This is a genomic window from Veillonella intestinalis (assembly GCF_943193155.1).
GTDB lineage: Bacteria > Bacillota > Negativicutes > Veillonellales > Veillonellaceae > Veillonella_A > Veillonella_A intestinalis.
Genome location: NZ_CALPDB010000006.1, coordinates 173,014 through 230,684, shown reverse-complemented (window position 1 = coordinate 230,684; position 57,671 = coordinate 173,014). Strand labels below are relative to the sequence as shown.

46 protein-coding genes, 12 tRNA genes and 1 other annotated feature (2 of these 59 only partly in view) are annotated in these 57,671 nt (G+C 39.0%); of the genes, 54 read left to right on the top strand and 4 right to left on the bottom strand.

The genetic code is table 11. The annotated features are described in order from the left end of the window. The 3 genes from NFR44_RS08770 to NFR44_RS08760 form a co-directional block, all read left to right on the top strand. Positions 1–636, top strand: partial view of an SDR family NAD(P)-dependent oxidoreductase gene (locus tag NFR44_RS08770; RefSeq protein ID WP_251443940.1) — the 3' portion only. The gene continues 132 nt to the left of window position 1, outside the view; 636 of the gene's 768 nt are visible here — the last part of the coding sequence; the start codon falls outside the window, past its left edge; its stop codon occupies positions 634–636. A gap of 150 nt (positions 637–786) precedes the next feature. Beyond that, positions 787–2,178, top strand: coding sequence for a hypothetical protein (locus NFR44_RS08765; protein WP_251443938.1), 1,392 nt, complete (start codon positions 787–789; stop codon positions 2,176–2,178). Between the two features lie 46 nt (positions 2,179–2,224). Then, a complete protein-coding gene (locus tag NFR44_RS08760; RefSeq protein ID WP_251443935.1) occupies positions 2,225–2,569 on the top strand; it encodes a YkvA family protein in 345 nt (114 codons plus the stop codon). 131 nt (positions 2,570–2,700) lie between these two features. Here NFR44_RS08760 and NFR44_RS08755 read toward each other — a convergent pair whose 3' ends face one another. The 3 genes from NFR44_RS08755 to NFR44_RS08745 all read right to left on the bottom strand — a co-directional run bounded on the left by NFR44_RS08755 (position 2,701) and on the right by NFR44_RS08745 (position 4,645). Continuing rightward, entirely contained in the window at positions 2,701–2,931 is a 231-nt protein-coding gene (locus NFR44_RS08755; protein WP_251443933.1) for a hypothetical protein, read from the bottom strand. Between the two features lie 173 nt (positions 2,932–3,104). Further along, complete coding sequence (locus tag NFR44_RS08750) at positions 3,105–3,839, bottom strand: metallophosphoesterase (RefSeq protein ID WP_251443931.1); 735 nt, start codon at positions 3,837–3,839, stop codon at positions 3,105–3,107. 38 nt (positions 3,840–3,877) lie between these two features. Next, positions 3,878–4,645: a DUF4931 domain-containing protein gene (locus NFR44_RS08745; RefSeq protein WP_251443929.1), complete on the bottom strand. Its 768-nt coding sequence runs from the start codon at positions 4,643–4,645 to the stop codon at positions 3,878–3,880. Positions 4,646–4,811: 166 nt separating this feature from the next. Here NFR44_RS08745 and NFR44_RS08740 point away from each other — a divergent pair, with 166 nt between their 5' ends. The 51 genes from NFR44_RS08740 (at position 4,812) to NFR44_RS08490 (ending at position 56,800) form a co-directional block, all read left to right on the top strand. Further along, complete coding sequence (locus NFR44_RS08740) at positions 4,812–5,342, top strand: 8-oxo-dGTP diphosphatase (RefSeq protein WP_251443927.1); 531 nt, start codon at positions 4,812–4,814, stop codon at positions 5,340–5,342. A gap of 14 nt (positions 5,343–5,356) precedes the next feature. Continuing rightward, positions 5,357–6,484: an A/G-specific adenine glycosylase gene (gene mutY / locus NFR44_RS08735; protein ID WP_251443926.1), complete on the top strand. Its 1,128-nt coding sequence runs from the start codon at positions 5,357–5,359 to the stop codon at positions 6,482–6,484. A gap of 57 nt (positions 6,485–6,541) precedes the next feature. Then, positions 6,542–7,729, top strand: coding sequence for a metallophosphoesterase (locus NFR44_RS08730; RefSeq protein WP_251443924.1), 1,188 nt, complete (start codon positions 6,542–6,544; stop codon positions 7,727–7,729). 273 nt (positions 7,730–8,002) lie between these two features. Further along, complete coding sequence (locus NFR44_RS08725) at positions 8,003–8,800, top strand: undecaprenyl-diphosphate phosphatase (protein ID WP_251443922.1); 798 nt, start codon at positions 8,003–8,005, stop codon at positions 8,798–8,800. Positions 8,801–9,104: 304 nt separating this feature from the next. Beyond that, positions 9,105–9,180 (top strand) — tRNA-Thr (locus NFR44_RS08720). Between the two features lie 11 nt (positions 9,181–9,191). Beyond that, positions 9,192–9,276 (top strand) — tRNA-Tyr (locus tag NFR44_RS08715). A 5-nt stretch (positions 9,277–9,281) separates the two neighbouring features. Then, positions 9,282–9,357 (top strand) — tRNA-Met (locus tag NFR44_RS08710). Between the two features lie 14 nt (positions 9,358–9,371). After that, positions 9,372–9,447 (top strand) — tRNA-Thr (locus NFR44_RS08705). 9 nt (positions 9,448–9,456) lie between these two features. Next, positions 9,457–9,533 (top strand) — tRNA-Met (locus tag NFR44_RS08700). A 79-nt stretch (positions 9,534–9,612) separates the two neighbouring features. Continuing rightward, a complete protein-coding gene (locus NFR44_RS08695; protein ID WP_251443919.1) occupies positions 9,613–10,974 on the top strand; it encodes an amino acid permease in 1,362 nt (453 codons plus the stop codon). Positions 10,975–11,107: 133 nt separating this feature from the next. Then, positions 11,108–12,298 (top strand): elongation factor Tu, encoded by a 1,191-nt coding sequence (gene tuf, locus NFR44_RS08690; RefSeq protein WP_251442998.1) that lies wholly within the window; start codon positions 11,108–11,110, stop codon positions 12,296–12,298. A gap of 203 nt (positions 12,299–12,501) precedes the next feature. Further along, positions 12,502–12,712 (top strand) — a binding site (T-box leader). A gap of 180 nt (positions 12,713–12,892) precedes the next feature. Then, positions 12,893–14,335 carry a sodium:solute symporter family protein gene (locus NFR44_RS08685; protein WP_251443915.1) on the top strand — a complete coding sequence of 481 codons (1,443 nt, stop codon included), beginning with the start codon at positions 12,893–12,895 and terminating at the stop codon, positions 14,333–14,335. Between the two features lie 630 nt (positions 14,336–14,965). Further along, positions 14,966–15,511, top strand: a complete 546-nt coding sequence (locus tag NFR44_RS08680; RefSeq protein WP_251443912.1) for a glutathione peroxidase — start codon at positions 14,966–14,968, stop codon at positions 15,509–15,511. 315 nt (positions 15,512–15,826) lie between these two features. Beyond that, on the top strand, positions 15,827–17,638 hold the full coding sequence (locus tag NFR44_RS08675; RefSeq protein WP_251443909.1) for a radical SAM protein: 1,812 nt from the start codon (positions 15,827–15,829) through the stop codon (positions 17,636–17,638). 10 nt (positions 17,639–17,648) lie between these two features. Continuing rightward, on the top strand, positions 17,649–18,509 hold the full coding sequence (pgeF, locus tag NFR44_RS08670) for a peptidoglycan editing factor PgeF (protein WP_251443906.1): 861 nt from the start codon (positions 17,649–17,651) through the stop codon (positions 18,507–18,509). A 217-nt stretch (positions 18,510–18,726) separates the two neighbouring features. After that, positions 18,727–19,296: a PBECR4 domain-containing protein gene (locus NFR44_RS08665; RefSeq protein WP_251443903.1), complete on the top strand. Its 570-nt coding sequence runs from the start codon at positions 18,727–18,729 to the stop codon at positions 19,294–19,296. Positions 19,297–19,481: 185 nt separating this feature from the next. Continuing rightward, positions 19,482–20,168, top strand: a complete 687-nt coding sequence (locus NFR44_RS08660; protein WP_251443900.1) for a YggS family pyridoxal phosphate-dependent enzyme — start codon at positions 19,482–19,484, stop codon at positions 20,166–20,168. A gap of 30 nt (positions 20,169–20,198) precedes the next feature. After that, positions 20,199–20,687, top strand: a complete 489-nt coding sequence (locus NFR44_RS08655; RefSeq protein WP_251443896.1) for a cell division protein SepF — start codon at positions 20,199–20,201, stop codon at positions 20,685–20,687. Positions 20,688–20,698: 11 nt separating this feature from the next. Continuing rightward, positions 20,699–21,499, top strand: coding sequence for a pyrroline-5-carboxylate reductase (proC, locus tag NFR44_RS08650; RefSeq protein ID WP_251443892.1), 801 nt, complete (start codon positions 20,699–20,701; stop codon positions 21,497–21,499). Between the two features lie 10 nt (positions 21,500–21,509). Beyond that, complete coding sequence (locus tag NFR44_RS08645; RefSeq protein WP_251443889.1) at positions 21,510–22,295, top strand: YlmH family RNA-binding protein; 786 nt, start codon at positions 21,510–21,512, stop codon at positions 22,293–22,295. A 13-nt stretch (positions 22,296–22,308) separates the two neighbouring features. Then, positions 22,309–22,953 (top strand): DivIVA domain-containing protein, encoded by a 645-nt coding sequence (locus NFR44_RS08640; RefSeq protein WP_251443885.1) that lies wholly within the window; start codon positions 22,309–22,311, stop codon positions 22,951–22,953. A gap of 107 nt (positions 22,954–23,060) precedes the next feature. Further along, positions 23,061–23,696 (top strand): precorrin-2 dehydrogenase/sirohydrochlorin ferrochelatase family protein, encoded by a 636-nt coding sequence (locus tag NFR44_RS08635; protein WP_251443882.1) that lies wholly within the window; start codon positions 23,061–23,063, stop codon positions 23,694–23,696. Next, the gene (hemA, locus tag NFR44_RS08630; protein WP_251443879.1) at positions 23,665–24,951 is read left to right on the top strand and encodes a glutamyl-tRNA reductase; all 1,287 of its coding nucleotides are present in this window, start codon (positions 23,665–23,667) and stop codon (positions 24,949–24,951) included. The genes NFR44_RS08635 and hemA overlap by 32 nt, the downstream gene beginning before the upstream one ends. After that, positions 24,948–25,886: a hydroxymethylbilane synthase gene (hemC, locus tag NFR44_RS08625; RefSeq protein WP_251443876.1), complete on the top strand. Its 939-nt coding sequence runs from the start codon at positions 24,948–24,950 to the stop codon at positions 25,884–25,886. Before hemA ends, hemC begins: the two co-directional genes overlap by 4 nt. Next, positions 25,883–27,403, top strand: a complete 1,521-nt coding sequence (gene cobA / locus NFR44_RS08620) for a uroporphyrinogen-III C-methyltransferase (RefSeq protein WP_251443873.1) — start codon at positions 25,883–25,885, stop codon at positions 27,401–27,403. Before hemC ends, cobA begins: the two co-directional genes overlap by 4 nt. Before the next feature lie 96 nt (positions 27,404–27,499). Further along, complete coding sequence (gene hemB, locus NFR44_RS08615) at positions 27,500–28,471, top strand: porphobilinogen synthase (RefSeq protein WP_251443870.1); 972 nt, start codon at positions 27,500–27,502, stop codon at positions 28,469–28,471. A gap of 47 nt (positions 28,472–28,518) precedes the next feature. Then, on the top strand, positions 28,519–29,808 hold the full coding sequence (hemL, locus tag NFR44_RS08610) for a glutamate-1-semialdehyde 2,1-aminomutase (RefSeq protein WP_251443867.1): 1,290 nt from the start codon (positions 28,519–28,521) through the stop codon (positions 29,806–29,808). An 18-nt stretch (positions 29,809–29,826) separates the two neighbouring features. Then, positions 29,827–30,174, top strand: coding sequence for a hypothetical protein (locus tag NFR44_RS08605; RefSeq protein ID WP_251443864.1), 348 nt, complete (start codon positions 29,827–29,829; stop codon positions 30,172–30,174). 103 nt (positions 30,175–30,277) lie between these two features. Beyond that, entirely contained in the window at positions 30,278–31,630 is a 1,353-nt protein-coding gene (locus tag NFR44_RS08600; protein WP_251443861.1) for an MATE family efflux transporter, read from the top strand. Between the two features lie 53 nt (positions 31,631–31,683). Continuing rightward, positions 31,684–32,547 (top strand): prephenate dehydrogenase, encoded by an 864-nt coding sequence (locus tag NFR44_RS08595; protein WP_251443845.1) that lies wholly within the window; start codon positions 31,684–31,686, stop codon positions 32,545–32,547. Positions 32,548–32,556: 9 nt separating this feature from the next. Further along, the gene (gene cobT / locus NFR44_RS08590; RefSeq protein WP_251443840.1) at positions 32,557–33,597 is read left to right on the top strand and encodes a nicotinate-nucleotide--dimethylbenzimidazole phosphoribosyltransferase; all 1,041 of its coding nucleotides are present in this window, start codon (positions 32,557–32,559) and stop codon (positions 33,595–33,597) included. Beyond that, entirely contained in the window at positions 33,594–34,658 is a 1,065-nt protein-coding gene (locus NFR44_RS08585; RefSeq protein WP_251443837.1) for a nicotinate-nucleotide--dimethylbenzimidazole phosphoribosyltransferase, read from the top strand. Before cobT ends, NFR44_RS08585 begins: the two co-directional genes overlap by 4 nt. Before the next feature lie 216 nt (positions 34,659–34,874). Further along, positions 34,875–35,768, top strand: coding sequence for a nickel pincer cofactor biosynthesis protein LarC (larC, locus tag NFR44_RS08580; RefSeq protein ID WP_251443834.1), 894 nt, complete (start codon positions 34,875–34,877; stop codon positions 35,766–35,768). Positions 35,769–35,961: 193 nt separating this feature from the next. Continuing rightward, positions 35,962–36,036: transfer RNA gene (locus NFR44_RS08575), tRNA-Gly, on the top strand. 7 nt (positions 36,037–36,043) lie between these two features. After that, positions 36,044–36,119 (top strand) — tRNA-Asn (locus NFR44_RS08570). Positions 36,120–36,153: 34 nt separating this feature from the next. Continuing rightward, positions 36,154–36,228 (top strand) — tRNA-Gln (locus NFR44_RS08565). Positions 36,229–36,238: 10 nt separating this feature from the next. Then, positions 36,239–36,314: transfer RNA gene (locus NFR44_RS08560), tRNA-Lys, on the top strand. Between the two features lie 4 nt (positions 36,315–36,318). Then, positions 36,319–36,393, top strand: a tRNA-Glu gene (locus NFR44_RS08555). 6 nt (positions 36,394–36,399) lie between these two features. Continuing rightward, positions 36,400–36,475: transfer RNA gene (locus NFR44_RS08550), tRNA-Val, on the top strand. A 667-nt stretch (positions 36,476–37,142) separates the two neighbouring features. Further along, positions 37,143–46,802: a YadA-like family protein gene (locus tag NFR44_RS08545; protein ID WP_251443831.1), complete on the top strand. Its 9,660-nt coding sequence runs from the start codon at positions 37,143–37,145 to the stop codon at positions 46,800–46,802. Between the two features lie 440 nt (positions 46,803–47,242). Continuing rightward, a complete protein-coding gene (gene trmB, locus NFR44_RS08540) occupies positions 47,243–47,893 on the top strand; it encodes a tRNA (guanosine(46)-N7)-methyltransferase TrmB (protein ID WP_251443812.1) in 651 nt (216 codons plus the stop codon). A gap of 2 nt (positions 47,894–47,895) precedes the next feature. After that, positions 47,896–49,167 (top strand): FtsW/RodA/SpoVE family cell cycle protein, encoded by a 1,272-nt coding sequence (locus NFR44_RS08535; protein ID WP_251443809.1) that lies wholly within the window; start codon positions 47,896–47,898, stop codon positions 49,165–49,167. A gap of 45 nt (positions 49,168–49,212) precedes the next feature. Further along, positions 49,213–50,493, top strand: coding sequence for a uracil permease (gene uraA / locus NFR44_RS08530; protein WP_251443806.1), 1,281 nt, complete (start codon positions 49,213–49,215; stop codon positions 50,491–50,493). A gap of 139 nt (positions 50,494–50,632) precedes the next feature. Continuing rightward, positions 50,633–50,707, top strand: a tRNA-Arg gene (locus NFR44_RS08525). 262 nt (positions 50,708–50,969) lie between these two features. Beyond that, a complete protein-coding gene (locus NFR44_RS08520; protein WP_251443803.1) occupies positions 50,970–51,308 on the top strand; it encodes a hypothetical protein in 339 nt (112 codons plus the stop codon). A 137-nt stretch (positions 51,309–51,445) separates the two neighbouring features. Further along, positions 51,446–52,036, top strand: a complete 591-nt coding sequence (locus tag NFR44_RS08515) for a LemA family protein (protein WP_251443800.1) — start codon at positions 51,446–51,448, stop codon at positions 52,034–52,036. Positions 52,037–52,194: 158 nt separating this feature from the next. Continuing rightward, the gene (locus NFR44_RS08510) at positions 52,195–53,115 is read left to right on the top strand and encodes a M48 family metalloprotease (RefSeq protein ID WP_251443795.1); all 921 of its coding nucleotides are present in this window, start codon (positions 52,195–52,197) and stop codon (positions 53,113–53,115) included. 243 nt (positions 53,116–53,358) lie between these two features. Further along, positions 53,359–53,571 carry a helix-turn-helix domain-containing protein gene (locus NFR44_RS08505; RefSeq protein WP_308795476.1) on the top strand — a complete coding sequence of 71 codons (213 nt, stop codon included), beginning with the start codon at positions 53,359–53,361 and terminating at the stop codon, positions 53,569–53,571. A gap of 197 nt (positions 53,572–53,768) precedes the next feature. Continuing rightward, positions 53,769–55,064, top strand: coding sequence for an SLC13 family permease (locus tag NFR44_RS08500; RefSeq protein ID WP_251443775.1), 1,296 nt, complete (start codon positions 53,769–53,771; stop codon positions 55,062–55,064). A gap of 12 nt (positions 55,065–55,076) precedes the next feature. Further along, positions 55,077–55,886 carry an amidohydrolase family protein gene (locus NFR44_RS08495; protein WP_251443773.1) on the top strand — a complete coding sequence of 270 codons (810 nt, stop codon included), beginning with the start codon at positions 55,077–55,079 and terminating at the stop codon, positions 55,884–55,886. Positions 55,887–56,128: 242 nt separating this feature from the next. Continuing rightward, a complete protein-coding gene (locus NFR44_RS08490) occupies positions 56,129–56,800 on the top strand; it encodes an NAD(P)H-dependent oxidoreductase (RefSeq protein WP_251443770.1) in 672 nt (223 codons plus the stop codon). 118 nt (positions 56,801–56,918) lie between these two features. Here NFR44_RS08490 and NFR44_RS08485 read toward each other — a convergent pair whose 3' ends face one another. Beyond that, positions 56,919–57,671: the 3' portion of a LysE family translocator gene (locus tag NFR44_RS08485; RefSeq protein ID WP_251443767.1), read on the bottom strand. 3 nt of this gene lie beyond the right edge of the window; the window shows 753 of its 756 coding nt (coding positions 4–756); its start codon lies beyond the right edge, outside the window; its stop codon occupies positions 56,919–56,921.

The following is a 57,671-nucleotide window of genomic DNA, read 5'->3' as shown; positions in this document are numbered from 1 at the left end:
CAAGAAGCAGTAGTTAAATTACGACGCATTTCCTCTAAAGTTCGTTTTGTACAAGGCGATGTAAGTAAGGTTATGAATTGTCGTCGCATTGTAGAAGAAACTTGTCGTTTATTTGGTGATATTAGTGCTTTGGTTACGGCAGCAGGTTTTTATAAAGAAGAATTATTGGATGAAGTAACGGAGCAAGATTTCGATGAAATGATTGGCACCAATGTGAAAGGAACTGTCTTTTTATGTCAAGCAGCAGCACCTTGTTTACGGCGTACTAAAGGCAGTATTGTGACGGTATCTAGTGATGCCGGCTTGCAGGGGAATGTAGCGTGCTCTGTATATGGAGCTTCTAAAGGTGCTATTGTAAGCTTTACCAAATCTTTAGCTCTTGAAATGGCAGTACATAATGTGCGGGTAAATTGTGTTTGTCCTGGCGATGTGGATACATCCTTAGTAGCACGTCAGCTGGCAGAAAGCAATCAAACCTTTGAAGAAGCTATGGAAGAAATGGCTACCCACTATCCATTGGGTCGAATTGCAAAACCAGAAGAAATTGGTGAAGTAATTGCCTTTTTATTAAGCTCCAAAGCATCCTTTGTAACAGGCGCAGCTTGGACTATAGACGGAGGCTTAACAAGCTGGTAATACTTGTAAGATTGAGCTAATTTCTACTATTTTGCATAATTTATATAGGAAAAAAGAGGATTTTTTCTTCTTTATATAGAAATTATTATAGTAAAGGTCTATAATTGAATTATATTGTTAAACTTTACAGGTGATAAAGGAGAGGTATAGATGGAAGACGTAAAAGATTTGATGACTCATCCTGAGGGAACGTTAGCGGCTGTAGAAGCAGAATTAGCAAATCGTGATGCTGAGATTGAAACTATTTGCCGTTGGGCTGCAGCACGTGCTGGCGTGCTTGTGATGGCACCAAAACTTAGTACGACAGCTTTAATTGCTAATGATGCGTATATGGTAAGTCGCATTGCCGCTGTATATGGTCATACCGCAACAGCTGGTGCCATTATTGGCTTCCTCGGTGGTTTAGGTGGTAGTTTAGTAAGTGCTTTACTAACATCGGTATTGCCTAATCCAAAAATTAAAATTCCCCTTGCTGTCTGTTTGACGTACGCAGTAGGTAAATGTGCTAAAACTTGGGTTGAAGGTGGCATGCCTATGCCTGGTGATTTCTCTGAATATAGAGAACGTTTAGCTGATATTATTGATCATAACAAAACGACGATTAAAGCACTTATGGATTCGCCAATGAGAAACAAACCATTAGGTGATGAAGGTAAAGATTTCTTAGCAGAAGCTGGCGTTAATAAAGATGATTTCTTAGGTCTTAGTCGTCTTAATTTAAGTGAATTATTTAGTGGCGATACATTAGCTAATCTTGGCTCTTTAAAAAATGTAGTGCTTGGTGTTGCTGCCGCTGCCGTAGCAGGTGTAGCGGGTAAAGCGATTGCTAATTCTGATAAAGAATATATTGCTAATGCTAAACATGCTTTATCCGGTATTGGAGCTTTATTGGTGACTGTTAGTGGCGCAGCTTTAGATTTAGCCGCTGGTGGTGCAAGCTCTGCTGTAAAATCTACTGATGATGTGAAGTCCACTGTATTAGGGAAATTAAGTGATTTATTGTCCGTAGCTGGCAATCGTAAAGAAGATGTAGTTGAACGAGTAAGTGATTTTATTGTTTCTGCAGGTGATAAACGAGAAGAGGTTGTGAAAAAAGTGAGCAATTTAGTAGATTCTGCAAAAGATAAAAAAGAAGAATTAGTCGATTTAGCGAAAGATAAAAAAGAAGAATTAGCTGATAAAGCAAGTGATTTAGCCGATAAAGCTAAAGATAAGGCTAGCGATTTAGCTGATTTAGCAAAAGACAAAAAAGAGGAATTAGCCGATAAAGCGAGTGATTTAGCTGATAAAGCTAAAGATAAGGCTAGTGACTTAGCTGATTTAGCAAAAGATAAAAAAGAAGAATTAGCTGATAAAGCGAGTGATTTAGCTGATAAAGCTAAAGATAAGGCTAGTGACTTAGCTGATTTAGCAAAAGATAAAAAAGAAGAATTAGCTGATAAAGCGAGTGATTTAGCTGATAAAGCTAAAGATAAAGCGGAAGAAGTAAAAGGCAAAGTAGAAGAAACTGTTGATGAAGCCAAATCTAAATTACAAAAATAATTTAGTAAGTCAGGCTAAGTACCGTAGTATATAGGAGTGAGTTTTAATGAGTCCTTTAAAGTTATTAAAGTACGCGAAGTTTTTTTCGTCATCTAAGTTTTTACGCTTTGCTAGCGGGATTGGTAAAAATGTAGCATTTTTACGTCGCGCATGTATTCTATTCTATTGTTTTCGTGATCCAGATACCCCAAAATATGTAAAAGCTATTATTGCAGGGGCTTTAGGGTATTTGATTTTACCAATTGATGTGATTTCGGATCGTATCCCAGGTCTTGGTTGGGTAGATGATGCGGCTGTTATCGCGTTAGCCTTTAAAGTGGCTAATCGTTCAATTAAACCAATGCATCGTGAACAGGCTCAAAAATTAGTGCCGTTTGGTTCGGAAGATTAAAATTGTGGTAAGTATAACTTACTAATATAAAAGCTGTAACAAAACGTGGCTTTGGCCATCAGTTTGTTACAGCTTTTTTGTGCTATTATAGTATATTTTATTCTAAAACTTTGTGAACCTAATCCCAGCTTTTAAAAGGAACGTTTGCCTAGTTTAGGATGACTACAAGGTTTTAGCGTTAAACGGTCGATGAGGTGAGCCGCTTCTTCTAACTCTACATCTTCATAACTGCCTTGACGCTCTAGGACACACATAGGGTGGTCTACACCGACTTCACCAGCAGGTAGATACACATATTCTTCGTTAGCCGTATCGCCAAAAATATAGCCGGCTTGTAAATGTTCTTTATGGATTCGACTCATATTCGCTCCTTATATTCTTAGTTTTATATTATATACTCTGTGTTAGTTATATGAATTGTGATAGTTATATGAATTGTGTTAGTTATATGAATTGTGTTAGTTATATGAATTGTATTAGTTATATGAATTGTATTAGTTATGATGAATTGTATTAGTTATATACCTTGCTTTCGCTATATAATTTGTTTTAGTTTAAAATTCATAAAATCAGCAGATACTAAATGTAATTGTGTGTTGCCAAAATGGTCAGGTATACGTTCAAAGGATGTTTTATCATGTAAATGACCAAAAATACAGTGGTCGACTTTATAGTTAGCCAATAAATCGGTAAAACCACTCGCTTCATTTTTATCATTAAATGGGGGATAGTGTAATAATAAAATGCGCAGAGTAGGTAATACTTTTTGATTTGCGCTAGTCTTTTCATAGTTTGATAGGGCTTTTTCCATTTCTTGTAAAGCTGCTTCAGTGCGAAGTAACTCGCGAGCGTAAATGGAAGTATCCGAATCTTCATTGAAGGATGTATCACGGGGGCATAAGTAACCGCGTGTGCCTCCAAAAGCAATATTGTTTACAGCCGTGCCATGACCTTGTAAAAAGGTAAGGCTATGATTTAGAGCAGCATTCATTTTATTAGCACTACTCCACCAATAGTCATGATTGCCACGAATTAAATAAATTTGTCCAGGTAAATTGGCGATTGTTTGTAAATCAGGGACGGCTTCCTCCAATTTTAAAGCCCAGGAAATATCCCCTACAACAAAGACGATATCTTCTGGACTTACTTGTTCCTGCCAAGCTGTAATAATTCGGTCACGATGATTTTGCCAATGGGGGCCAAACACATCCATTGGCTTAGTAGGTGGTTCTCCTGAAAAATGAAGATCGCCAATGGCAAAAATTTTCATAGGTTCTCCTTAAAATAATGGAAGTTTACTTAATTGTACTATTTGAAAAAGTCTCGATTTAGTTCCTCTTTGACTTGCTCAATGCGCTCTGTATTACTAATTTGGCTAATTGAATAGCCTACATATAGAGGCGAAGTAATATAACGAGGTACTATTTTAACATACTGTGAATCGGTATGCAAATCGTAGAAGAATAAGTTATAGGAGCCACTATGTTTAGAAAAATCTGTCAATATATATTGAAGTAGTTGTTGTATGCGACGACTCATTAAGGCTAAGGACGTTTGTTGGTTAAACTTCATATTAAATTCGAAGAAGCCAATAATTGGTTGGCTCGATAGGGTAATTACTAAGTTTGGATCTTCTTTTAAGATGGGTCCTTCAAAATGATGTTCTTTAATATCTTGCCGATAGTCATAGTCGTAAAGACCAATAATTTGGCTGTGTGGATGGCGAATGGAGCCGCCTGACATAGGGCCGAAATTTTTGAAATAGAGTACAGATTTAAATTCGTCACGTTCCATAGTTTCTTGCCATTTATGCAATGAAAAGGCTAGAACTTTTTCCGCTTGCTCAGGCGTATAGCGTGAATACTCACTAAAGCAATCATGGGTTTCAATGATAACTGTAGGCCAAGTTCGTTCTAATACAGGATATTTGTTCATAAGCCAAATAATATCATCTTCTGTTTCTAATATATTGGTTAATTGATCGACAGTACAGAAGGGACAGGCTACTTCACGATGGCGAATATTTTCAGGTTTACTACGGCCTATAGCGATATTAAATATTAGTGGTTCGTTCATAAGTGCACCTCTCTTATTTAATACTATCACAGGTTGGGACTTTTGGGCAGTATGATATAATTAATTAGTATAGATAATTTTAAAAATTTCTATATAATGATTATAATAATAAAAGTAGAGTAATAAGCATTCGCAAATATAGGAGAATGCTTAGTGAGGAGTTTGTATGAAACCTACTACCTTGTGCTTAATTATAAATGATAAGCAAGAAATTTTATTAGGTCGTAAGAAACGAGGCTTTGGAGCCGGTAAATATAATGGTTTTGGTGGTAAAAAACAGGAGGATGAAACATTTCGGCAATGTGCAGTCCGTGAAATCTTTGAAGAAGTGTCATTAATCGTAAACCCAGAAGACTTAATACCGGTAGCCATTATGAATTTCCAGTTTCCCTATGAAGAAACATTAAATCATCTTAATTATACATATATTGTTAAACAGTACGAAGGTTTACCACTAGAAAGTGAAGAAATGGAGCCGCAATGGTTTTCTTTTTCAGACATCCCTTATGAACTGATGTGGAAAGGCGATGATACGTGGATTCCTGAAGTATTAGCTGGTAAGCTACTCCATACATTGCTCATTTTTGGCAAGGATAATGATGAAGTAAAATTAGCTGAAAATACCTATGTTGATACGATTGAAGAATTTGAGACCATAGAAGCTATTACAGCTTGTTTGCGAAAGGAACGTAATTAGTGAATAGAGCGAATATGTCGACTACAGAAGTTGAATGGACTTCTGAGTTATTGCATTGGTATGATTTGAATAAACGTGATTTGCCTTGGCGAAAGACAAAGGATCCCTATTGTATTTGGGTTTCTGAAATTATGTCACAGCAAACGCGGATCGAAGCGATGAGACCATATTACGAAAATTGGATGACCCAATTTCCTACTAAGGAAGCATTAGCGGCTGCTGATGAAGATACGGTTGTTAAAGCTTGGCAAGGTCTTGGCTATTATTCAAGGGCTCGCAATTTACGCTTAGGCGTTCAAGAAGTTATGAATAAATATGGTGGCGAGATTCCCAAGACTCGTAAAGAGGTTGAAAGCTTAAAAGGTGTTGGCGCTTATACGGCAGGGGCGATTTTATCAGTCGCTTTTAATCAACGAGAAGCGGCGATAGATGGTAATGTACTTCGTGTATATGCTAGATTATACGCCGTGCAAGAGGACATTATGCGCACAGCTGGTAAAAAAGCAATCGCTGCTTTGGTTGATGAAACGTTGCCATATGATAGACCTGGTGATTTTAATCAAGCTTTAATGGATTTTGGCGCACGAGTTTGTATTCCAAAAGCCCCGCGTTGTGAAGGTTGTCCTTTACGGCGTTGGTGCAAGGCCGATGCCTTAGGGATAGCGACTGAGTTGCCTGTGCGCATTGTGAAAAAAGCAGTGCCCATTAGTTCAGTAATTACTGGACTAATTCAAAATGAAGAAGGGGCTTATTTATTGCATCGCCGCCCCAGTAAAGGTTTGCTTCACTCTATGTGGGAATTTCCTAATGTAGAAGTACCAAGGGACGCATTGGTGCAAGACAAAAAAGAATTGCCTTTGATTGGTTTAGATCCTTTAAAGGCTTATTGGGAAGAACAAGGCGCAACTATTCAGTGGCAAGACTCTTGTATAGCTACTTTGCGACATGTATTTTCCCATCGCTGTTGGGATATGGAAGCCTATGTAGGGCGGTGGCAACAAGAGCAGCGTGACACTGCAGTTAATTTCCTTTTTGATGACCATGCCGAGTGGCGCTGGGTGGCACCTGAAGACTTTATAGATTTACCTTGGGCTGGACCACATGGAAAATTGACAGTATATTGTCAAACGCATGAAATATAAACTATGAATTGTGAAATGAATTATAGATTTAATTATTGTTGATAGGTAGGTGAGAGAATGTCCGCGCGTTTTATGTTTTTAGCCATGACAACGCTCATTGTATTATTAATTGTGTTTGTTAATTCGTATTTAATTGTACGGGTAACTAAAGTAGCAAGGCGTGCATTATGGTTTTGGGGGTTAGTGGCGGTACAAGTGCTAGCTATTGGGGGAACTACGTACTATCAGTTGGCGCAGGTACAAATTTTTGATACTGCATTATATGAATGGTGGAAGCACTGGGCGATTGGCTCTTATGGTTTATTATTAGGACTCGGTGTGTGTTTTATTATTATGATTCCGTTAGCACTAGTTGTAGCGGCGGTAAATTGGCGAGCACAGCAAACTACTGACGAAGAACAAGATAGTCGGCGTCGATTTCTTAGAAATGCCCTTTGGGCTGTACCAGCTGTGACAGCTGGGGGTGGCGTAGTTAGAGCCTATGAAGGTGCTAAAGAATTAGAAGTTAATCATGTTGATTTGGTATTCCGCAGTTTACCCGAATATTTAAAAGGCTATAAATTAGCACAAATTAGTGATGTGCACATTGGCCCATTTATTGATTTACATGATTTTGATAAAATTACAGAAGCTGTTTTAGCTGAAAAGCCAGATCGCTTAGTTATTACAGGGGACTTAATTGATGAATTAGAATGGCTAAATCCTTTATGTGGTCGTTTAGAAGAATTATTCCCTAAAATTCCTGATGGCATTGATTATATATTAGGTAATCACGAATATTTTAAAAATTTACCACTTGTGTTAGAGGCGTTTAGTAAAATTTCTATGCGGATGCATCGGAATTCATCCTTGCGTTTAAGCGGTGGTTCGTGGCCTGTATATTTGGCGGGGGTAGAGTACTCTTTTGAGCGCACAGGGGAACAGCGTGAAGTATACTTAAAAGAAGCGCTTGCTAATGTGCCATCAGAGGCTTTTGTTATTTTGCTAGCGCATCATCCTGACTTTATCGAAAATGCTTTTGCGCATGATATTCCAGTTACCTTGTCTGGGCATACTCATGGTGGACAGATTGTAGTAGGCGATACGCCATTGGTACCTGTTGGCACTAAGTACTTTAAAGGTATGTATCGTGATAGTTGGAAGTATGGCTATGTAAATAATGGCACAGGTCATTGGTTCCCAGTTCGTTATAATTGTCCTCGGGAAATTACGATTTTTACCTTTAAAGAAGGCAAAGTGTCGTAAAAATGGCAAAAAATTGAATGTTTTTCAATTATTGACAGTAAAATACAAATTAACATTGAGAAATTCTGCTAAAAAGAATATAATGAATAGGCTGTTGTACAGGTTGTGTACAATAGCTGAAGCGGAAGGTCTTTGTATAAAGTTTTAGCATAAGGTTTTAATATAAGGTTTTAATATAAGGCTGTAATGTAAGACTTTAACATAAGGCGTTAGCGTTAAGGATTAGACAAAGGTCTAGGTGTTAACTTGCGATTTGGTAATTGAGGTGTAATAATGGATCAAAATATTATTGCCTTTATACTAGGCATTGTAGAAGGGGCAACGGAATTTTTGCCAGTCTCTAGTACGGGGCACATGATTTTAGTAGGTGACTTTTTAGGCTTTACTGGTGAGCGGGCTAGTGTATTTGAAGTGTTTATTCAGCTCGGGGCTATTTTATCAGTATTTCTTTTTTATCGTGAAAAGTTTATGACTATGTTGCGACGTGAGAATTGGGTGCGCACGAATGGTTTGTCCTTAGCTCATATTTTCTTTGGCATGTTGCCAGCTATGGGGATTGGCTATTTAGGTCATTCGTTTATTAAGAATAATTTATTTTCACCAGGCACAGTTATTATAGGCTTAATTATAGGCGGTCTTTTCATGCTACTAGCTGAAAAATATCATCGACCTATTACCACTCATACAGTGGATCATTTAAGCATGTATCAATGCTTGTTAATTGGTTTATTCCAAGTATTGTCTTTATGGCCTGGATTTTCTCGCTCTGGTTCTACCATTGCAGGGGGCTTAATCTTAGGGGTTAGCCGTAAGGCAGCGGCAGATTTTTCCTTTATTATGGCAGTGCCAATTATGTTGATTGCTTGTATTTATGATTTGTTGAAAATCATTGATCAATTGTATTGGTCTGACTTTGTAATGTTCCTCATTGGTTTTGTAACTGCTTTTGTATTTGCGTACTTATCCATTGTATGGTTCTTGAAATTCTTAAATAAATCGTCATTAGCAGGTTTTGCTTATTATCGCTTTGCTGTAGCTTTTGTGGCTATGATTTATTTCTTTATTTTTTAAGGGATGGCTAGAGTCTTGTAATTTGATTAAGGCAAATAAATAAGTAAAAAGCTATACTATCTTATAGTATGAAGTATAGAATAAAGGATAGCTCCTCTTTCATTAAGAGGGGCTATTATTTTTTAGAAATTTTATAATAAATTTTGAAATTTTATGAAAAAGTACTTGCGTAATTATTATGTCTATGCTATTATAATAAAGCACTAACGCACTAGCTGTGTTAGAGAACAAATTGTCAAACTGAGCTAAAAAAATCTATTGACAAGATGTTCTGGAATATGTATAATATTCCTTGTCGTGGTACGCTGGCGTAGCTCAATCGGTAGAGCAGCTGACTTGTAATCAGCAGGTTGTGGGTTCAATTCCTATCGCCAGCTCCATTTTTATTCGTGGAGGGATTCCCGAGCGGCCAAAGGGAGCAGACTGTAAATCTGCCGTCTTCGACTTCGAAGGTTCGAATCCTTCTCCCTCCACCATTCATCGCGGGGTGGAGCAGTTGGTAGCTCGTCGGGCTCATAACCCGAAGGTCGCAGGTTCAAGTCCTGTCCCCGCAACCATCATTTATACGTATGCTGGTGTAGCTCAGTCGGCAGAGCGTATCCTTGGTAAGGATAAGGTCACCGGTTCAATCCCGGTCACTAGCTCCATATACACATGGCGGCATAGCTCAGTTGGCTAGAGCAATCGGTTCATACCCGGTGTGTCCGCGGTTCAAATCCGTGTGCCGCCACCATTAACTTTTGTTAGTTACTCACATTTAATATGTGGGTTATTTTTTTGATTTTTTTGGTGCTTAGGAGGTGGACATTTGTATGTCCGAGGAAAAGGAGTTAGCTAGGGGGCTGAAAAACCGTCACGTGCAATTATTAGCGATAGGGGGCGCTATAGGGACGGGTTTATTTTTAGGCTCAGGTCGATCAATTCATTTGGCTGGTCCGTCAATATTATTTGCATACATTATTACAGGTCTTATTTCCTTTTTTATGATGCGTGCTTTAGGGGAATTATTATTATCAAATACAGAGCATCATTCCTTTGTAGATTTTGTGCATGAATATTTAGGCCCTGGGGCGGCCTTTATTACAGGTTGGACCTATTGGTTTTGTTGGGTTTCCTTAGCGATGGCTGACGTTACTGCGGCCGGTGTGTATATGCAATATTGGATTCCTAATGTAGAACCGTGGATACCAAGTTTATGTATTTTATTAGTGTTATTTGCCTCAAACTTAATGGCTGTTAAAATATTCGGGGAGTTAGAATTTTGGTTTGCTTTAATTAAAGTTATTGCTATTTTAGGCCTTATTGTAGGTGGGCTATATCTAGTGTTTATTGGCTACCAAACTGATGTAGGGGCTGTAGGTTTTGCGAATTTGTGGTCTCATGGTGGCTGGTTCCCTAATGGCTGGGAAGGATTTGCGTTGTCCTTTCAAATGGTTGTATTCGCCTTTACTGGTATTGAATTGGTTGGTTTAACGGCAGGTGAAACAGAAAATCCTAAAAAGGTTATTCCACAGGCAATTAATAATATTCCTATTCGAATTATTATTTTCTATGTAGGCGCCTTAGCTATTATTATGAGTATTTACCCTTGGACGGCAGTGAATCCAACGGCAAGTCCATTCGTACAAGTTTTTAAAGCAGCTGGAATCGTAGCGGCTGCAGCTATTGTTAATTTTATTGTGTTAACATCGGCGGCCTCTGCTTGTAACAGTGGTCTTTTCAGTACAAGCCGTATGGTGTATACATTGGCTCGTGAAGGAAACGCACCTCGTCGTATGTTCCGTTTGCGTTCTAATCAGGTGCCAGTGAATGCAGTTGTATTTTCTGCGTTAGTTATTTTCATGGCAGTTATTATGCAGTATATTATGCCTGAAAATGTATTTATTATTATTACGAGTGTATCTACTTTCTGCTTTATTTTTATTTGGGCAATTATTTTGGTATGTCATATGAAATACCGTAAATTGCATCCAGCGCAGGCAAAAGCAAACCCATTTAAAATGCCATTGTATCCTGCAATGAATTACATTATTTTAGCATTTTATGCATTTGTATTAGCGTCGTTAGCGTTTAATGATGAAACCTTAATTGCGCTTTTATTTACGCCTGTTTGGTTTGGTATGTTATGGTGTTTTTATAAATTACAAACATTTAAACAGAATTATGGCAACTAATTTATCCTTAAATCACCAAAATCTACAAGAGATTTTGGTGATTTTGCTATATAGATTCTTTTCATTACTGATTTTTTGTATTATAATGAGCGTATATAGGTTTTTATTTTTGTGAAGGAGGCTCATTACTTCAATGGCAAAAGCAAAATTTGAACGTACTAAACCACATGTTAACATTGGTACAATTGGTCACGTTGACCATGGTAAAACTACTCTTACTGCAGCAATCACTAAAGTATTGGCTGAAGAAGGGAAAGCAGATTTCCAAGATTACAGCATGATCGACAAAGCTCCAGAAGAACGTGAACGTGGTATTACAATCAACACTTCCCACGTTGAATATGAAACTGAAACTCGTCACTATGCACACGTTGACTGCCCAGGCCATGCTGACTATGTTAAAAACATGATCACTGGTGCTGCTCAGATGGACGGCGCTATCTTAGTTATCGCTGCTACTGACGGCCCTATGGCTCAGACTCGTGAACACATCCTTCTTGCTCGTCAGGTAGGTGTACCAGCTATCGTTGTATTCTTGAATAAAGCTGATATGGTTGACGACGAAGAATTAATCGAATTAGTAGAAATGGAAGTTCGTGAACTTCTTTCCACTTACGAATTCCCTGGCGACGATGTGCCTATCGTTGTAGGTTCCGCTTTGAAAGCTTTAGAAGGGGACGCTAAATACGTTGCAAAAATTAAAGAATTAATGGACGCTGTTGATTCTTACATCCCAACTCCAGAACGCGACACTGATAAAACTTTCTTGATGCCAGTGGAAGACGTTTTCACAATCACTGGTCGTGGTACTGTAGCAACTGGCCGTGTTGAACGTGGCGAAGTTAAAGTAGGCGACACTGTTGAAATCGTTGGTCTTAAAGAAAAAGCTGAAAGCTATGTAGTAACTGGTCTTGAAATGTTCCGTAAAACTTTGGACTCCGCAGTAGCAGGTGACAACGTTGGTGCACTTCTTCGTGGTGTTGACCGCAAAGACATCGAACGTGGTCAAGTATTAGCTAAACCAGGTTCTATTCACCCACACACTAAATTCAAAGGTGAAGTTTACGTATTAACTAAAGAAGAAGGTGGCCGTCATACTCCATTCTTCTCTAACTACCGTCCACAGTTCTACTTCCGTACAACAGACGTAACGGGCGTTATCGAACTTCCAGAAGGTACTGAAATGTGTATGCCTGGTGATAACATTACTATGAGCATCGAATTAATTACACCAATCGCTATTGAAGCTGGTCTTCGTTTCGCTATCCGCGAAGGTGGCCACACAGTAGGTGCTGGTGTTGTTACTGAAATTGTTGAAGGCTAATAACAATAGATTACGGTTGTATTAACCTTTAGATTACAATTATGTATTCTCTCAATTAGAGTGCTATATAGTTGTTGATAGTTGAAGAGACACCGCTTGAGGATTACCTTGGGCGGTGTTTTTGATTATTTTTAAAATTACGCTTGACATGGACAAATGTTTTTCGTATAATAAGTTCAATCTTATAAATGTGCTGAGTACAGATAAAAGTGATGATGAAAGAAAGTAGCTCTATAAGGCATGCGCAGAGAGCCGTTGGTTGGTGTAAAACGGCAGTGATTATAGTGTGAAGTTCCTTTCTGAACTGCAAAGCTGAAATAGAGTAGGCTGAGCCGGCGTGGTTGTCGTTAGAAGAACTATGAGTTGGTCGATTCGAGATAATGAGGGTGGTACCGCGGAATTTCCGTCCCTTGGTGCTACGCTCTTTTTTTATTATCCAAAATCGTCAATGAGGGTGGTACCGCGATTCGTCATCGTCCCTTTTTTAGGGGCGATTTTTTATTTCTAACTTTGAGAATGAAGAGAGTATGTTAAGTCTAGTTAGGCGGACGGGCCGGTGATATGCCCCAATCACCATAGCGAAAGGAGCGAAAAATGACAATTTCAACTGTGATTGTAGGGCTGTATGTGGTATTACTCTTTGTTATTTCTTGGGTATCGCGTCGTTTAACGACGGGGAAAGCTGAAAATTATGTATTAGCAGGTCGTCGCATGACAACGCCATTGATTACTGTTTCAATTGTAGGCTTAGCAGTAGGTGGCGCCTCAACAATTGGAGTGGCAGAACAAGCGTATATGAAAGGGATTTCGGCTGGCTGGTATACGGCTGCTTGGGGGCTTGGTGCGATTGTGATGGGCCTTACAGTGGCTAAACGATACCGTCGTTTACAAATTACAACAGTGCCTGAAATGTTAGAACGGTATTATGATAAGAAAAGTCGAATTGCAGGCATTGTAATCCAGATCTTAGTGCAACTTTGTGTAATGAGTTTGCAGTATGTAGCTGGTGGCACCATTTTAGCCGCTCTATTGCCTGAAGTATTTACGGTAACAACTGGTATGATTATGAGTGCCGTTGTGTTCATCGGTGTTACTATGATGGGGGGCATGTGGTCAGCTAGTATTTCCAACTTGTTAAATGTTACGCTTAAGTATATCGGTATTGCAGCAGCGGCTTATATGGCAGTGCATTTAATGGGTGGTACGGCAGCCGTAGAAGCGCAGGCACCGATGCCTCATATGTTTGATTTAGTAGAAGGCGTTGGGGGTTTAACTATTTTAACTTGGGTAGTTACTTTGATTACCGTTAATTTATCGTTACAAAGTATTATTCAAATTTCCTTAGGCGCTAAAACAGTGGGGGTCGCTCGTAAAGGATTTATTCTTGGTGGTTTGATTATGCTTCCTATCGGGTTCGTTAGTGCGTATTTAGGTGTTATTGCAGCGGAGTTATATCCTGGGTTATCCCCTGCATTAGCCTTACCTAAGTTAATTGTTTCTTTACATCCTTTATTAGCAGGATTAACCTTAGCTGCTCTTTGGGCCGCAGATGTGAGTACGGCTTGTAATCTTTTGTTAAGTTCAGGGACTTTGTTCTCTCAAGACATTTATAAACGTTTCATCAACCCAAATGTAACCGATGAGCAGTATACATTGATTACCCGTATTGCTATTGTTGTCATGGGTTTATTAACCTTCACATTTGCTTTGACGATTAGTGGCATTATTGCTACTTTAATGCAGGGATTGAGCTTAATGGCTGCATTTTCGGTGATTGTGTTGATGACATTATTCGCGCCAAAATATTGTAGTCGTATAGGTGCATTCTACACATTAGTAGCCGCAGTAGTAACTTTAATTTTATGGAATATTGCTCCAGTGGTACGAATTGTACCGCATGTAATTTATTTAGAATGGATTGTATGTGCTATTACATTTGGTGTTTGTACTTTAGTTAGCAAACGTTCTATCGTTGTTGATGAAGCTTTGCAAGGGGAAGCGGCTTCTGAAAAGGGTATGGTTGGTGTAGATATTTAGGCTAAGTAATTTTAGTCGATTTTGGGGAATTTAATAGTAAGGGTTAAGATAAAAGCCATTTAATGCAAATCGTTGGGCGTTGAGAAACCACGAATTGTGATTAAATGGCTTTTTATTTTTATATTGTAAGGAGTAGGTTTTAAAATATATGTGGCTAAAAACAAGTGAATTTTTATTTTGTGGCTTAAAATTTTAGAAATAATGGAAGTCATTTTAGGAGCTTTTAGAAAAATTGAGGGAAATTTTGAATGATTTTTAAGAAAATTTGTGTGTAGTAATATAGATGAAAGTCCAGTAAATATAAGGATTTTTGAGACTGAGTATTAGAAGAATGATATGAAAATAAATTTTTATTAATTAAATTGCGCAAAATATAGTTGACAACAATTAAAAAATTGTGTACAATTAAATTATCGAAAGAGAGATAACCGGTGATACTCGATAAGTTAACATTTAAGTAATTTAGAATTGAAGTAAGGTAATAAGTTAGTAAGGTAATAAGTTAGTAAGTTAGTAAGTTAGTAAGTTAGCAAGTTAGTAAGTTAGTAAGTTAGCAAGTTAGTAAGTTAGTATTAAAGTAGACGTTAATTAAGTGAAACGCAGTAAGTTATGTGTAAAGGAGACAATATCATGGGCGTATACGATTACAGTGTATTAGATAAAGCAGGTAAAGAAGTTAGTTTAAAAGAATTTGAAGGTCAAGTATTAGTAATTGCTAATACGGCTAGCAAATGTGGTTTTACACCACAATATGAAGGCTTGGAAGCTTTATATAAAGAGTACAAAGATCAAGGATTTTCTGTCATAGCTGTTCCTGCTAATGAATTTTTAGAGCAAGAGCCAGGTTCTAATGAAGAAGTGCAGAGCTTTTGTAAATTAAATTATGGCGTAACCTTCCCGGTGATGGGGAAAGCTGTAGTTCGTGGTGCTGATGAAATCCCTTTATTCAAATATTTAACAGCACAACAAGGTTTTAAGGGGTTCAAAGGGGAAAAAGCAGACTTTTTGAATAACTTTTTAAAAGAAAAATTCCCAGAATTTTTAGGCGATGATTCGATTAAATGGAATTTTACAAAATTCTTGATTAATCGTAAAGGTGAAGTCATAGGGCGCTTTGAACCAACTGAAGAGCCAGCAGCCATGGAAGAGGCTATTAAAGACGCTCTTGCAGAATAAAAATAGAGTTTTATAGTAATACAGCAGAATAAAAAGTAGAGTTTTATGTAATACCGGCTGGAGCCGTTAATATAGATAGAAGTAACAATAGAATATGAGCATATCGCGATAATGAAGGAGCGTTCTTACTGATAAGGAGAGCGCTCTTTTGCTATGTTTATTTAGGAGGAATTAAACTATCTGTTGTATTTATTTAGTTGTATCTATAGTTATCTAAGATTGTTTAGTATATCTATTTTTATCTATGTTTATTTAGCAGGATATTTCATGTTATAATAAATAATTAAGATGTTGATTGCTCAAGGAGGTTGTGCCGTGACACGAAATGAAATATTAAATGGCTTACAATCGCTTCGGGCGAAGGAAGTAAGTCGAATTGAAAGCAATCCTCACAAACCATTTAAAGTGGGGTTAGTGTATCCTAATACATATTTTGTTGGCATGAGTAATTTGGGACTACAAATTATTTATGAAGAAATTAATGCAAGACCTACAAGTTGTGGGGAACGATATTTTTTACCACCTAATTCAGAATTGCGTGATTATGAAAAGCATCGTTTGCCGTTGATGAGTGTGGAAACGCAACGGCCCTTATATGAATGTGATGTAATCGGTTTTGATATTACTTTTGAAATGGATTATTTTAACATTCCTACCTTATTAAAATTAGGCCGTGTGCCAGTAAAACGAATTCATCGCATTGAACGGGATCCCATTGTTATTGCAGGTGGCCCTTGTGCTACCTTTAATCCTGAACCAGTATCTGATTTTATTGATGCATTTATTATTGGTGAAGGTGAAGAGTTAGTTTCGCATGTGTTGTCAGTAATTGAACAAGGGCGCAATGAACAATGGTTGCGCTCTGATATTTTACTTGCTTTAAGTAAAATCACGGGTGTATATGTGCCGGCCTTGTATGAGCCTCAATTTGATGACAGTGGGCGCTTTGCAGGCTATCACTTGGCTGAAGGTATAAGTGGTACCGCAGAAAATGTTGCAGTTACGGTAACAGAGAATACAAAAAATACTAATTCCACAGTTAGTACAGGTTGTGTAGTGCCTAAGGTGACACGACATTGGAAATCTCTTGATACAGTTGGTGAAACAGTTATTGCTACAGATTTTACTGAATTTGGGGCAATGTATATTGTTGAAGTAGCCCGTGGGTGTGGTCGTCACTGCCGTTTCTGTATGGCTGGCTATTGTTATCGAACGCCGCGCGTACGGCGTCTTGATTTGTTAAAAGCGGGCGTTGATAGAGCGGCGGCATTAAATAAAAAAGTAGGTCTCATGGGGGCAGCGATTTCAGACTATCCTGACATTGATGAATTAGTGACATATATTCGTTCTAAAGGGCTTCGCTATTCTTGTGCGTCATTGCGTGCTGACTCATTAACGCAGGCGGTGGTAGATGGTTTAGCGGCAAGTGGACAGCAAACGATTACGATTGCGCCCGAAGCGGGCAGTGATCGCTTGCGCCGTGTTATTAATAAAGGGATTTCAAATGAAGACATGGCAAAAGCGGTAAAGTTGGCGGCTAAGGCCGGTATACCTCACATTCGTTTGTATATTATGGTTGGGTTACCAACAGAAACAGAAGAAGATGTGATGGCTATTGTGAGTATGGCGGAAGATGTATATGCCTATATGCAAGAGGCTGGTTGCAAAGGTCGTTTAACCTTAAGTGTTAATCCGTTTATTCCTAAACCATTTACGCCGTTTCAGTGGATGCCAATGGCCCATCAAAAGGATGTAACTAAGAAGCTTAATACAATTAAGAAAGCGTTGAGTAAAAACCGACGTATTGAAGTGTTAGTAGAATCACCTAAAGAAGCCTATATTCAGGGCGTATTAGCGCGTGGCGATCGCCGTTTAGGCGATATTATTTTGGCGGCTGTTGAAGCGGGGGGACCAAAACAATTTAAAAAGGCTTGTAATGAGTATGCGTATGATATGGATGAGGCTTTATATAGAGAGCGAGAGTTAACAGAGCCTCTGCCTTGGGATATGTTAGATATGCAATTAGCTGAGGGCTATTTAGCGGCTGAATGGCAACGTAGTTTGACAGAAGTGTATACCCCGCCTTGTCAAGAGGGGTGTAAACGCTGTGGTGTTTGTGTAGGATGAGGTGAAACCTATGGCACGGCAAAATAGAACAGTAATTCGTGAGGGGGGCGGATTCCCTGGACGGCCTTTTGAATTTGAAGCGGCTACAGCATTAACTGGATTTTCCCTTATGCATGGGGTAACACGACGTTTTGGTGGCGTATCTCAAAAGCCCTTTGAGTCGTTTAATTTGGGGTTGCATGTAGGGGATGAGATGGAACATGTGTGGGAAAATCGGAAACGTTTAGCTAAACATTTGCGAGTAGCGCCTGAAATGCTAACTTGTGCTCAACAAGTACATGGCACACACATTTCAGAAGTGACAAAAGAGCAGGTAGGTGCAGGCGCTTTTCAGATGGATACGGCAATTCCTGATAGCGATGCGTTGATAACGAATCTAATCAGCGTGCCTTTATTGTTATTGGTCGCTGATTGTGTGCCCGTGTTAGTTTATGATCAACGTCAACATGCTATGGCCGTTATTCATGCTGGCTGGCGAGGTACGATTGGACATATACCAGTGCGTACTATAGAGGCTATGGGCGATGCTTATGGTACGAAACCAGAAGATTGTCATGTTTATTTAGGTCCATCCATCCAATATGAGTCGTTTGAAGTGAGTGAAGAATTGGCGGATTTATTTAGGCAAGCGGCACTCGTTCCAGAACAGATTGTAGGCTATAAATATCGGGCGGATAAAGGTATTCAGACCCCGCGGGTGAATTTACAGCAATTTATTGTACAAGAACTGCGTCAGTTAGGTGTACCTTGGCAGCAAATTACCGTGTCTACTTCCGATAGTATGACGGCCCCAGCTTGCTACTCTTATCGACGTGAATTTGGCAAAACGGGGCGCATGGCTTTGTTTGCTATGTTAACAAATTTAAAATAAGTGGAAATGTGATTCTTTTTTACTATAAAGTCCATTATTTGTTAAAATTTGGGGAATGTGTTATAATTTAGGAAAGAAATAGTCGGAGTAGAGACGTTAAACCTACTTCCAGTGGTCGGATGGAGACTGAAAACCCATTCCATGGCAGAGATAACTGTGTAAAATCAAGAAAAAGAGGGGTAATTACCCCTCTTTTTCTTATGTAAGGGGACATAAAATGAGCTCATTTAAGGAAAATATAAGGCGGAAGTTAATTGTTGGTGCCAATATATACGCGAATAATTTTTTGAATCAAGAGTATTTGATTTATTCGCGCCTTTTCAAATATAAAAAGTATTATATCTTGACAGCTAAAGAAGACAATTTTTTACATTTAACAGGAGTTACTGGGAATTTAGAACCTAAAAATTTTTTTGAAAAATGTCTGACGGAAACATTGTCTGTAGATGATTTTGAAATTTTCTCTAAACAGCAAAAGGGTTCTGTTAGACGAAAGGTTGCTGTATTAGAATCGGCTTGTCAAATGTTTAGTCAAGAATTGGTAATGGCGGAAGAATATTTTGAAAAAAATAAGATTCGTTGTGTCTTAGCTTCTTCAGATGGTGGATGTACTTTAGGGTTTACTGATACGAGAATACATGTTCCGCAGACTTTACTTAAAGGAAATGTATTAAAATATCCAGTACCGATAGAGGCAATTTTATCACGTAAGACGGGGGAAGAGCGGTTTGAAAATATTATTTTTAAAAGAGATGATGTAGAGCTTCAAGAGATTTTTTCGATATAAAGTTGACTTATATAGTTGCCTAATTTGAACTAAATATAAAAAATTTATAAAAATAACCTTAATATATACAGCGTTTCTCATATTTTCATTGGCATTTTACTTAAAGTATTATATAATATTATCGCATGAAAGTAATTTTTTACATGCACTGACAGGTGTTAGCCGGTGCATATAGGGGGTAGGCTATGATAAAAGATGCGTTAGAAGCTGTGCAAAAGCGTATGCAAGATGCTATGGCACAAGCGGGTAGACATGATGCAGTAACACTCATAGCAGTAACTAAGAATCATCCTGTAACAGCGGTGGAAACAGTGGCTCAACTAGGTGTTCGCACGGTAGGTGAAAATCGAGTACAAGAAGCAAAAGAAAAGATTTTAACCTATAAGGGACCAGAATTAGACTGGCATTTGATTGGTCATTTGCAAGTAAATAAGGTTCGGCAAGCAGTGCCGCTATTTTCTTTAATACATTCTGTCGATAGCAAGAAGCTACTAGATGAAATAAATAAAGTGGCCATTAAATGTGATAAAATACAAGATATTTTATTACAAGTTAATGTGGCACGAGAAGAAAGTAAATCGGGGTTGACGGTGGAAGACTTTCCAGAAGTGCGCGATTATGCGAAGACATTGCCAAATGTTAGAGTTAAAGGGTTGATGTGTATGGCGCCTTTTTTCGAAAATCCGGAAGAAGCTCGTCCTATTTTTCGAGTAGCCCATGCACTCTATGAAGATATGAAGTCCCAATTCCCAGAAGGACAGATTTCGTATTTATCAATGGGGATGACCCATGACTTTGAAGTGGCTTTAGGAGAAGGCGCGAATATGATTCGCGTTGGCACCGCAATTTTTGGTAACCGAGTATATAATTAATGGCTTAGCGCAATGTAGGAGGGTTTATAAATGAGCTTTAATTGGAGCAACATCAAAAAAATGTTTGTTGTAAATGATCGGGATGATTACGATGAAGAGACTTATGAAGATAATTTAGGTCCTGAATATGATGAGCCTGCACATCAGGTAGCTCAGACTAATTCTACCAGTTCTGCATTCCGTCCCGCAAAAACAGGAGGATATAACACCGTGGCACAGCGTCCTAATGCAATGAAAGTAGTAATTGTTGAACCAACTGTATTTGAAGATTCTGAAAAGATTACTAATGAACTTCGTGATATGCGTCCAGTTGTTATTAACTTTGAAAAAACAGACCCTCATGAAGCGGCTCGTATTGTAGACTTTGTAAGTGGTGCAACCTTTGCATTAGATGGTAAATTAGAAAAAATTGGTAAAGATATTTTCATTTGCGTACCTGTGAATGTAACTGTAGATTATAACGACAAAAGTTACAGTGATTTATCTGAAACATTTGCGTGGAAAGAGCCACAAATCTAATAGGAGCTACTATGTTAGGACAAATTTTATTTGTGGGGGCAGGAGCCATGGGAGGCGCTATATTACGTGGCGCCTTGCAGGCCAAGTTAATTACGCCTGAGCAGGTACAGGTGCTTGTTAGAACACAGGCTAGTGCTGAGGCGTTACAAACTGAATTAGGTGTTAAGGCCAGTGTTGAATTGCCTGATTTGAATCGGTTCAACACGATTATTTGGGCTGTCAAACCACAAGTATGGCCGCAAATAGTATCTCAATTTAAAGCGATTCCAGCTGGTACAGTGTGCTTGTCAGTAGCAGCAGGGATTAATTTAGCGACCCTAGAGGAGGCTTTACCACAGGCTGTTTGGTATCGTGCTATGCCTAATACGCCTGTTGCTGTTGGTGCAGGTTTAACTGCTTTAGCAGTAGGAACTAAGGGCACAGAAGAAGCTACGGCAGATTTTTGCCAATTATTCAGTGCTATAGGTGAAGCTGTTGTTGTAACAGAAGCTGATTTAGAACGCTTAACAGCTATCTCGGGTTCCGGCCCAGGCTATGCATTTGTGATTATGGATGCGTTGGCTGATGCAGGTGTTCGTCTTGGGTTAACGCGTCCGTTAGCTATTAAGGCGGCTGCCTATACCTTGTTTGGAGCGGGTAAAATGGCTCTTGAAACAGGTACTCATCCAGCTATTTTGCGCGATCAAGTGACTTCCCCTGGTGGTACGACAATTGCTGGGATTGCTGCTATGGAAAAAGCTGGACTCCGAACCGCTATGCAAGAGGGGGTAGTTGCTTGTTATGAACGCTCCTTTGAGTTAGGCAAGAAGTGAAGGAGGATTTGTGAAAGATAAAGAGAAATTAATTCGTTATTTTGAAGCATCTGGCAATGGTGAAGAAGCACGCCGTATGCTCGATTTAGCCGAGCAAGTGGTAGGTGGTAAACCATTTCGGGTGACTGAGTTTATGTCACCAGCTGGCCTTGTTATTGCAGATGCAATTAAAGCTAATTTGCCACAGTTGCGTGTGGAATTTGGCGGTGGCTATGAAGGAGCCGAGCGCATACGGGTAGCATTTGTAGCAGCAGATTTTCAAGGAACTGTTGATATAGGTATTAGTGCTTTAAAAGTTTCTTGGGATCCGCGGTTTCGCTTGTTAACCCATCGTGATGTGTTGGGCTCGCTCATGGGTTTGGGTATTGAGCGCACTAGTTTTGGCGATATTATTATGCAAACTGGTGGTGCCCAGTTAATTGTTGACTCTGCAATGGCAGACTATGTGAAACAAAATTTTACAAAGATTGCTATGGTTTCTGTATCGGTAGACGATATGGATTTGGCAGAGATTCAACCGAAAGAAGAAAAAATTAAAGAAATACGAACTACAGTCGCTTCTTTGCGCTTAGATGCAGTGGCATCTTCTGGATTTAGTGTATCTCGCACTAAAGTAGTGAGCTCTATTAATGCTGGGCTTGTTCAAGTGAATTGGCAACCAGCTAAAGGGCCAGCACAAGAAGTAAAAGAAGGAGATATTATATCTCTTCGTGGTCGTGGACGAATGAAGATTGAGGCCATCACAGGCACATCTCGTAAAGGACGTATTGGGGTATATCTCAAACGTTTCATGTAATAGGAGGTAAGCTATGATTACACCAATGGATATTCACAATAAAGAGTTTGAGAAAGGCTTTCGTGGGTACGATACAGCATCAGTTGATGCGTTTATGGCTGAATTAGTTCATGACTATGAAACACTTTATCGCGATAATCGTGAAATGACAGATAAAATTGAGCAATTAGAAAAACGAATTGCTCAATATGAACAAATGGAAGCAACCATGAATAATACACTTGTATTAGCGCAAGAAACAGGGGAAAATGTAAAAAATGCAGCTCGCAAAGAGGCTGACCTTATTATTCAGGAAGCAGAACAACAGCGTAAATTGATTTTAGAAGATGCAGAACGTAGTTTGCGTGAAGGTCAAGAAAAATACGCTATTATTCGTAATGAAGTTGCCGTATTTAAGGCTCGTATGGAATCTATTTTAAACTCTCAATTACAATTATTAGATGGCTGTGTACTAGGTGATAGTTCAGTACAAGTTGAATCTGTTGATATTGAAGAAGTGATTGCCGCTGTAGCCGAAGATAACTCTACGATTCATAAACATGCTGGTGTTGATCAAGCTGTGCTTGAAGCAAATGCTGCTGGTGATGCAGTGGCTGAAACAAACGCAACAACTAGTGAAGACGCAGAAACAACAGAAGAAACAGCTACAAATAAATAATTACACATTTTATCATGTAGTATCAATCGGCTTGATCTTATATCAAGCCGTTTTTGATATAAGGAACATATGAAAAATATTCATAGCTAATAGGAAGTGAGGTCCTAATGATTACAATGGCGATGCGCCTTACGGGTAAACGCTGCGTTGTCATTGGCGGAGGCCCGGTGGCAGCACGACGAATAGGATTGTTTTTAAATGAACAAGCTAATGTTACAGTGGTTAGTCCTACGGTAACCCCTGAAATTGCTGCTTGGGCGGCGGCAGGGCAGTTAGTGTGGATTGAGGCATCCTACTCAGAGGCCATTGATTTGCAGGTTGATTTTGTATTATTGGCCACTAGTGATAGTGAACTAAATGAGCAGCTAGCGCGACGAGCTAGGTCATTAGGGGCTTTGGTAAATCGCGCTGATAATCGTGATGATTGTGATTTTACATTTCCTGCTAATATAACAGTAGGGGATTTGCAATTTGCTATTTTTACGGGCCGGGTGAGTCCACGCCTTAGTCGTTTAATAAAGCAAGATTTAGCTAAGCGATATGAACCTGTAGCAGATATGTTACCTGCTTTAAAACAATTACGAAGAGAAGTACGACAATTGTTAGCTACACCTGCTGAGCGTGAAGCCTTTTGGCAGGCTCATCTTGGTGAAGCACAGTTGGCGATGATTATAGATGGTGAATGGAAACGTGTGGAGGAGATACTAAACAATGCAATTAGTAGTATTAGGCTTAAACCATAGAAGCGCACCAGTTAATGTGCGCGAAGTGTTTTCCTTTGATAAATCAGAAGTGGGTGATGCGTTAAACCATGTGTATGAACATGAACAAGTCGCTGAATGTGTGCTTTTATCCACTTGCAACCGTACAGAATTATATGCGGTATTAGATGATGTGGAAAAACCAAAAGAATTTATGCTTCATTTATTGCAACATTTAAAAGGTTGTGAAGATATGCATATTGAAGACGATTGGTTTTTTGTATATGAAGGGCGTGACTTATTAGGTCATTTATTTAATGTTGCCTCTAGTTTAGATTCTCTAGTATTAGGGGAAGGCCAGATTTTAAGTCAATTAAAAGTGGCTTATATTACGGCTTATAGTCGTGGTTTGACAGGACCAATTTTTAATATTGTGTTCCAGAGAGCCATTAGTGTTGGTAAAAAGGTTCGCACCCAGACGGGGATTGCCAATACACCTGTTTCAGTAAGTTATGCAGCCGTTAATTTAGCGGAAGATTGCTTAACAAAGCCTATGTCCGAGGCGAAAGTTTTGGTGTTAGGGGCAGGTGAAATGAGTGAGCTGACGGCGACTCATTTACAAGCTAAAGGGGTTAACAGTATTTTTGTATCTAACCGAACCTATCACAAAGCAGAGCAATTAGCGAAACGTTTCGGTGGAGAAGCCATTCAGTTTGATAAGTTTATCGAACAAGCGAAAGAAGCAGATATTTTAATTACTTCTACAGGCGCACCTCATTATATTATTGGCCCAGAAGAAGCTGCTAAAATTGCAGCTAATCGCCAAGGAAATCCGATTGTTATGATTGACATTGCTGTGCCACGGGATATTGATCCAGATGTGTCTGATATTTCAGATGTGTATCTGTTTAATATTGACTCCTTGGAAAGTGTAGTAGAAGCTAATAAACACCAACGAGAAGTGGAAGCGCAAAAAGCAAGACCAATTATTGCCGAGGCCATTGAAGAATTAGAAGATAAATTGGGCTACTTATCAGTACGACCAATGATGGTGTTATTAAGTGATAAAGCAGAACGGATTCGTAAACGTGAATTACATCGTGCCTTAGCTAAATTGCCAGATGCTGATGACCGTTTGCGTAAAATAATGGATAATATGAGTCGCATGATTGTTCGTAAACTATTGCGTGACCCAATGATTCGTTTTGGTGAAGTAGCCGGTAAAGACGAAGAAAATGAGTATTGGAAATTATTCCATGATATGTTTGACCTAGCAAAGGAGAGAAAATCCTTATGAGAGATATAATCCGTATTGGAACACGAAGTAGTGCCTTAGCTTTGTGGCAAGCTGAATTTGTAGGGGCAGAATTACAACGTTTATTTCCAGGTTGTCAGGTTGAACTAGTGCATCATAGCACTAAAGGGGACCGTATTTTAGAGAAGCCATTAGCTGAAATTGGTGGCAAAGGTTTATTCACAGAAGAATTAGAAGCATCTATGCGCGAAGGGGCTATTGATATTGCCGTTCATAGCTTAAAAGACATGCCTACAGAATTGCCTGAAGGGTTGACTTTAGGGGCTATTACAAAACGTGAAGTACCTTGTGATGCATTGGTTTCGCCTAAATATAAAACCTTAGATAAATTGCCAAAAGGGGCTAAAGTAGGGACTAGTAGCTTACGTCGTCAAGCACAGCTTTTACACCATCGTCCTGATCTACAAATCAGTGTATTACGTGGCAATGTACAGACTCGTTTGCGCAAATTAGAAGATGAAAATTTTGATGCCATTGTATTAGCGCAAGCTGGTTTGAAACGATTGGGTTTGGCTGATCAAATTACTCAAGTATTTACGGCTGATGAATTAATTCCAGCTGTAGGACAAGGGGCTTTGGCTATTGAATGTCGCAGTGACGATGAAGAAATGTTAGCTATGCTAGCTAAATTGAATGATGAAAATACTATGTGGTGTACCCGTGGTGAACGTAGTTTTTTACGCCAATTACAGGGGGGCTGTCAAGTTCCTATGGGCGTGCATGGGACAATTCATAAAGGGCAGTTGACTTTAAAAGCGATTATAGCCTCTTTAGATGGTAAAAATTGCTATGAAGGAGAAATGACAGGGCCTAAACAGACGGCAGAAATTATTGGTCGTAATTTAGCAAAAGCACTCTTTGAAGAAGGGGGCAAACATATTATTGAAGAGTTGGTTCAGGAGGGGATTTTGCAATGACCGGTATCGTATATTTGATTGGTGCAGGACCAGGCGATTATAAATTAATTACTGTGAAAGGTCGCGAATGTATCGAAAAGGCCGATGTCATTGTGTATGATTATTTGGCTGATGAGCATTTGTTGCGTTGGGCTCGTCCTGAAGCAGAACTCATTTATGCAGGTAAACAGTGTAAGCATCATACCTTACATCAATATGAGATTAACGAATTATTGGTTAAATTTGGTAAGGAAGGCAAAATCGTTGCGCGCCTAAAAGGGGGCGACCCACTCATCTTTGGCCGTGGTGGCGAAGAAGCGTTAGAATTAGCTAAAGCTGGTGTTCCTTTTGAATTTGTCCCTGGCGTTACTTCTGGTATTTCGGCGCCAGCATATGCAGGAATTCCTGTGACACAACGTGCTATGGCTACGTCGTTTGCTATTGTAACAGGTCATGAAGATCCGACTAAAAACGAGTCTGGCATTAATTGGGAAGGCTTGGCTACGTCTGTAGATACCATTAGTTTTGTTATGGGTGTAGGTAATTTGCCTATGATTTCGCAGAAATTAATGGAATATGGTCGTCCTAAAGATACGCCAGTGGCGGTTATTCGTTGGGGCACTAAACCAATTCAGCAGACATTGATTTCCACCTTGGAACATGTAGCGGCGGATGTTAAAAATGCTGGGATTAAACCACCATCTATTATTACGGTCGGTGATGTAGTGAATTTACGTGAATCCTTGCGTTGGTTTGACAATAAACCTCTCTTTGGTAAAACAATTATGGTAACACGGGCTCGTTCTAAAGCTAGTGTTTTAAGCGAACAATTAGAAGCATTAGGTGCTAATGTTATCGAAGCAGCAGCTATTAAGACGCAGGCCTTACCACTAGAGCGCAAAACAGAGGAGATTTTATTAAATTCTCATAATTTTAAAACGGTCATTTTTACGTCTGCCGAAGGTGTGCGCTATTACTTTAAAGCCTTGCAAACAATGGGCAAAGATAGTCGTGTGTTAGGGCAAGCTAAGCTTTGTGCGATTGGTAGTGCAACTGCTAAAGCGTTGCAAGATAAAGGCTTGTTGGCTGATATTGTACCGGCCGATTACAAGGGGGAGTCTGTAGTTAAAGCCTTGCAGCCTGTGTTAAAAGAAGGCGATAAAGTGTTACTTATTCAGCCAAAAGTAGCGCGTAAAGTCATTTATAATGGCCTTACCGAGGGTGGTATTGATGTAACCGTAGCTCGTTTGTATGAAACCTTAGTTGATGAATCACAAGCAACTACCTTGGTAGAGGCATTACAATCTGATGAGGTAGATTATATTACATTTACAAGTTCCTCAACCGTTACAAATACATTAAAACTATTAGGTGAAGCGGGGAAAGAGTTGTTGAAAAAGGCAAAAGTAGCTTGTATTGGGCCGATTACAGCAGCTACTTGTGTAGAACAGGGGATTGAACCTGATTTAATTAGTGATACATTTACCATTCCTGCTATGGTAGCCATGATACAAGCAGATGCTACTACTAAAGAATAATAGACTCATGGGGCTACTTCTTAATCAGAGGTAGCCTTATTAGTAAATTCGTACTACAATAGTAGGGTAGTATAAAATAAAAGGAGACGAGGATTTATGATAGACTTAACATATCGTCCGCGCCGTTTGCGGACAACACCAGCTATGCGTGCGTTAGTGCAGGAAACAACTTTGCAAGTAGAGGATTTAATCTATCCTTTATTTGTTGTACCTGGCACTGGTGTTAAAGAAGAGATTCCATCGTTACCTGGACAATATCATTTATCAGTTGATGAAGCTGTTAAGATGGCTAAAGAAGCTTATGAATTAGGTATTCTAGGCGTAGAAGTATTTGGTATTCCTTCCTATAAAGATGAACAAGGTTCTTCTGCTTGGGACATGGAACAGCCTGTACAGCAGGCGATTGCAGCTATTCGTAAAGAAGTGCCAGAATTAATCGTCATTGGTGATGTATGCTTATGCCAATATACTTCCAGTGGTCATTGTGGCATGATTGATCATCATGAAATTTTAAATGATGAAACTTTACCTTTGTTAGGTAAAGTGGCTGTTAGTCAAGCTAAAGCAGGGGCGCAAATGGTTGCTCCATCTGATATGATGGACGGTCATATTGCTTGCTTACGTCAGAGTTTGGATGAAGCGGGCTTTACTAATGTATCCATTATGAGCTATGCCTCTAAATATGCTAGTGCTTATTATGGCCCATTCCGTGATGCGGTTCACTCAGCACCTGAGTTTGGTGACCGTAAAAGCTACCAAATGGATCCAGCCAATCGTTTAGAGTCTTTGCGCATGATTGAACGGGATATTCAGGAAGGGGCTGACATTATTATGATTAAGCCTGCCCTTTCATATTTGGATATTGTCCGTGAAGCTCGTGATAACTTTGATTATCCATTAGCTGTATATAATGTAAGTGGTGAATATGCTATGGTAAAAGCAGCGGCTGCACAGGGCTTAGTGGATGAAAAACGAATTGTGTTAGAAACCTTGTTATCTATGAAACGAGCTGGCGCTAAAATGATTATTACCTATCATGCCCTTGATGTAGCTCGTTGGTTGCGGTAATATCTTTTCAAAGTAGTCATTGTTGTTAATACCATGAGGAGAGAATTATGTATACGTTAGAAAAATCGAAGCAAGCCTTTCTTGAAGCAAAGGCTTATATGCCGGGCGGTGTAAATAGTCCGGTCCGTTCCTATCGTAGTGTAGGTTCTGAACCGCCATTTATCAGTTCTGCAGCAGGTGATCGTATTTATGATATTGATGGCAATGAATATATTGATTATGTATTGTCGTGGGGGCCTATGATTTTGGGCCATGCAAAATCCGAAGTAGTGGCAGCTTTGCAGGAAGCGGTACTACGTGGCACTAGTTATGGCGCACCGACTCTTTTAGAAACGGAAGTAGCTAAAAAGATTCAAGCTTTTATGCCTCATATGGAAATGGTGCGCATGGTTAACTCGGGCACAGAGTCTACCATGAGTGCTTTGCGTGTAGCGCGTGGCTATACGGGCCGTGATAAAATTGTAAAATTTGTTGGTTGTTATCATGGACACAGTGATTGCTTATTAGTAAAAGCTGGTTCTGGTTTGGCTACCTTTGGGGTGCCTGACAGCCCTGGCGTGCCAGCGGGCGTAGCGGCAGATACATTGACAGTGCCTTATAATGATATAGACGCCATTCGGGAGCTATTCCAAAAAGAAGGGCATGCTATTGCCGCTGTTATTGTAGAACCAGTAGCGGGTAACATGGGCTGTGTGCCACCAGTGCCAGGCTTCTTAGAAACTTTGCGTGAGCTTACTACGGCTCATGGAGCTTTACTTATCTTTGATGAAGTTATGTGTGGCTTCCGCGCTAGTTCCGGTGGAGCTCAGAAAAAATATGGTATCAAGCCAGATTTAACCTGCTTAGGTAAAATTGTTGGCGGTGGCTTACCTATGGCTGTATTTGGTGGTTCCCGTGAAATTATGAACCATGTAGCACCAGCGGGCCCAATTTATCAGGCTGGGACTTTGAGTGGCAATCCAATTGCTATGACTGCAGGATTGGCTACCCTTAGCATTTTGCAACAAGATCCAACCGTGTTTAAACGGATTGAACAAGCTACAGAGATGCTCTGTGAAGGATTGCGTGAACGGGCGGCTAAATATAATATTCCTGTTCAAGTGCAATCCGTAGGGTCCATGTTTACTTTATTCTTTAGTGATAAGCCAGTGGTTAATTTTGAGGATGCCTCTGCTTGTGATATGGAAGCCTTCAAAAAATTCTTCCACTATAATTTAAGTCATGGCATTTATTATGCGCCAAGCCAATATGAAAGCAATTTCCTTTCAGCTATGCATTCGCCACAGGATATTGAAAAGACCTTGGCTGTAGCAGAAGAAGCCTTTGCTACCTTATAATAATTGGGAGGTAGAACGATGACTGAGTTAACACCAGAAACGTTGGCAGCAGCACGAAAAAGCTTACAAGAGTGTTTAAGTGAAAGTGTAGTGCCTCGTGAATATTGGGATGAAATTGCACATTGGCTAGAAGCGACTCATGTAGAGAATCTATATTTAGTGGGTCGTGATGCTATTGGTGCTTGGTGGGCTGCTAAAGAAGTGCGCAAATTAGGCTTTGCCATTAATTTTGCTAAAAGTGGCTGTATGCCAGGCAATTGGTTCCCAGAAGGCGAAAATTGGGATGTGGCCCAAGCAAATGCAAAATATAAGCTTGTTGCCGATTGGCAGTGTCTGATTGACCATGAAGCATTAAGCAAAATTTAGTACATAAGTAAAGGGTGACCGATGTGTCCATAGGACTAGATAGTAGCACCACCGGTCACCTGCTTTTTATATGGGGTTGAGGATTAACGATTGAGGTTACTGCATGAAATCCTTTAAAAAGAGTGCCAGCTTATCGGTTGTTTCATTAAGCTGGCCAATTTTTATCGAAATTTTCTTACAAATGTTGATTGGGAATATTGACCAATTTATGATGAGTCATTATTCTCAAGAAGCGGTAGCGGCTGTAGCAAACGCCAATCAGGTTATGAATATTTTTATTATGCTGATTATCGTTATGAGTACGGCTAGCACCATTTTAATAGCCCAGTATTTAGGGGCTAAAAATCCAGATAAAATTAATGAAGTAACAACGGTAAGTATTGCTTTTAATTTTGTATTTAGTTCTTGTGCAGCGGCGTTTATTTTGGTGGCTCATAGGACATTATTTCAGTGGCTAGGCGTGCCGGCTGAAATTATGGATGATACGAGTTTATATATGACTATTGTAGCTTGTAGTATTCCTATTACAGGGATTTATACCGCCTTTGTAGCTACTTTTAGAGGCTTTTCTTTACCGATTATTACTATGTGTGTTGCCTTTGTAATGAATGTGATTCACATTTTAAGTAATGTTGTTTTAATTTATGGCTGGGGGCCTATTCCTTCCCTCGGTGTATTTGGGGTGTCCGTATCGACTGCTGTTAGTAAAGCTATTGGGTTGCTGTTGATTTATTATTTATTCCGCACCCAATTATCGATTAAACTATCTTGGTCATATTTAAAACCATTCCCGAAGGAAACTTTGAAACGATTGCTTCATATTGGTGTACCTTCAGGGGGCGAAACATTGTCGTATCAGCTATCTCAGACTACCATTATGAAGATGGTAAATATTTTTGGCATTATAGTTATAAATACTAAAGTGTATGCCTATATAATTTCTATGTTTTGTTATATGTATACGATTGCCTTAGCTAATGCTGCGCAAATTATAGTAGGCTTTCTAGTTGGCGCTAAGCGGGAAGATGAGATTTCGGCGCGCGTATGGCATACTATGTGGCTTGGTATGGCGATAAGTGTTGGTTTATCAACGACATTTTATTTATTAAGTGATTACATCTTTGCTTTTTTTACAACAGATCCAGAGATTATATCATTAGGCAAAACTATTTTGTTTATTGAAATCTTTTTAGAAATTGGTCGCACCGTAAACATTATTATGGTACAATGTTTGCAAGCTGCTGGAGATATCCGGACGCCAATGATTGTAGGTATCTTTGGTATGTGGCTCTGTGCCGTTAATTTGTCCTATATCCTAGGCATTTGGCTAGGGTGGGGTTTAATTGGCATTTGGATTGCCATGGCCATTGATGAAGGTGCGCGCGCTATTATTTTTGTGTGGCGTTGGCACAGTGGTAAGTGGAAGAACCGCAAGCTCATTGAAGAGCCTGCATAGTAGGGAGTTTTGTGAGGAAGTTGTCTCACAGGGCTCAAGGAAGGACGAACGTTATGAAACGGATTGTAGGAATTATTGGATTAGGTTTATTAGGTGGTTCATTAGCAAAAGGATTGGCGTCACATCCCGATTATGAAGTAATCGGGTATGCACGGCGCTCACATATAGGGGCTCAAGCCGTAGCGGAAGGCGCAGTTACTGCTGCTTATACGGAGGCTAAAGCCGTGGTGGAGCAAGCGGATATATTAGTATTCGCTTTGCCCCCAGATACGAATGCGAGGCTGTTTGAGGAATTAGTTCCTTATATTCGGCCTCGCACTCTTATAACCGATGTGTCTAGTACAAAGGCAAATTTTGCTCGTACAGTGAAACAGCAGTTGCCTAAAGGAGCTCATTTTGTGTCTATACATCCTATGGCAGGCTCTGAAAAAGGTGGCTATACTATGGCTCATTGTGATTTATTTAAGGGCTGTACTTGGATTATTTTGAGAGATGATAAGGAGCCTAGTTGGAGTGAAGCGGGTGCTCGTGAATTAATTGCAATGGGCGAATTTTTAGGTGGCCGTGTTGAACAAATTGCTATGGAAGATCATGATGGGTTTATGGCAACGGTGAGTCATATGCCGCATACTGTGGCTGCTATGATAGCTACCATAGCTGGTGGTGATGGGCAGGGAGACTTGCGTTTACGCTTGGCTGCAGGTGGTTTTAGAGATATTACAAGAGTAGCGGGTGGTAACCCCACCATGTGGCGTGAGATTATTACCAGTAATCGTCAGGAGGTAGTTAGAGCTTTATCACAATTAGAAGATGAAATATTACATATTAAAAATTTACTTTTGACCTCAGATGATGATACACTAGAGACATACTTGAAAGTCGCCAAAACAATTCGCGATGACTTTTCCCACTTATAGGAGGATACGATGGGCTTATTTGAAGAGACTTGTAAAAAAATTACCCCTAAAGATACAAAGATTGGGGAAGCAGTACAAGCAGTTTGGGATCGTGAAACACCCTATGGTAGTTATGGTAAATTAGTGGATATGGTGAAACAATATGCCATGGTAACACGGCAGATATCACCAGAAATTCCGAAGCGTTGTATGATTATAGCTTGTGCTGATCATGGCGTAGCGGAAATGGGTGTAAGTGCCTATCCAATTGATGTAACCGTTGGTATGACACAGAATTATTTGATTCCTAAAGGGGCTGGTGCTAATGCGCTAGGTAATTATTGTGGTACTGACATGGAAGTCGTTGATGTAGGGATTAAAGCAGATATGACTTGGGTGCCAGGCTTACGTCATAATAAGATTCGTATGGGGACGCGGAACTTTTTAAAAGAACCAGCGATGACTAAGGAAGAATGCATTCAGGCGATGGAAGTAGGGATTGCATTAGTAAATGAAAAAGTAGCAGAAGGTTATAATGTATTTCTTGTAGGTGAAATGGGTATTGCCAATACGACCGCTAGTGCTGTTATGACTGCTAAATTTGCTGGTATTACAGCTGAGCAGGCAACGGGGCGCGGTACTAATATTTCCGATGAACGTCTTAAAGTAAAACAAAAGGTAGTTCATGATGCATTAGTAAAATATGCCGACATTGATAAAAATGATGGCCTTGGTATTTTGCACTCTGTAGGTGGTTTAGAATTTGCGTGTATTACTGGTATTATTTTAGGCGCAGCAGCGGCTCATGCTATGGTTGTTATTGATGGATTTAATACTACTGCGTGTGCACTAGTGGCTCACACTATGGTACCAGCTAGTATGGATTATGTAATGGCTTCCCATCTTTCAGCTGAAAAAGCTCATGTAGAAGCGTTAAAAACACTGGGCTTAGAAGCATATGTTAACTTAGGTTTATGTTTAGGCGAAGCATCTGGTGGCTCCATTCAAATGGGGATGTTAGATTTAGCTATCCGCATGTATCAAGAATTAGAAGGAGGGCACCAAGCATGAGAGAGTTTACGATTCAACCATTAAACGAAGCGTGCATGGAGGCATGCCAACTTCGCGTAGATAATTTAACAAAACCAATTTATAGTTTGGCTCAATTAGAAAAAATTGCAGTTCGTTTAGCTGGTATTTATAATGTAGAACAGCCAAATCATATAAAAAATAGTGTGCTTATTTTTGCTGGTGACACAGCTGTTGACGGTAAACAGAATCATACTAAAGGGCAGGACAGTTTAGCGGCTGTGACTCGTCTTGGCAGTGGTCATAGTGCGACTGAAGCGGCGGCTCGAAAATTAAATGCAGCGGTATATACTGTAGATGTGGGCTTAGAACAGGACACTCAGGCAGTAGCCGGTGTAATCAATAAAAAAGTAGCGTCTGGCGCTAAATTCTTTGGGGCTGGTCCGGCTATGACTGAAGCTGAAATGGAAGCGTCTTTAGAAGTAGGCTTTGCTATGGCTGAGGAATTGGCTAGTAAAGGCGTACAGGCTGTGGCTCTTGGTAATGTAGGGGAACGTACTCTATTAAGTGCACTTGCTGTGACAGCGGCTATTACACAATATCCTATGACAGAGTTATTGACTGATAATGAATGTACATTATCCATTCAAGAAAAAGCGGAGCGTTTAACCGCTACATTAGCTAGATATGAGTTAACGCCTGAAAAGCCATTGCAGATTTTGCAATGTGTAGGTTCGCTTGATATAGCGGCTATGGTGGGCTTTTATTTAGGGGCAGCAGTTAATCGTTTAGGCGTTGTTTTTGACAATGCTGTTACTGGTGCTGCTTTGTTAGTCGCTCGTGCAATTAATCCAGCTGTTATGGATTTTGTATTCCAATCAGCTGCTTATAATGAGCCAGTTCACAAAGCACAGATGAAATTTTTAGGAATTAGTCCATACTTATACTATAACCTTGAAATGGATGAAGCCTTAGGTTCTGTTATGGGCTTATCTGTAGTGGATGCAGCTCTTCATATGTTAAATGATATGAAGACATTTGGTGAAGCGACAGTAACTGTGGCTGAAGATGGTCCTGGTAATAAACGTCAAGATGGCCGTTAAAAGTACTTTTGTAATTTAATGGTTGCGTTGCAAATGGCAGCGTTTAGATACTGGCAAACACACAAGATAGTTTGGATTTATCTTGGTTTGTGTTTGCCAGTTTTGTTAGTATTTGTTTTAATTGAAATGTGGCGTATTTTTTAGATTTATTAACAGCTAGGGATTGTTAATTAAAGATATTGAGCAGTATTGAGAGTTTGAGATGAGGAAATGACTATGAGTAAGTTTTTACATGGCCTGTGTGCCTCGGGAATTAGTGGCAATATGATGATCGGAGCGCTCTTAGATTATGGCGTACCTTTTGCGTATTTAAAGGACGCTTTACAACCTTTGGGGCTCAGAGATTTTGAGTACATTTGTGAGCCTGGTGAAAAGAATGGTGTTACCGGTACATACTTTGATGTAAAACTACATAGTCAAGCTCATACAGTACGCCGTTGGTTTAATCCGTTGACTTGGCATAGTCATAAGGGGCGACGTAATTATCCTGAAATAAAGGCCTTGATTGAAGGGGCGCCTTTAAGTCCTTGGGTAAAAGAGAAAGCTTTATTAGCCTTTTTAAATTTAGGCCAAGCAGAAGCTAAAGTCCATGAAACTACCCTTGAAAAAGTGCATTTTCATGAAGTAGGAGCCATTGATTGTATTATTGATATAGTAGGAACTATGTGTTGTTTAGAGTATCTCGGTGTAACAGGTATTAAGTTTTCGCCTCTTCATGTAGGTCAAGGTAAGGTGCGTTGTGATCATGGGCTAATGGATATTCCTACCCCCGCAACAGCCGCTTTGCTAGAAGGGGTTCCTACCTATGTAACGCCAGTTACTGGTGAATTGGTAACGCCTACAGGTGCGACGTTAGTCAAGACATTGGCTGTAAATACAGTTAAATCAAGTGTAAGTAGCGCTAGTACTGCTTTGGGTGGTACCACATCATCACATCCTGCTAACGATGTTAAGGTAGAAAGCACGGAGCAAGACTGTACTGCTACTAAGACTGTAGAAGACGCGGTTATGGCTATGATGGAAAAGGCTGATAGAGCTACAAAAAAGGGCATTGGTTTAGGGACTATGGATTTACTAATCCCAAATGTATTTACCATATTTGAAGGGTAAATAAAAGTCTGCTGAGTAGGCTGTAAATATTGTAAAATTTTTGCCAATAAATTTTTACAAAAGTGTTGACAGGGACTAGCTCTGTCTGTTATTATTATTAAGCGGTCAGGGACAAGACACTTTGAATGGTGTCGAGGTAAAAATATCTTGACAAAATATCGTTAACGGTGTAGAATTGTTTCTGTTGTGAAATGCGGAAATAGCTCAGTGGTAGAGCACCGCCTTGCCAAGGCGGGGGTCGCGAGTTCGAATCTCGTTTTCCGCTCCACTTTCATTCCTCGATAGCTCAGTCGGTAGAGCAATCGGCTGTTAACCGATCGGTCGTAGGTTCGAGTCCTACTCGGGGAGCCATTTTATTAACACAGGCTTGGTCCTTTGTATATATAGGGGTATCGCCAAGCGGTAAGGCAACGGACTCTGACTCCGTCATTCAAAGGTTCGAATCCTTTTACCCCTGCCATTTTTTACATGACTCACTAGCTCAGTTGGCAGAGCACCTGACTTTTAATCAGGGTGTCCCGCGTTCGAGTCGCGGGTGAGTCACCATTTTGGCCCGTTGGTCAAGCGGTTAAGACACCGCCCTTTCACGGCGGTATCGGGGGTTCGATTCCCCCACGGGTCACCAACATATGGACGATTAGCTCAGCTGGGAGAGCGCCTGCCTTACAAGCAGGATGTCGGCAGTTCGATCCTGTCATCGTCCACCAAACTTGCAAAAAGACGAACGTTCGGTATTTTTCGGAATACTAAAGAGTTCGTCTTTTTATTTTTTTGTTAATTTTTAAGATGCTGAATTAAGTCAGTGATTTAGTGATTGATTTTTTTATTTGCATAATAACATCTGCTAGAGTGATAGTTTCTATAGAATTATCACTCTTTTATTTTTGGTAAAATAATGAAAATTTATTTTATATATTAGAAAAATTAATACATACTTTAAGAGTGAGAGATAAATTAAATTGATATCAATATTAATAAAATGATAAAATTTAAAGAAAATATAAGAAAATAAAAGAAATAAAAAATAAATAAAAAGTATAGAAAAATAATTAAAAATTTTAGAAAAATTTGATTTAATTTGACAAATATGTCATTATATTAATATAAAGTGCATAATAGTCATAAAAAGAATGATTTATTTGCAAAATGAACTTGTGTTTTCTTTAGTAATTGGGAGGTTTTAGAGTAGTTCGTATAGGTTTATGCAAGTAGGGAGACGTAAGTGATTATTTTCACGAAAGGGGTTTGTTAGTATGGATAAAAAAACAAGAGCGCTTTTAGTGGCCACATTAGCTACTACGTCTGTTTTGTACACTGGGGGGGGGACTTATAGCTGCTGATTTAACTGCTGATCAACAGGCTGTATATGATGCTGTGGTAGCTAAGTTTGGTTCACAAATTACAGAGTTACAAGGTTGGACAAGAGATTTATATATTAAGAGTAATGCTATGCCTGCGCCTGGTACCGGTAAAGGCGTGGCATTAGGTAAAGACTCTGTAGCGAAAAGTGAATCAGCTGTTGCCATTGGCAATGGGGCGAACGCGAGTGAAGAAGAGTATGCTAATGTAGCGATAGGTTCTGCTGCTCAAGCCTTAGGTGGTAGTACTGTAGCTATAGGTAGTGGAGCCCAATCGATGACTGGAGGAGCTGTCGCTATTGGGACCAATGTAACATTAACAGATGAAAATAGCCATGGGAGTACAAACTCCATCGGTATTGGTCATAGTATACATAGTAATGGTGTAAGTTCTATTTTAATAGGGGAAGATATAGGAACAACAGACACACCTAATAAGAATGGGTATATGGTTGGTATTGGCTATAAAGTCAATCCAAGTTATGACTCAGTAGCTATTGGTAGCTTTTCAAGTACTCAAGGTAGTGGTGTCGCTATTGGTGCGGGATCTCATGCATTAGCTGATAATGGTGTAGCTATTGGATTTACTAGCTTTGCTGCTAGCCAAAATTCTGTAGCATTAGGTCATAATTCCTATGCTTACACGGGTAATGTAGCAGCTAAGTCGTATTTAAGTAATGAAGACTTTAGTGCTGATAATGGTGTGGTAGCCATAGGTAATAATTTTGAGTTAACTTTAGGGAACGATAAGTTTCCAATTAATCACCGCCGTATTACTGGTGTAGCCGGTGGTGCTGATGAATATGATGCAGTTAATGTGAAACAACTTCAGGCATTGAGCACAGATGTAGACACACGAATTGCCAATAAAATGAGTAATATAAGTGGTAGTTCTGTTGAATATGTATCTATTAATCCTGATAGAGATGCGGATAAAATTATCAATAAAGACAATCATGGTGCAGAGAAACCAGGTGCTATTGCCATAGGTTCAGGGGCCAAAACTAATGGATATGAGAGTATTGCCTTAGGGAATAGAGCCACGGTTGCATATGATGGCAAAGATGATAGTGCAGGTCAAATTGCCATAGGCTTTAACTCGAAAGCAAATAATACAGCATCTTTAGCTATAGGTGTGGAAGCTAATGCTGATAATGGGATTGCCATTGGGAATCTTGCTTATAGTAAGGAGACAACTTCTGTTAGTATAGGGGAAAATAGTAAAGCGAATAATCAAGGCAGTATAGCTATAGGGAATTGGACTGTATCAGAATTTAGAGGCGTTGCTATTGGTCAAGATGCGGTAGCGCATAGTGAGCAGTCAACTGCATTAGGAAGTAAAACTGGTGCGTATGCGCATAATTCAGTAGCTACTGGCTCTAATGCGAGCACATATAGTGCAGGGTCTATTGCTATTGGTAGTAATGCTATAGTATATTCTAGAGATCCTATAAATGAAGCAAAATTCCAATCTAAGACTGACGATGTAAAAGCAAATTTTAAACCGTCACCTAAGAATAATAATAGCGAGCCAGAAAATAATCTTTATTATTTAATAAGTCAAACATCTGGAAATGGTGTTGCTATTGGCTCTAATGCTACAGTGCAGAAAGATCAAGGTCTAGCTATAGGGATGAATGCTACAAGTGAAGTACTTGATGGAGTAGCAATAGGTAGCAATTCTAAAGCAACTATCAACTCTCAGGTCGTCGGATATGATCCAAATCCTAATAGTAAAAAAGATTTAGGGTCACCAGTTTGGAAATCTAAATTAGGGGCCGTATCAGTGGGCTACGGAGAATATAAGGATGAGAGTGGCCGAAAAAAAGAGGCTAATACTCGTCAAATCACTAATGTAGCTGCTGGCTCTAAAAATACTGATGCAGTGAATGTAGCACAGCTTAAGTCCTTAAATCAAAAGGTAGATACTAATAAAATTTCTTATGTATCTATTAAATCCAAAGAAACAGGTAACAAAGATAATTTAGGGGCAACAGGCACTGATTCTGTAGCTATTGGTCCTAATGCACAATCTATTGGTAAAAATAGTGTAGCTCTAGGCTCCAATGTAAAAGCTAGCATTGCAGATGCTATCATTATTGGTAGGGATATCACTGATGGCAAGGGGATTATAGTAGGTGTGAGTTCGGTAGCAACTACAGACCATAGTATTGCTATTGGTGTAGAAGCAGATGCATCTGGTAATGCTAGAAATACAGCCGTAGGTTGGAAGTCTAAAGCTACTGGTGACTATAGTGTGGCTTATGGTCAAAATAGTCAGGCGTTAGGAGAATCTTCAGTTGCTCTAGGGACAAGTGTAACGGCTAATGGTAAAGCTGGCATTGCTATTGGTAATTCGTCTGTTAGTAACTCTGAAAATAAAACGGAATCTTCTATTGCCATTGGTGATAGAGCAAAAGCTGAAAATGATGCAGGGGTTGCTATAGGGCTTAGAACAACTGCTTCTGGCGATAGAAGTACGGCTTTAGGCTTTTTTGCAAATTCGAGTGGTAAGAATGCTACAGCCTTAGGGGCCGATACTGAAGCCATCGGCAGTAGTAGTGTAGCTCTTGGTTCTGGCGCGAAGGCAGAAGTTGAACGCTCAATTGCTATTGGATCGAGTTCTGTTGCTGATAGAGCAGCCGGTACATTTGGTTATTCACCTGAGGCTGGCACATTTGCAAATGAGGGTGAATTAATGGCCTATTTAGGTAAAGTTGATGAATATAATGCATTAACGACACAGGCCCTAGAAAAGCAAAAAGAAATGTTAGAGAAAAAAGCAGCTGCTGATGCAAATCCGGGGGATAGCACTTTGCTTAAGGCTGCATTACAGGCTAGAAAAGAGCTTTTGGCAATTGTAGATGAGAGGAATAAACTAAGTGTTGCCTATAAATCAGGCTTAGGAGCTGTTTCAGTAGGTAATGAATATGCTACTCGTCAGATTACTCATGTGGCAGCTGGTACCGAAGATACAGATGCAGTTAACGTAGCACAGCTTAAAGCGTTGAACAATAAAGTAGATGCTAATAAAATTTCTTATGTATCGATTAATTCTACTGAAACGGGTAATAAAGATAATACAGGGGCAACAGGCACAGACTCTTTAGCTATTGGTCCTAATGCAAGTGCTAGTGCCAATAATACGGTAGCCCTAGGTTCTAATGTAACAGCTGGTATTAATAATGCTATTGTAATAGGTAGTAATATTACAGATGGCAAAGGGGTTGTTATTGGTGTAAATTCTGCTGCAACATCAGAACACAGTGTTGCTATAGGTACTCATGCTACAGCTGGCGATACAAATCAGTCTGATGTGGCGATTGGTAACTATGCTAAAGCTCGTGGGTATAGTGTGGCCATCGGTGATGGTGCGAATGCCTTTGATATTAATGACCCAACAAGTGATGCGAGTGGACTTTCTGTAGCTATTGGTTCTAGTGCAGCAGCAACAGGTCAAGGTGGCGTAGCCGTAGGTCAAGGGGCTAAGGCTGCATTCCAATCCAATGCCATGGGCTCTGGAGCTAAGGCGACTGGCCGCGGAACTGTTTCTATTGGTGATACTTCAGAGGCTAGTGCTGCAGCTGCCGTAGCTCTTGGTAATCGGGCTAAAGCAACAGATACATTTAGTATGGCTTTAGGCATGGAAGCAGAAGCTACAAAATCTGGCAGTGTTGCTGTTGGCGCACAAACAAAAGCTAATGGTGGCTGGTCACTAGCTGTAGGTAGAAGTACAGTAGCTAGTGGAGAAATGGCAACTGCTTTAGGTTATAAAACAACTGCAGATGGAGCTCGTTCTATTGCTATTGGTCCATGGGCTAATACCTCAGAAGGCAGTTATGGTACAGCTATAGGTTATAATGCAAAAACTAAGGGAACAAATACTATTGCTCTAGGTGGCTATACGGAAGCTTTTAGTGATAAAGCTATGGCTTTAGGCTATGCTTCTGAAGGTAATGTTGAAAATGGTGTTGCTCTAGGTGCATATTCAGTAGCTGATAGAGAAGAAGGTAAACTTGGTTATACAGTCGATGATGTAACCTTTAATAAGGCAGAAGATATAGCTTTATATTTAGGAAAATCGGCAGAATATGAGGCGGCTACAAAAGACTTTAATGAAAAAGTAGCAGCGTATAATGCTAAATTTGCAGAATTAGAAAAAGACCCTAATAATGAACAACTAAAAAGTGAAGTAGCTACATTAGAAAAGGCTGCTTATGCTAGTCAAAATGCTAGAAATGCTATTGTTTCACCATATTTATCTGGCTTAGGCGCTATTTCAGTAGGTACTGCATCTGATACTCGCCAGATTACTAATGTTGCAGCTGGTACTGAGGATACCGATGCTGTTAACGTGGCACAGCTTAAAGCGTTGAATAATAAAGTAGATGCGAATGCAATTGAATATGTATCTATTAAATCCACTGAAGCAGGTAATAAGGACAATTCTGGTGCTACTGGGAATAACGCGATTGCTATTGGGCCTGATGCGCAAGCGATTGCAAAAGGTGGGGTCGCTATTGGTAATTCTTCAAAGGCAAAGGCAAATGATACAGTAGCATTAGGTTCTAGAGCAGATGCCCAAAATACTAGTGATATAGCCCTTGGAACTGAAGCAATTGCTTCAGGTGGGTGGAGTGTTGCTATTGGTCAAAACTCTGCATTTAGTGGCGAAATTTCATTAGCTGTAGGCTTTGATGCACAGGCGAGTGGCATGCACTCGCAGGCTCTAGGGATTATTTCTAGAGCAAGTGGTGACGCAGCCAATGCATTTGGTAGTCAGGCCAGTGCTAGTGGTTTAGCTGCTAATGCTATTGGCTTACAAGCAAATGCAGCTGGCGATGATTCTATTGCAATTGGTCGTAATGCTACAGCGCAACTTCAAGGTGTTAATGGCATCGCTATTGGTATATCGTCTTACATAGGTAAGAAAACAGAAACTGGTGGAACTCCAGAGCAAGGTATACCGGACAATTCGCTTGTGATTGCTGAGGATGATACTACTTCAGGTAAACCAAATCAAGAGTATAAGAACTCTATTGCAATAGGTAATACGGCGAAATCATTTGGCTATCAGAATACAGTTTTAGGGGCAGGTGCTGAAGCCCATGATACAAATGAAGTGGCTGTTGGTACTGCAGCTAAGGCAAGAGGTCATTATGCAGTAGCACTTGGTCAACAGGCTAATGCCAATGGTAAAAATGCAACCGCATTAGGTCACTGGGCTCGTGCGTATGGTGAAAGTACAGTCGCTATTGGTGATTTTGCAATTACTAATACACTAGACGGTAAAGATTCAGTTACTAATGCAATTGCAATAGGCTCTCTAGCGCGTACAGCTTCAAATAACTCTATCGCATTAGGTTCAAATTCTCTTGCCTATATTGCTGATGATGTAAAAACAAAATCATATTTATCAGATGAAACATTTGGCAAGGAAGATGGCGTAGTGTCGGTAGGGAATGCTGAATATACTATTGGTGATACTACAGTAGAGGCTAATCGCCGCCGCATTACGAATGTTGCTGGTGGTGCCGATGATTATGATGCGGTTAATGTTAAGCAATTAAAAGCATTAAATTTGAGCATTATTGGAGATAATAAAGCTGAAGATGTACCGGTTGAAGGAAAGGTAAATTTAGCAACTCAAAAGTTGGCTATCAACGGTGATGGTAATATTACAACTACTGTAGCTGAAGATGGTCAGTCTATAAACCTTACATTATCTAAATCTGTAACAGATAAATTGGGGGCTGTAAAATATTTATCAGTAAATTCCACTGAAACTGGTACTGGCAGTAATGAGGATAATACTGGTGCTCAATCAATCCATGCAATAGCTATTGGTCCTAAGGCGGCGGTTGGTCCAGGTGAGCCAGAGCCAGGTAAAGAGTATGGACCTAGTTCGCAATATGGTGTAGCTCTTGGATATAATTCTCATGTAATAGGCTCTACCAGTGGTACGGCCTTGGGCCCTGAAACTGTAGTAAACAATTCTAATTCTGCCGTAGCGGTTGGTAGAAATGCTACTGTAGAAAATTCTAACATGGGGGTTTCTCTTGGGAATGGTTCCCATACTACTAATTCACAATATGGTATGGCTTTAGGCAATCGTTCTAACATAACTGATGCAGCGAATTCTGTTGCTTTAGGTTATAGTGCGACTGTAAATAAGGTGACTCGCGGAACGGCTTTGGGGTCTCAAGCCTCAGTTACTGCTACTGGCGGTGTGGCCTTAGGTGCTGATTCTATAGCTAGCACGAATGGAGCGGTATTAGGATATAATCCACTTACTGGAGCACAGTTTACTTCTCTCGATGAAGTAGCAAAAGTTGCTGGTGTGAGTGAACAATATGCGCCTTTAAAAGAGCAACGAGATAATTTAGCAGCTACAGTGGCAACTCAACAAGCAGAATATGATCGCTTAACTGCTCTTTATGAGCAGGATAAGACGAATGCTGAGGTAAAAAAAGCTAGAAGAGAGCTTGGAGATGCCTTAGATGCTTCTGAATTACAATTGAATAATGTAGAGGCTGCGATTGATCACCTAGTGTCTGCTTATGTTTCTAATGATGGTGCTGTATCAGTAGGTCGTGATGCTTATCAGCATAAAGGTAAAATTTATAGTGATATAAATCGTCAGATTACTCATGTAGCAGCTGGTACTGAAGATACAGATGCAGTTAACGTAGCTCAGTTGAAACAGGTACAAAAGTTAGCTAATAATCATACAGCCATCATGGTAAATGATGTAGCACCAGTAGCTGGTGCCGATGGTGCCTATGGTAAGTATGTAGATGCTAATGGTTTATCTGTAGCAGTTAAAGATGTTGAAGGACAAAAGATTTACGATTTCAAATTAAGTAAAGACATTACTGTTGGTACACCGGGTAAGGATGGCAAAGATGGTACTCCTGGTAGCATTACTATTGTCGGTGAAAAAGGTAAAGATGGCGCTGATGGAACACCAGGTAAGAATGCAATAGCTGAAATTACTGTTAAAGAAGGCACACCAGGTATTGACGGTAAAGACGGCGAAAGTATCACTCGCATCGTTTATGAAACTGGCGAAAAAGATGATAATGGTAACCCAATTGTTACAGAAGTAGCCACTCTCAATGATGGCATGAAATTTGCTGGCGATGATTTTGTTGATGATTCTACTAAATATGTAGCTAAAAAACTTAACGAGCAGCTAGATATTAAGGGTGGCGCGGCAGCTGATGCTTTAAGCGATAATAACATTGGCGTAGTTGCTGATGTAGATTCTAAGACTAGTGAAATTACTGGCTTACGTGTTAAATTAGCGAAGAACATTAAGCTAAACGATGGTAGTGTAGAGTTTGCAGAGGTAATAGTGGATACTAAGGGTAATCCATTAGTAAAAGGCCAAGATGATAAATGGTATACCAAAGACGGCGTATTAGTAGAAAATCCAATTATAGGTAAGGTAAAATTATCTGTTACAGGCTTAGACAATGGCAACCAACGGATTACTAATGTAGCTACTGGTACAGCTGATACAGATGCGGTTAACGTAGCACAGTTGAAACAGGTGGAATCATTAGCTAATAAACATACAGCCATCAAGGTAAACGATGTAGCTCCAGTAGCTGGTGCCGATGGTGCCTATGGTAAGTATGTAGATGCTAATGGTTTATCTGTAGCAGTTAAAGATGTTGAAGGACAAAAGATTTACGATTTCAAATTAAGTAAAGACATTACTGTTGGTACACCGGGTAAGGATGGAAAAGATGGTACGCCTGGTAGCATTACTATTGTCGGCGAAAAAGGTAAAGATGGTGCTGATGGAACACCAGGTAAGAATGCAATCGCTGAGATTACTGTTAAAGAAGGCACACCAGGTGTTGACGGTAAAGACGGAGAAAGTATCACTCGTATTGTTTATGAAACAGGCAAAGATGCTAATGACAATCCAATCGTTACAGAAGTAGCTACTCTCAATGATGGTATGAAATTTGCTGGCGATGATTTTGTTGATGATTCTACTAAATATGTAGCTAAAAAACTTAACGAGCAGCTAGATATTAAGGGTGGTGCTGCAGCTAATGCTTTAAGCGATAATAACATTGGCGTAGTTGCTGATGTAGACTCTAAGGATCCTAGCAAAGTTACGGGCTTACGTGTTAAGTTAGCGAAGAACATTATTTTACCTGACGGTAGTGTTCGCATTGTCGGTCCTACTGATAAAGAAGGGAAACCAACTGGCAGTATCTATATTGCTAATCAAAAACCTACGCCAAAAGTTGCTGATGAAGATGCACCAGATAAAGCTGTAGAAGGTTTATACATTACTGGTTTGGATAATACAGATTGGAACCCTGATACTACTGGTATCGTTGAAAATCGAGCAGCCACTGAAAAGCAATTACAAACAGCAATTAGTAATATTAGCTCACAAGTTGGCGAAGCTGGTGTTTGGAAGCTTCAAGTCAATGGTGCAGGTGAACGTTCTATTAAGAAAAACTCAATTATTAACTTTAAAGATGGCAAAAAGATTAAAGTTACACAATCCGGTAATGATATTACGATTGGTGTAGATCCTGCTTTTGTTAAAGAGGTAACAGATAATACTTCTAATATTACTACCTTGAACAATCGTGTAAGTAAGGTAGAAGGCGACATTAAGAACATCACTAATAATGGTATTGTTACCAAGGTTGAAGGCGATGCTACCGGCGTAAAAGTAACTCCAGTTGATGCGTCTGAACCGTCCAAAGGCGTAAAAGTTAGTCTTGATGAAAAAATCACAGTGGGTGGTATTGTTATCGATGGTACGAAACCAAAAGATGGGGAACCGGCTAATAACACAATTAAAGGCTTAACTAATACAACTTGGGATGGTGCGACTTTTGAAAGTGGTCGTGCGGCTACCGAAGATCAGCTTCAGGCTGTAGATGGCAAAATTACTAATATTATAGACAATATTACTGATATTGCTGGTGTAACAACGATTAAAGAAGGCGATGGGAATATCCTAGCGCCTAAGACTGATGGCAAGAATGAATATACCTTATCTTTGAACAAAGATCTTAAAGTGGGTAACAGTATTGCAGTTGGCGATAAAGTGTATATTACTAAAGATGGTATTAATGCAAATGGCAAACCAATTAGTAATATTGAAGCTGTTGAGTTGAGTGCTGATGGTAATTATGCAGCTACTACAGGTCAAGTATTTGAAGTACGAGAAACATTGGAAAAACAAATTGGTAGTGTTGCCAATGTAGTACAAAATAATACGCGTCAAATTTCACGTTTGGATACGAAGATTAACAAATCCGGTGCTGGCCTTGCCGCATTAGCAGCTTTACATCCGCTTGATTATGATCCAGATAACAAGTGGAATTTCACAGCCGGTATTGGTACGTATCACGGCTCTAATTCTGTAGCACTAGGTGCGTTCTATCGTCCAAACGAAAATACTATGTTTAGTGTAGGTGGTACCTTAGGCAATGGCGAAGATATGATGAACTTTGGCGTAAGCATGAAGTTTGGCGAATCTAATCCATATGCTGGTATGAGTAAAGGTCGTTTAATTGAGTATGTGGAAAAACAAACAACTGAAATTGATGACTTGAAGGCTCAAAATGAAAGCCAAAATGAACGTATTAAGAAGTTAGAAGAATTAGTTCAATCGTTGATGATTAGTAAATAACTAATTAGACAATGAAAAGTATAGTTACTTTAAGAAAGAGCTAATTACGATTTAGTGATTCAGGTTTTACAATTGAATAGTGTCCTCAACATACAAGGGAGCTAATGACAATTTAGATGTCGCTATATGGGGTAGTGCTCATAAAATATATTCGTGAGGTAATTGTTATTGTGTGTGTTGAGGACCTCCTACGACAAGGGCTGTTCCAAAATGCTGGCAATGAGTTAGATATCTAATTTTCATTTCAAGAGAGCTATTTTAGGGACAGCCTTTTGTTGTGTAAATGACAGCTATACTATATAATTAATTAGATAGAGATTTTTATAAAAGATAAGTTTTTACTAGAGACGTATTAGATGATCTAACAATCAAAGATAGCAGTTTTTAGCTAGTAAAATTCATAGTGTATATTATAGGATTAATGAATTAAAGGAGATAGTATGCGATTACGTAGAAAACCTTGGATTGATGAGGCGATTCACGAATATGATTCACATGTGATTTTAGAGAACCAGGAGGCGAATAAAGGGGCTTGGCGTGAATTATTTGTGGATTCTACTAAACCGTTATATTTTGAATTAGGAACAGGTAAAGGTCGCTTTATCGCAGGTATGGCTGAAGCCCACCCAGAAGCTAACTTTGTTGGCTTTGAGGTTCAATTAGGCGTGTTATATTATGCGGCGCAAAAGGTATTTGAACAGAATTTACCTAATGCTAAAGTAACACTCTTTGATATTGCTGGTATTGAAGATGTGGTTGAGCCTGGTGAAGTGGATCGTTTTTATATTAATTTCTGTGATCCTTGGCCAAAGGCACGTCATGCTAAACGTCGTTTGACTTATCGTACTTTTTTAGACCGTTATGCACGCTTATTGAAACCACAAGGTGAAATTCACTTCAAAACGGATAATGAAGGTTTATTTTTATTCTCTTTAGAAGAGTTTAAAGAGTGTGGTTGGATATTAAAAAATGTAACCTATGATTTACATAGTACGGATATGCCTAATGTAATGACTGAATATGAAGAGAAGTTTAGTAAAAAAGGACAGCCGATTTTCCGCCTAGAAGCGATTAAACCTGAGGAGGCGTAATCATGGCGAAGGAAGCAAAACGAGCTGAAGATACTTGGTTGCAGCGGCTCGTACGAAATGATGCACAGGGCATTATTTTGGTAGTAGCTATTTGGATTTTCATTGGTAGTGTTAATATTTATAGTGCTACGTCTGTTGAAATGGCACAACAAGGAACGATTTTAAAAAGTAATATTGTAAAACATATAGGATTTTTAATAGGCAGTCTGTTGGCAGGCAGTTATTTTTACCAGCTGGATTATCGCCGTCTTAAAGAACCTAAATTCATGATGTGGATTATGGTCGGTGTTTTTTTATCTCTAGCCTGGGTTGGTTTATTTGGTACTGTTGTTAATGGGGCGCGTCGTTGGATTAGTTTGCCTTTTGGCTTATCGGTACAACCTTCGGAGTTCGCTAAGTTAGCAGGCATAATTTGGGCGGCCCAATGCATTGAAGAGTGGCGTAAACGATTTCCTACAGTATCTTTGTTTGAAGCAAAAGATGCGAGTGGGCAGTTGCGTAAATATCCTGTGCCATCGAAAGTTTTATGGGCACCGCTGGTATTTGGCATTATCACGCTAGTTCAGCCAGATACAGGGACGGCCGTATTAATTGTGGCCTTTCCGCTCATTTTAATGGTAATGGCTCGTTTAAATCAGCGTAGTTTGCGGCAGCTGGGATTGGTTATGATTGCCGGAGCTATAGGTTTTGCGGCTATGATTTGGCATTCTCCGTACCGTCTAGAACGTATTTTAGCTTGGCTAGATCCTTGGGGACATGCACAAACCTTGAGTTATCAGAGCGTACAGAGTATGTTAGCCATTGGTTCTGGTGGTATATTAGGACAAGGCTTGGGACAAGGTACTGCTAAATATTTTTACTTACCAGAGGCACATACGGACTTTGCTTTTGCTGTGTGGGCACAGGAAACAGGCCTTTTGGGAGCGGCTATTTTAAGTTTTGTAGTGTTGGCATTTGTGTATTTTGGGTTTCGTGTAGCTATTGGTGCACGAGATTTCTTTGGCAAATTAATGGCCTTAGGCATTACTTGTATTATTGGCGGTCAAGCTGTATTTAATATGCTTATGGTATGTGGTATGTTGCCAGTTACAGGGGTGCCACTGCCTTTTGTATCCTATGGTGGGTCGTCTTTATTAATGAATGTAGTAGCGGTTGCTATTTTGCTCAGCATTTCACGGGTTAATGAAGAGGCTAATCGTAAAATCGGTAGCCAAGGCATTATGCCTTCTCTACGTGAAGAAACGCGGAGTCGTTTCAGACCGTCTAATGGGTAAGCGACAAATTATATTTAGTGTGGAGTTAGAAAGGATTTAGAGGACATGAAAGATTTTATTGATGTGTCTGAACGGCCGTCTAATGCGGCCATGTTGCCATTAAGTTTTCAACATTTATTTGCCATGTTTGGGTCGACGGTACTAGTACCGTATTTGTTAAAAGCAGACCCGGCCACGGCGCTTTTTATGAATGGGATTGGAACTATTTTGTACTTATTTATTTGTAAGGGAAAAATTCCTTCTTATTTAGGTTCCAGTTTTGCATTTATTGCCCCTGTGTTATCTGTTATGGCAGCAGGGATGTCTTATGAAGCGGCTCAAGGGGGCTTTATTGCCTTTGGTTTAGCTTTTATCGTATTGTCTTTCATTGTTCGTGCAGTGGGCATTGGTTGGATTGACGTATTATTCCCACCAGCGGCTATGGGCGCTATTATTGCCGTTATTGGTCTGGAGTTAGGGCCGGTAGCGATGGGCATGGCCGGTATTACGGGTGACAGTTGGCAGTCTTTGGGCATGACGCATGCACAAGTACTGACTATATCTTTATTCTCTTTAATAGTAACGATTTTAGGGACTGTTGTATTTCGCGGTTTCTTTGCGGTTATTCCTGTATTAATTGGTGTTGTATCCGGTTATATTTTGGCTGCGTTCATGGGGGTAGTGGACTTTTCAAAAGTATCAGAAGCAGCTTGGTTCTCCTTACCTCATATGAGTGCGCCTGTATTCAATATGAATGCTATTTTAATGATTATGCCAGCATTATTTGTTGTATTTGCTGAGCATGTAGGGCACTTGGTAGTAACAAGTAATATCGTAGGTCGTGATCTTATGAAGGATCCAGGTCTTGAACGCTCTTTGTTAGGGGATGGGATTGCTAATGTGCTTTCTGGTTTCTTTGGGGCTACGCCAAATACAACATATGGTGAAAACATTGGCGTATTAGCGATTACTCGCGTATTCAGTGTTTATGTTATTGGTGGGGCTGCTGTGTTGGCGATTATTTTCTCCTTCATTGGAAAAATTGCAGCCTTGATTCATGCTATTCCTGTACCAGTTATGGGTGGTGTAAGTATTTTGTTATTTGGTATTATTGCCGCGTCTGGTCTACGTATGTTGGTAGAACGTAAAGTAGATTATACGCGCCCTGATAATTTGATTTTAACATCTGTTGTTATGATTACTGGCTTAAGTGGCGCGCAAGTATCTTTGGGACCAGTTGTGCTTCAAGGTATGGGCCTTGCTACAGTTGTTGCTATTGTACTTAGTATTTGTTTTACAATTTTCCGTAAAACAGGACTTGGTAATAAACAGTTGAAACATGATTAAGAAATAGAAGGAAAAAGAAAAAGTAATTAGCAGTTAACCGTGTTCGGATGGTGTTAGCTATTTGACATGCTATAATTAGCACTGCTATAATGATTGGGTAGCCTTTGTACATATTTTGTGTGCAGAGGTGCCCATATATGCGCCTATAGCTCAGGGGATAGAGCATCGGTCTCCGGAACCGAGTGCGCAGGTTCGAATCCTGCTAGGCGCACCACCGATGTTTACTGACTTTTTAGAAAAAGTAGAATAAAAAATATTGGCGAGTAAGCCAATTTGTATGCCAGTTTTTAAAGAAAAGGTAGAAAATGAGCTTTCATTTTCTACCTTTTTGTTATTAAATTAAATTTTAAATTTCATTGCACAATTAACCATAACATATAATTATGTATTGGCTAAAAAAGTCCTACAATTGACTTTTTTTAGTAGGGCTTTGTACTATAAGATTATAAGATTGCGAATGAAAGAGGTGATATAAAGTGAGTAATCAACAAGATAAATTTAAAGGCAAAACGTTTTTGCTAATGCATAAAGATATACCTACTGTTAAATTTCATTTTTATAAGTATGAAATGTGGGCTAATGTTGATGAGGTATTAGATAAACATCATGCACCAGTTAATATGGTTGGGCATCACAAAGGTGTTGACTTTTATTTAAATAAGTTTTTAAATCACCATGTAATACCGAAAGATAGACCGAATGTTGCTGATATTCTTGAACGTAAAATACCTAATTTAGTTAATACACTTCAAAAACGAGTTAATTCATTAGAAAAAGAACTTACTAAAAGAAATCTTGTTGCTCATTTCAGTTGACGCTGAAATGAGCTTTTTTGTACATAGATTCTAAGTTTTAGAAAATATTCCTGAACTTTATAAGGGTGTATAAATAAAATTTTGTAAATAGTAAAGTTTTTGCTATAATGAATAAAAGTAAGGAGAGGAGTTTTATAATGAGTTTTTTATTAACTGTAATTTTAATTGTACTTATTGTATTTTTTATTAAAAAATACAATCGACTTCAGAATTTAAATCAGGAAATTAAAGAAGCAAGATCTAATATTAAAGTTGTGGTAGAACGCAAGGTAGCTATTGTTAATCAGTTCACTGAGCTTGTGAATAGTTATGGGGAATATGAAAAGCTAATGCAACTTAAAGTGTCTGGCAACTACGTAGAAATGGCAAAAGCATCTTCAGAAGCAGTTACTTCTATTCAAGCATTGGCTAATACATATCCTGAATTAAAAGCAAGCACTAATTATAATACATTTTTACAGAATATTGCACAGAATGAATCTATTTTGACTGAAAAGCGAGAAGCTTATAATAGCGTTGTAAAGGGTTATAATAGTGAAATCGCACAGATTCCAATGGTGTTTGTGGCTTCTGTATTAGGGTTTAAAGAAGCACCTTATTTTGATCTTAATAATGAAACTGAATTTAATGCTTTCAGTGGTGCGAATACAGAAGCTATTAAAGAATTAGCGATTAAAGGCACGGAAAAGTTGAAAGATAAAACAGAACAAATTAAAGGTAAATTTTAACACATATCATAAGCTGTAATGAGTACAACCATTGGTTGGGCTCATTGCAGCTTTTATAGTATATAATAAGTGAATGATAAGAAAAGAAAAAATAATAAAAATAATAGAAAAAATAGAAGATAATAAGATACCGAGAAAGTATTAAGAAAGGCGTGGCTATGGGAATTTTACTTGTTATTTTAACGGCTTTTGCTTATGGGATAGTGGCCGCTGTTGTATTACATTTTATAAATAGTATTTTAGCGGTATTTGGTGTTCAAAATTTATTGGAGCAACCTTTTATTCTTGAAATTTTACGGGCTTTTAACTTGCCAGAACATAGCTTTGCTATATCGTGTGTTTGGATTGGTTTGTTATTTGTAGCCTTTATTATTTTGTATCAATTACCACCAATTCAGAGTTTACATCTTTCTTTTAAGGGTATAACAAAACCAAAAGGGGACTTGGGAGACTATTTGATAGCCTGTTGGGAGGATGTGTGTCAACGGGCGGGCGTTAATCCGCAGCGATACCGTTTATATGTGGGACAAAGCGGCGAGATAAATGCTTTTGCTATGGGCCATGATCGTGTAGTTGTTTATGCTGGCTTATTAGCTGAAATGGAGCCCGCCGAATTAAAAGGCGTGTTAGCTCATGAGCTGAGTCATTTAGTTCATCGTGATACAACATATGGAATGACTTCGTTCGCTATTGCTTCGGCGTATAACTTAGTACTTCGTTTATTTAGCATCATTATTTGGTTCATTGTATTTGTGCATAACATCATCAGATTTATACCGTTTATTAATATTTTATCCTTGTTCTTTACGCTAATTATATTAATTTTGAATTTTATAGTTAAAATCATGAATTCTGCTGTTAATACAGCTTTTGTGTTATTGAGTCCTTTTGGCTCTCGTATTGCTGAATACCGTGCTGATCGCTACGCCTATGAATTGGGGCTAGGCACAGAGTTGGCATCGGCCCTAGCTAAATTAAGCCGTTATGGAGATACGCATGGATTTATTAATCAGCTATTTAGTGACCATCCGCCACTATATAAACGGGTGGCTAAGTTGCAGCAACTAGCTAGTAAATAAGAGAAAGGGATAAGGCGTACTGGAGATTAGGTATTTAATAGTGTTTGTAAAATGATAGCGTATATGCTATCATTGGACTAGGGAATGTAAGGTGATGTAAGTGTATAATATTGAATTTTATGAGAAAGGTAATGGGGACTCAGAAATATGGGATTATTTACAACGAAAAGGGGGAATATAAATGAAAACTTGGGAAGATTATAAAAATTATGTTAAGTCTATTGATGAAAAAATCGCTTTGATATTGAAGAAATAGAGGAATTAAGCGCTTTAGTAACGACAATTATTAAGAGGCGTAATGAATTAGGATTAAGTCAGCGTGCATTGGCAGAACAATGTGGAATTCCTCAATCTTCAGTAGCACGCATAGAATCATTTAAAACAATGCCAAAAGTTGATACCTTATTAAAAATTATGCAGCCTCTAGGTTTACGCTTACAAATTATTAGCTTATAAAATAAAGGTCCGTCGAGTCTTAGACGGACCTTTTTGTTTTAATATTTGCTTATTATGTTTCTGGCTGATATAGATTTTTTTTATTCCTGATGTAAAGTAATTGATATTTGTTACGCATGATTTATAGTTATATACTGTATGTGAAATTGTAATTACTGTAATTTATTAGGTATTAGAAGTAGTTAGGGGGTTAACTGATGGTTAATGTTTTAATTTTATGTGCCATTGTTGTGGCGATAGCTTTAGGCTATAGAACAAAAATTAATACAGGATTTTTTGGGATTGCTTTTGCATACATCATTGGCACATTTTACTTAGGTATTAAACCCGGTGATGTCATTAAAATGTGGCCCATGAGTATTTTCTTTGTTATTTTAGCGATTTCTTTATTTTATAATTTTGCCATGACTAATGGAACGCTTGAAAAACTAGCTCAACATATGTTATATCGGACTCGGCGTATTCCTAAGTTGTTACCATTTGCAATTTTTGTAGCAGCAACAATTTTAGCTGCATTAGGGGCAGGATTTTTTGCTGTTATGGCTTTTTTTACACCGATTACAATGTTGCTATGTAAAAAGACTGGCCTTAGTCCATTAATTGGTGCTTTAGCCGTTAATTATGGTGCTTTGTGTGGCAATAACTTTATGATTAGTCCTGGTGGCGTGGTATTTATTGGTTTAATGCAGAATGCTGGTTATGAAGCAGCAGCTTATGGATATGAATTTCAAATATTTCTTGCTTCTTTCTTAGTACCTTTAATTGTTCTAGGGATTATGATACTTTTGAATACCCGTAGAGAGGGAAGTACAGACTTAGTGGATATAACACTACCAGAAGCTTTTGATGATAAACAGCGGAGAACCTTATATTTAGTAATTGCGATGATTTTTGTTGTGTTAATTTTTCCTATTTTACTAATTTTCTTCCCACAAGTAGAAATTTTGAAAACGTTAGAAAAGTCTATTGATGTAGGTTTAGTAGCCATTGTGTTTGCGCTTCTTGCTTTACTGCTCAAATTAGGCGATGAAAAGGAAGTTATAAAAATGGTTCCTTGGGGAACATTGATCATGATTTGTGGTGTAGGAATGTTGATTTCAGTGGCAATTAAGGCTGGTACTGTAAAAATGATTGCTAGCTTTGTTAGCAATACAATTCCAGAACCGATTGTACCAATTGTTATGGCTGTTATAGGTGGCTTTATGTCATTCTTCTCTAGCACTATGGGGGTTGTAACGCCTGCATTATTCCCATTAGTACCAAGTTTGGCAGAAGCAACAGGGATAGATGCAATAGTTTTATTTTCTGCCATTGTTATTGGGGCGCAAGCTACTGCAATTTCGCCTTTCTCATCAGGTGGTAGCTTAGTTTTAAGTACAGTAAAAGAGGAAGAACGCGTAGATATGTTTAGTAAACTTATTTTCAGAGGTGTGCCTATCTGTTTAGGCGCTGCTATTATTTATGCGTTTGTTATTAATCTGATTATTCGTTAGGGAGGTATTATTATGAAAGTTGATACACATGCACATGTCTTTTCACCAGATTTGCAGTTAGCTAATGATCGGCGTTATGCTCCATCCTATGAAGCAAGTATTGAAGATTTTATTGCAAACTTTGAATCTAAAGGGCTACAAGCTGGTATGTTGATTCAGCCAAGCTTTTTAGGATTTGATAATAGTTATATGGTAGAGGCTATTAAAAAGTATCCAAATAAGCTATATGGGGTGGCCGTTGTAAATACGGATATTACTTTAAAAGAGCTAGAAGAATTAGCTAAGTATAATATTGTTGGGATTCGCCTTAATTTGTACGCTCGAGAAATTCCTAACTTACGTGAAGGAGAATGGCCACGTATTCTAAATTATGTAAAACAGTTAGGTTGGCATGTAGAGCTTCACATTGATGCAATACAGTTACAGCCGTTAATTGATGCATTATTAGAGGCGGGTGTGAAAGTAGTTGTTGATCATTTTGGAAAACCGACAGCAGATATAGCTGCAGAAGATGAAGGGTTTAAATATTTATTGTCAGTTGGTAAAACAGGACAAGTGTGGGTTAAAATCTCAGCTTCGTATCGTTTGAAGAAGGAAAAAACGTTAGAGGATAATGTAGCAATTGCTAAAACATTAATACCTAAATTATTAGAAGCATTTGGGCCAAGTCGTTTGTTATGGGGCAGTGATTGGCCACATACACAGTTTGAAACTTCAATTACGTATGATAAGGCTTGGCATGTTTTGAGTGAGCTTGTCCCTGATAAAGCTACTCAAGAAATCATTTTGAGTCAAAGTTTTGCTGAGTTAATCGGCAAGTAAAAAATTTAATTATTGATATTTAAATAATTATTTCATTCGAATTTATAGTCATAGTAGAGTTCTAAAGTTTTATGTTTAATAGATATTTTTATTTCCTTCAAGTGTTTAATGTAGTATGGTATACTAAATATATCGATATAGTTGTTTGATGATTTAGTAATTAAATTATCAGGCTATTTAGCGAGGTGCTACTATGTATATTGTGTAGCTTATGTATTACTACATTTGAAAGGAAGATATATATGAATATTACATCTAAAGATATTTTAGAGGCATTTAATTTTAGATATGCTTGCAAGAAGTTTGATGAAAACAAAAGAATACCAGAGGCAGATTTTAATACAATTTTAGAAGTAGCCCGTTTATCACCAAGCTCTTTTGGTTTTGAACCATGGAAATTTTTAGTGATTGAAAATCAAGCGTTAAAGGAGAAATTACTACCTATTTCTTGGGGCGGTCAAAATAGTTTAAAGGGAGCTAGTCATTTTGTGATTTTATTGGCTCGTAAAAAAGTCGATACTGTCGTTGATGCTCCCTACATTACACATATTATGAAGGACATCAAACATATGCCTGATGAAGTTATGGATATGATGCGTCAAGCATATGGCAATTTTCAGCAGAATGATTTTAACTTGTTAGAAAGTGATCGGGCTATTTATGATTGGGCGAGCAAACAAACGTATATTGCGTTGGCCAATATGATGACTGCTGCGGCAATGCTTGGCATTGATTCTTGTCCGATTGAAGGCTTTAATATTAAAGCGGTAGAAGAATTACTCGCCACAGAAGGTATCGTGGATACTAATCATTTTGGTGTATCCGTTATGGCGGGCTTTGGCTATCGTGATGAAGAACCTCATCGTGAAAAGACACGCCAAGCGATTGAAGATATTGTAACTTGGGTTAAATAATTAAAAGGATGTAACTATTACATGAGAGTGATTCATGTAAGGTTACATCCTTTTTTATTAAATTATAATAGTATTATAATATGCAACTGTAACATCTAGTTTTTAAAGAATAACGTTTTTAAAAGAATAGCAATAAGCCACCAATGCATAATAAGACGATACCTTGTATGCGATTTAATAGGCGTTGTGAACTAGGGCCTTGATGTAAAAAGCCGCGTAACTTGCCGGCACATAGGGCGATAAGGCTGAACAGGACAAAGGCTTGTAAACTAAAGGTGGCACCTAAAAAAGCAATGGATAAACTAGGATTTTCACTATTAGGGCTTACAAATTGTGGTAAAAAGGCTAAGAAAAATAATAAGACCTTTGGATTTAAGATGTTCATAATCAAACCCTTACGGTAAATAGCAAATCCCGTTTCAGACCGCTCTATTGCTGCAGTTTCCTTTTTGTGTGTAGTAAGTTCTGTTGTATTTTGGGTTGCTGTAGCCGTTTCAGTTGTTGCTATTTCTGCGGTAGCTGTTTCAGTTGTTGCTATTTCTGCTGTAGTCGCTTCAGTTGTTTCTATTTCTGTTGGGGTGGTTTCAGATACGTTTGCTGTAAAAGCACCCCAAGCAAGATAAAATAAATAAGCCGCGCCTACATATTTTAACAGAGAAAAGGCGATAGGTGAACTTTTTACTAAGGCAGCTACACCTAGAATGACTAATGTTGTATGAAATATAATGCCCGATGCAAGACCGCCTGCTAAGATAATGCCAGCTTTAGCACCATCAGCTATACTTTTAGCTAGCAAATATAAATTGTCAGGCCCTGGTGCCAAGGTCAGAAGAATGGAAGAGATTAGAAAATAAGGAAATAAAGTAAAATC

Excerpts from the sequence above, each read along its gene's own strand:
- NFR44_RS08765 (WP_251443938.1), top strand. The coding sequence starts at position 787 with ATGGAAGACGTAAAAGATTTGATGACTCATCCTGAGGGAACGTTAGCG.
- NFR44_RS08760 (WP_251443935.1), top strand. The coding sequence starts at position 2,225 with ATGAGTCCTTTAAAGTTATTAAAGTACGCGAAGTTTTTTTCGTCATCT.
- NFR44_RS08755 (WP_251443933.1), bottom strand. The coding sequence starts at position 2,931 with ATGAGTCGAATCCATAAAGAACATTTACAAGCCGGCTATATTTTTGGC.
- NFR44_RS08750 (WP_251443931.1), bottom strand. The coding sequence starts at position 3,839 with ATGAAAATTTTTGCCATTGGCGATCTTCATTTTTCAGGAGAACCACCT.
- NFR44_RS08745 (WP_251443929.1), bottom strand. The coding sequence starts at position 4,645 with ATGAACGAACCACTAATATTTAATATCGCTATAGGCCGTAGTAAACCT.
- NFR44_RS08740 (WP_251443927.1), top strand. The coding sequence starts at position 4,812 with ATGAAACCTACTACCTTGTGCTTAATTATAAATGATAAGCAAGAAATT.
- mutY (WP_251443926.1), top strand. The coding sequence starts at position 5,357 with ATGTCGACTACAGAAGTTGAATGGACTTCTGAGTTATTGCATTGGTAT.
- NFR44_RS08730 (WP_251443924.1), top strand. The coding sequence starts at position 6,542 with ATGTCCGCGCGTTTTATGTTTTTAGCCATGACAACGCTCATTGTATTA.
- NFR44_RS08725 (WP_251443922.1), top strand. The coding sequence starts at position 8,003 with ATGGATCAAAATATTATTGCCTTTATACTAGGCATTGTAGAAGGGGCA.
- NFR44_RS08695 (WP_251443919.1), top strand. The coding sequence starts at position 9,613 with ATGTCCGAGGAAAAGGAGTTAGCTAGGGGGCTGAAAAACCGTCACGTG.
- tuf (WP_251442998.1), top strand. The coding sequence starts at position 11,108 with ATGGCAAAAGCAAAATTTGAACGTACTAAACCACATGTTAACATTGGT.
- NFR44_RS08685 (WP_251443915.1), top strand. The coding sequence starts at position 12,893 with ATGACAATTTCAACTGTGATTGTAGGGCTGTATGTGGTATTACTCTTT.
- NFR44_RS08680 (WP_251443912.1), top strand. The coding sequence starts at position 14,966 with ATGGGCGTATACGATTACAGTGTATTAGATAAAGCAGGTAAAGAAGTT.
- pgeF (WP_251443906.1), top strand. The coding sequence starts at position 17,649 with ATGGCACGGCAAAATAGAACAGTAATTCGTGAGGGGGGCGGATTCCCT.
- NFR44_RS08665 (WP_251443903.1), top strand. The coding sequence starts at position 18,727 with ATGAGCTCATTTAAGGAAAATATAAGGCGGAAGTTAATTGTTGGTGCC.
- NFR44_RS08660 (WP_251443900.1), top strand. The coding sequence starts at position 19,482 with ATGATAAAAGATGCGTTAGAAGCTGTGCAAAAGCGTATGCAAGATGCT.
- NFR44_RS08655 (WP_251443896.1), top strand. The coding sequence starts at position 20,199 with ATGAGCTTTAATTGGAGCAACATCAAAAAAATGTTTGTTGTAAATGAT.
- proC (WP_251443892.1), top strand. The coding sequence starts at position 20,699 with ATGTTAGGACAAATTTTATTTGTGGGGGCAGGAGCCATGGGAGGCGCT.
- NFR44_RS08640 (WP_251443885.1), top strand. The coding sequence starts at position 22,309 with ATGATTACACCAATGGATATTCACAATAAAGAGTTTGAGAAAGGCTTT.
- NFR44_RS08635 (WP_251443882.1), top strand. The coding sequence starts at position 23,061 with ATGATTACAATGGCGATGCGCCTTACGGGTAAACGCTGCGTTGTCATT.
- hemA (WP_251443879.1), top strand. The coding sequence starts at position 23,665 with ATGCAATTAGTAGTATTAGGCTTAAACCATAGAAGCGCACCAGTTAAT.
- hemC (WP_251443876.1), top strand. The coding sequence starts at position 24,948 with ATGAGAGATATAATCCGTATTGGAACACGAAGTAGTGCCTTAGCTTTG.
- cobA (WP_251443873.1), top strand. The coding sequence starts at position 25,883 with ATGACCGGTATCGTATATTTGATTGGTGCAGGACCAGGCGATTATAAA.
- hemB (WP_251443870.1), top strand. The coding sequence starts at position 27,500 with ATGATAGACTTAACATATCGTCCGCGCCGTTTGCGGACAACACCAGCT.
- hemL (WP_251443867.1), top strand. The coding sequence starts at position 28,519 with ATGTATACGTTAGAAAAATCGAAGCAAGCCTTTCTTGAAGCAAAGGCT.
- NFR44_RS08605 (WP_251443864.1), top strand. The coding sequence starts at position 29,827 with ATGACTGAGTTAACACCAGAAACGTTGGCAGCAGCACGAAAAAGCTTA.
- NFR44_RS08600 (WP_251443861.1), top strand. The coding sequence starts at position 30,278 with ATGAAATCCTTTAAAAAGAGTGCCAGCTTATCGGTTGTTTCATTAAGC.
- NFR44_RS08595 (WP_251443845.1), top strand. The coding sequence starts at position 31,684 with ATGAAACGGATTGTAGGAATTATTGGATTAGGTTTATTAGGTGGTTCA.
- cobT (WP_251443840.1), top strand. The coding sequence starts at position 32,557 with ATGGGCTTATTTGAAGAGACTTGTAAAAAAATTACCCCTAAAGATACA.
- NFR44_RS08585 (WP_251443837.1), top strand. The coding sequence starts at position 33,594 with ATGAGAGAGTTTACGATTCAACCATTAAACGAAGCGTGCATGGAGGCA.
- larC (WP_251443834.1), top strand. The coding sequence starts at position 34,875 with ATGAGTAAGTTTTTACATGGCCTGTGTGCCTCGGGAATTAGTGGCAAT.
- trmB (WP_251443812.1), top strand. The coding sequence starts at position 47,243 with ATGCGATTACGTAGAAAACCTTGGATTGATGAGGCGATTCACGAATAT.
- NFR44_RS08535 (WP_251443809.1), top strand. The coding sequence starts at position 47,896 with ATGGCGAAGGAAGCAAAACGAGCTGAAGATACTTGGTTGCAGCGGCTC.
- uraA (WP_251443806.1), top strand. The coding sequence starts at position 49,213 with ATGAAAGATTTTATTGATGTGTCTGAACGGCCGTCTAATGCGGCCATG.
- NFR44_RS08515 (WP_251443800.1), top strand. The coding sequence starts at position 51,446 with ATGAGTTTTTTATTAACTGTAATTTTAATTGTACTTATTGTATTTTTT.
- NFR44_RS08510 (WP_251443795.1), top strand. The coding sequence starts at position 52,195 with ATGGGAATTTTACTTGTTATTTTAACGGCTTTTGCTTATGGGATAGTG.
- NFR44_RS08500 (WP_251443775.1), top strand. The coding sequence starts at position 53,769 with ATGGTTAATGTTTTAATTTTATGTGCCATTGTTGTGGCGATAGCTTTA.
- NFR44_RS08495 (WP_251443773.1), top strand. The coding sequence starts at position 55,077 with ATGAAAGTTGATACACATGCACATGTCTTTTCACCAGATTTGCAGTTA.
- NFR44_RS08490 (WP_251443770.1), top strand. The coding sequence starts at position 56,129 with ATGAATATTACATCTAAAGATATTTTAGAGGCATTTAATTTTAGATAT.